Source organism: Shewanella sp. 2_MG-2023 (assembly GCF_030548905.1).
Taxonomy (GTDB): Bacteria; Pseudomonadota; Gammaproteobacteria; order Enterobacterales; family Shewanellaceae; genus Shewanella; species Shewanella electrodiphila.
The window spans coordinates 1-42,210 of the sequence record NZ_JAUOSO010000029.1; the positions used below are offsets into that span (position 1 = coordinate 1).

Sequence of the window (42,210 nt, forward strand, 5' to 3'; positions counted from 1 at the left end):
TGGCTGGGATACCAGGATTCGAACCTGGGGATGCCGAGATCAAAACCCGGTGCCTTACCACTTGGCGATATCCCAATCTAAAGCTTTTTAAAAAACCCGCTATTTACATAGCCAATTTTTTTAATAATGGTACGGGAAGAGAGACTTGAACTCTCACACCTTACGGCACCAGAACCTAAATCTGGCGTGTCTACCAATTCCACCACTCCCGCACTGACTCTGTTTTTCATCCAGAACACGATGCTCATTTAACCTTGAGAAGGTTGCCGGTCATATTTCTAAAGTTATCACTTTAACTAACCAGCAATCTCTTATTTTACATCTAGAGAAGATGGTAGCAATGGCGGGACTTGAACCTGCGACCCCAGCATTATGAGTGCTGTGCTCTAACCAGCTGAGCTACATTGCCACTTTATTCTTACTTGCCCTCGTCGTGAGGACGGGGCGTATTATGCTTATTCAGGGTATCGAGGTCAACTGCTTTTTTTAGCTATTTTCATCAATTGTTGTTGTTCGGCTATAAGTTCACCAAACTGAGCGCCAAATCGACAAAATATCCTAATAAAGTTAACCTCAATACTCTTTAACGGTGATCTTCAGACTATTATAGTTTGAAAATACCGATTACACGTTAAATAGGAAATGCATAACATCGCCATCTTTAACGATATAACCTTTACCTTCGACACGTAATTTACCCGCATCTTTAGCGCCAGCTTCACCTTTATGTTCGATAAAGTCATCATAGCTCATTACTTGAGCACGAATGAAACCACGTTCGAAGTCAGTATGGATCACGCCCGCAGCTTGTGGCGCACTCGCACCGACTGGTACTGTCCATGCTCTTACTTCTTTTACACCTGCAGTAAAGTAAGTTTGTAAGTCTAATAATTGGTAACCCGCACGGATCACGCGATCAAGACCTGACTCTTCAAGGCCAAGATCTGCCATAAACTCAACACGGTCTTCAGCATCCATTTCTGCAAGCTCTGATTCAATTGCAGCACAAACGGCAACAACCACTGCATTCTCAGTCTCTGCAATCGCTTTAACAGCGTCTAAATGTGGATTATCTTCAAAACCATCTTCAGCTACGTTAGCAATGTACATCGTAGGCTTTAATGTAAGGAAGTTAAGGTAAGCAACAGCGGCAATCTCTTCTTTGCTTAACTCTAGTGAACGCAACATTTGGCCTTCATCTAATGTTGGGCGCATTTTTTCAAGCACTTCAACTTCAAACTTAGCTTCTTGATCGCCACCTTTAGCACGCTTCTGTTGACGGAAAATAGCACGCTCTAAGCTATCTAAGTCAGCAAGTGCAAGTTCAGTGTTAATCACTTCGATGTCACCGGCTGGATCAACTTTATTAGCAACGTGAACGATGTTTGGATCTTCAAAACAACGAACAACATGACCAATTGCATCAGTTTCACGGATGTTAGCAAGGAACTTATTTCCTAAACCTTCACCTTTTGATGCGCCTGCTACCAAACCAGCAATATCAACAAATTCCATTGTGGTTGGTAAAATACGCTCAGGGCTAACAATCGCAGCTAACTGATCTAGACGTGAATCCGGTACAGGTACAACACCTGTGTTAGGCTCAATGGTACAAAACGGGAAGTTAGCTGCTTCAATTCCTGCTTCTGTTAATGCATTAAATAGTGTCGACTTACCTACGTTTGGCAAACCCACAATGCCGCATTTAAAACCCATATTTGTTACCTTTATATATGTTGAACTGCATCGAAACTGAGGCAGTGAATATCAATAGTTGCTTTGAAACAGAAAAACCTTACTACCTTTATATAGGCTATAAAATTTAAACTGCTTTAAAAGTATGTAATCTGTTCATGGCTTTCGCCATATCTTGCTTAAATAAAATCTCAGTTGAACGCACTGCTTCATCAATCACTGCATCCATCTTTTCTTGTTCGCTTGCTGGCGCTTTACCCAGTACATAACCGCTAACACGATTTTTGTCTCCAGGATGACCAATACCTATCCGTAGGCGGTGAAACCCTTTGTCATTGGCCATTTTAGCAATAATGTCTTTTAAACCATTATGGCCACCATGACCGCCACCTAATTTAAACTTTGCAACGCCCGGTTCCATATCAAGCTCATCATGAGCGACTAATATTTCTTCTGGTGTAATTCGGAAAAAATTGGCTAATGCACCTACTGATTTTCCGCTAAGGTTCATAAAAGTGGTCGGGATCAATAATCGTACGTCTTTACCATCAATCGTCACTCTGGCAGTTAAACCAAAGTATTTACTGTCAGGTACAAGCGTTGCGCCGCATAGGCGCGCTAGCTCTTGCACATACCATGCACCGGCATTATGACGAGTTTGTGCGTATTCAGCACCAGGATTGGCAAGACCAACAATTAGTTTTATTTGACTCATTAGCACTCATTTTTAGCGAATAATATGACCGCGCTGACTTCAAATCATCCTAATAAAATTGCCGAAATGTGATTTGAAGGCGCTAAAGCGCGGCATTTTAACACTCAAAACTGAACTCAACAATTACCGCGTGTTATTTAACCTAGATTTAGGCTAAACCTAATGCATATTTGAGGACTTTCTTTTTGATAGGGTTATCATGATTTGCGAGTTTTAGCATACCATTACGTAATAGCTTAAGCGGCATTAAGTCATTACTGAAGCCGGCATAAAATGCATCCATTGCCGACATCATTAATAAGTTGTCGCTATAACGCTTACATTGATATTGCTTTAAAGTGGTTTCAGTCCACCATGGACGGTTATTACCAACCGCATCGGCGATAGTCGCAATCAATACGTCGACATCTTTAAAACCTATATTCACCCCTTGACCTGCAAGTGGGTTAATCGTGTGAGCTGCATCGCCTAAAATCACCACATTATCTTGGCAATATGATTGCGCATGACGACGAGTTAACGGAAAGCTACCACGGTCAATAACAGTAAAATCACTGTCTAATCGCTGCGGAAAGTGTTGTTTAATTTGCTCAGCAAGTTGCAGATGATTAAGCTGCATTAACTGTTTAATGCGGCTACGACTGTCATACCAAACTAATGAAGCATTGTTGCCAGGAAGCGGTAATAACGAGCGCGGCCCTGCTGGAGTAAATTGCTGCCAAGTGACATCTTGCTGCTCAGTGGATGTGGCGACATTAATAAGCATCGCTGATTGGGCATAATCCCAACCAGTAATACCAATACCAGCCCATTGACGCACTTGCGAGTTAGCACCATCAGCGCCAACTAATAATGCTGCACGGATTTCTGTCCCAGAATCTAAAGTGACTTTTATCTGTTGTTGATCATCAAGGGTTACACGCTCAAAACGACTGACACTTTCAGGGCAATAGAGTGTGATATTGTCCATAGCCTCTATTTTTTGCCATAAACAAAGTTGAATTAATCGATTTTCAAAAAAGTAGCCTAAATGTGGCTCATCAATTTGATCTGCATGAAATTGAGTGATGCAATCTTCCACCTCCCAAGTTTCTAGGCCTTTATAAGCCACGTGACGCAAAGATAACAATTCATCCATTACCCCAAGTCGCTCAAGCAATTGCTCTGAAGCAACACTAATAGCAGACACTCGAAGATCTAGGGGCTGTTCAGGCTCATAGGCTTTTGGTTGATAGGCTTCTATCATTGCGACATTCAGGCCAAGCTGCCCTAACCCTACCGCGACAGCTGCGCCAACCATGCCGCCGCCCACAATCACCACATCATGTTGTACTTGTAGATCTTGTTTTGCCTTATCTTGAACTGCATCTTGCATTGCTAAACCCTTCTCATCGCACTTTCGTACTTATTAGCATTAACCGTAACGATTAAAATATGTACAAACGTGTCTAAAATCGCTTAATCGTGTCGATATGTTGCTATCTAATCTTAGAGCAACACCTGCTTACAATGGTGACACATTAACCAGTAAACCTCTTCATATACTGAAACTGTCTAATGAATACACCTTGCACCACATCCGTCATGCCAAGGTAAGAGAGGATACTATGTCTAGTCAAAGCACGTACGTACATTCTAACAATATTAGCAGCAACCATTCGGGCCTACTTTCTATTCCTGAGGCTATATCAAAGCGTATGCCAAAGGGCAGAAAATCAGCAAGCATCACTCGAATGTTTACCCATAGTTTACTGGCTATCACAGCATTATTTTCTGTTGCTTCCCAAGCGCAAATGCAACCAATGGAAACCGTCACCGTGATTTACCGTTCTTCGTTTGATTATGCCTTATATCAACAAACCACGGAAATACTCACACGCTTTAATCGGGAGCTACCACAACAAATTATTGCCAGAGCTCGTCAAGATAACGTGGCAATGGCAAAAGAATTCGGTTTTTCAGTCCAAGAAGCCAATGAATTAGTCTCGTTTGACTATCATGCAGATCAACTACAGCAAAACTTAATCGCTCAAGCGCGCCTTGATAATCAGCGCATAGCCAAGCAATTAGGCTTTTTTACCAATCAATCAAACGAGTTAGCCGACCAAGATAAATACTCGCAAAAAATAGGGGTATTAAGCTTTTCAGAATAATGCTCACTAGATGTGCACAAAGGCTAGCCAGCGAGCCTTTGTGCAGTTAAAATACTCGGCTATTTTTCTGTGGTATATAGAACGGCGTATCTGATGAGTAAAAAACTACACATAAAAACCTGGGGCTGTCAGATGAATGAATACGATTCATCTAAAATGGCTGACTTGCTGGACGATTATCAAGGTTACACCTTGACTGAGAATGCTGAAGAAGCAGACGTACTCCTGCTTAACACATGCTCAATTCGTGAAAAAGCACAGGAAAAAGTGTTTCATCAGCTTGGTCGCTGGAAAACCTTAAAAGATAAAAATCCTAATTTAGTTATCGGTGTCGGTGGTTGTGTTGCTTCACAAGAAGGTAAAGCAATTAAAGAACGTGCTCAATGCGTTGATATCATTTTCGGCCCACAAACCTTGCATCGTTTACCTGAAATGATCACCCAAATTAATAATGGCGACAAAGCCGTTATTGATGTGAGCTTCCCAGAAATCGAAAAGTTTGACCGTTTACCAGAGCCAAAAGCTGATGGTCCATCGGCATTCGTTTCAATTATGGAAGGTTGTAGCAAATACTGTTCATTCTGTGTTGTACCTTATACACGCGGCGAAGAAGTTAGCCGCCCAGTCGATGACGTGATTCTAGAAGTCGCTCAACTAGCTGAACAAGGTGTACGTGAAGTTAACCTGTTAGGCCAAAACGTGAATGCCTTCCGTGGTCCGACTCACGACGATCAAATTTGTACCTTTGCAGAGTTATTGCGCTTAGTGGCATCAATAGATGGCATCGACCGTATCCGCTTTACAACCAGTCATCCGATTGAGTTCTCTCAAGACATCATTGATGTATATGAAGACACTCCTGAACTTGTTAGCTTCTTACACCTTCCTGTTCAATCAGGGTCAGATCGTATTTTGACTAACATGAAACGTGGCCACATGGCGATTGAATACAAATCAATTATTCGTCGTTTACGTAAAGCCCGTCCTGATATTCATATCAGTTCTGACTTTATTATTGGCTTCCCTGGTGAAAGCCAAGCTGACTTTGAAGACACAATGAAGTTAATTGAAGATGTAAGCTTCGATCACAGCTTCAGCTTTATTTACAGTGCTCGTCCAGGTACCCCAGCTGCAGACTTACCAGATGATGTCACTATGACTGAAAAGAAACAGCGTCTGGCTATTTTACAAGACCGAATCACCCAGCAAGCGATGCGTTACAGCCGTCAAATGTTAGGTACTGTGCAACGTATTTTAGTTGAAGGTCCTTCAGTAAAGAATCCAATGGAGCTTCGCGGTCGTACTGAAAATAACCGCGTAGTGAATTTCGAAGGTAACCCTAAGAGCATTGGCGGGTTTGTTGACGTAGAAATCGTTGACGTATACACCAACTCTTTACGTGGCGTATTTGTTCGCGCAGAAGATGAAATGGATTTACGTCGTAGTTTGCGTCCGTCTGACATTTTAGCTAAACACAAAACTGATGATGATTTAGGCGTAACCCAATTTACCCCTAATTAAGTCATAATCTAGTGATGATATTTAGTTAATAAAGGCGGCTATAAGCCGCCTTTATTGTGCTTTTACCTAAATACCGTGGTATTTTAAATACAACACTCGTAGACTCTTTGTTAATAAACATATCGTTTTTGGAGCATTATTTTTGTCCACTAAAGTTACAACCATGAATTTGTATCTCGAGCCTGCTGAGACTCGAAGAATAGCCTCATTATGTGGTCCTTATGATGACAACATTAAGCAACTTGAGCGCCGTCTAGGTGTTGAGATTGTCCACAAAAACAATCATTTCACAATTGTTGGTCTGCCTCGTAATGCCTTTAATGCCAATAATTTATTGAAACAGCTTTATATTGAAACCCAAACGGTTAAAGGCAGCACGCCTGATCTTGAGCCTGAAAGAGTCCATTTAGCCATTCAAGAAGTGATTAATCTTGAGGCTGAATCTTCTGCTGAAGACGATACCCTGCACATTAAAACCAAGCGTGGCATTATCAAGCCGCGTAATCCAAACCAAGCTAATTATGTGGCAAACATTGCTAAACATGACATCACCTTTGGTATTGGGCCTGCTGGTACAGGTAAAACCTTTTTAGCTGTTGCTGCCGCAGTCGATGCATTAGAACGTCAAGAAGTTCGTCGTATTCTATTAACACGTCCTGCGGTTGAAGCCGGTGAAAAACTCGGATTCTTGCCGGGTGATTTAAGCCAGAAAGTCGACCCGTATTTACGCCCACTTTATGATGCTTTGTTTGAAATGTTAGGTTTTGAGAAAGTTGAAAAACTGCTTGAGCGCAACATCATTGAAATCGCCCCGCTGGCTTATATGCGCGGCCGTACTTTAAATGATGCCTTTGTGATTTTAGATGAAAGCCAGAACACCACTGTTGAACAAATGAAAATGTTCTTAACCCGTATCGGCTTTAATTCACGCGCGGTCATCACTGGTGATATTACTCAAATCGATTTACCGCGCAGTCAAAAGTCAGGACTACGCCAGGCAATTGAAGTGCTCAGCGAAGTCAATGACATTAGCTTTAACTTCTTTATGTCTCAAGATGTGGTTCGTCACCCGATTGTTGCCCGCATCGTTGAAGCTTATGAAGCATTTGATTCAAAAGAACTGGCACTAAAAGCTGAAAAAGAGCGCCAATATAAACAACGTCAGAATGCATTTAATGAACAAATGAGCAATGAAGATGCTAATACTGTTGGAGTGGTAAAAAATGACGCTTAACTCTGACGTAGCTTCAAAGCTTGATTTAGAGCTAGATTTACAAATTGCCGTTGATGACCCGCAACAATTACCAACTCAAGATGAGTTTGAGTTATGGGTTAAAACAGCACTCGGTAATACCATGGAAACGGCTGAATTAACGATTCGCATTGTCGAAAACAGTGAAAGTCAGCAGCTTAACCATACTTACCGCGGGAAAGATAAACCTACCAATGTTTTATCTTTTCCTTTCGAGGCGCCTCCAGGGATTGAATTACCACTTTTAGGTGATTTAATCATTGCCGCTGAAGTCGTAGAACTCGAAGCAAAACAACAGAATAAGCCCCTTATAGCACATTGGGCCCACATGGTTATTCACGGCTGCTTGCATTTGCTAGGTTATGACCATATTATCGACAACGAAGCTGAAGAAATGGAGTCATTAGAGACTCAACTCATTGAAGGCTTAGGTTTTTCAAATCCGTATAAGGAAGCATAAATAAGTCAAAGGATTGCATGTAAATGCCTCCGATGATTTAGTAAAATATTATGAGTGACGACATCCCACCGAGTACCAACGCCCGTAAAAAAAACTGGATTGACAAAATAGGTCAGTTGTTTCAGGGCGAACCTCAAAATCGCGAAGATCTCGTAGAGGTCATTGCGGGCGCTGAAGAGCGTGATTTAATTACTGAAGATACCCGTGAAATGATGAATGGCGTATTAGAAGTTTCAGGATTACGCGTACGCGATATCATGATCCCTCGCAGCCAAATAGTCACACTACAAATCGATAGCACAGTTGATGAATTACTGAAAACAGTAATAGAATCAGCTCACTCTCGTTTTCCTGTAGTCAACGAAGATAAAGACCATATCGAAGGCATTTTGCTTGCAAAAGATCTGCTTAAGTATGGCTTCAAGCAATCAGACCAACCTTTCTCACTGCATCAAGTCATCAGGCCAGCTGTAGTGGTTCCAGAAAGCAAACGTGTCGATGTGCTACTCAAAGAATTCCGCTCCCAGCGATATCATATGGCCATTGTGGTCGATGAATATGGTGGGGTATCCGGTCTTGTCACAATTGAAGATATCTTGGAAGAAATCGTCGGTGAAATTGAAGATGAATTCGACCATAGTTCAGTAGAAGATACGGAAATCAAAAAAATCAGTAACACCGTGTTTATGATTAAAGCACGTACCCCTATTGATGAATTTAACGAAGCTTGCGGTACTCAATTCAGCGATGAAGAATTTGATACTGTCGGCGGTTTAGTGTCACACGCCTTTGGTCATTTACCAGAGCGCAATGAAAGTGTACTTATCGATAATATCGAGTTTAAAGTCACTAACGCTGATACAAGACGGTTAATTCAACTTAGCGTTAAGTTACCAGATCCTAAACTTCAAGAAGATAACGACGACTAACACTGTGTTTAAAAAAATAAATATCTCGAAGTCATCACTATTAAAGATGGTGACGGCTTTTGCTGCGGGCGCGAGTACCACTCTCGCCTTTGCTCCTTACGCAATATGGGCTTTCTACCCCGCGGCAATGATATTTGTTCTCTATCAAAGCCGACACTTAACCCCTAAAGAAAACTTCTTTCATTGGCTAAGTTTCGGCTTTGGTTGTTTTGCTTTTGGGATCAGCTGGGTCCATGTCAGTATTGATACGTTTGGCGGATTACCGTTATTCGTTTCAATGGGGCTTATGGCATTACTGGCATTTTATTTAGCGCTATACCCTGCATTAGCGGGGTATCTCACCGCAAGACTTAGTCAGTATCCGCACTTTAAACATTGGCATCATGCCTTTCAGTATCTCGGTTTATTCCCTGCACTTTGGGTATTAACTGAATGGATGCGTGGATGGGTGCTTACAGGGTTCCCATGGTTATGGGCTGGCTACAGTCAAACCCAGGGACCGATTTCTGAACTTGGCAGCGTTATTGGCGCACTAGGATTAAGTTATCTCATCGCTCTGTTTTGCGGCAGCATTGTTTTAGTGTTAAAGAAACGTTTTATCAGTGCAGCGGTCATCACCGCCAGCATTATCATTGCGACAATCGTTACGCCATTAATCTCTGACATTACCCCTCGCGGCGAAACCGTTAAAGTGGCGTTAGTGCAAGGCAATATCGAACAAAGCATGAAGTGGGAGCCTGATGCGTTATGGCCGACACTGCTTAAATATATGGATTTAAGCCGTCCAAACTTTGATGCCGATATTATCGTCTGGCCAGAAGCTGCAGTACCCGCTCCAGAGTCAATGGTGGGAGACTTTTTACATAATACCGATAAAGTGGCGAATATGAATGATAGCGCCATCATTACCGGTATTATCAGCACACAGCAGCAAGAATTTTATAACTCACTTATTGTATTGGGTAACGCCAATCAGTCAGTGCAGCCCCAAGGTGACTATCAAGGCAATGGCACCAATGATTACAAAAAACATCACTTACTCCCTATCGGTGAATTTGTCCCGTTTGAAAGCCTGTTAAGACCATTAGCGCCGTTTTTTAATCTCCCTATGTCATCGTTTGGGCGCGGAACTTATCAACAGCAAAACTTAAATGCCATGGGCTATCAAATAGCCCCTGCTCTTTGCTTCGAAATTGTGTTTCCTGAGCAACTGCGCGCCAATATCGATGAAGATACCGATTTACTGTTAACGGTTTCAAATGATGCTTGGTTTGGCGATACAATTGGTCCATTGCAACACATGGAAATAGCCCAAATGCGCTCAATTGAATTAGGCCGTCCACTAGTTCGAGCAACCAACAATGGTGTAACAGCTGTGGTAGATATTCACGGTCGTATTACCCATCAAATCCCGCAATTTAAACAAGGCGTATTAGTTGCAGATGTTCCGTTATATAACGGTGAAACGTGGTTTAAACGTATTGGCCAAACACCATTATTATTACTCTGTGGTTTGTTGTTTTTGATAGGGTTAACTCAACAAATCATCCTTTGGAAAAAAGGCAGACCTGATTGAGCTTGAAACGATTTAATCAAGGTTTTACCTTAATAGAACTTGTTGTGGTGATTATTATTTTGGCCATACTGGCAATTATTGCTGCGCCAAAATTTATCAATATGTCCACTGAAGCCCGTATTAGCGGTTTATCTCAGCTAAATGCCAGTGCAAAATCCGCAAATAACTTAGTCTATGCTCGCTCGCAAATGAGCAGCTTCTCTACCCAAACTGTCAACAATAGAGCTGACTTACTTGATATCGACCTTGAAGGTGATGGCAGTTTTAATACACGTCTTAAATGGGGTTATTTGGATAATACCGATATTGAAGAATGGTTGATCTTGGATAACGGCTTTGTCATTGAGTATCAAGGTATTGCCGATACTTTTATCGGCTATGATCTCAATGATGACGGTAAGGTGTTAGATGACAATTGTTATTTTCACTACGTACAAGCCAGTAACGCAACCACTGGGCCGCAATATAATAATGTCACAACTGGTTGCTAGCCGTTTAAACACAGCTAGTAACCATTAAATGTGCAACCTCAAAATTTAAGGCGCTAACGATTCTCGGGTAAACATTTCATTGTCGCATTGCGGGCAATCAGGAATTAAGCTCGGAAACTCAATATTCATTTCATGATTACATTCAGTACAAATCACTTTGCCCTGATTAATCACTTCACCTGACATATAAAAGCCTTTGTGTTTGAAATCTTGAGCAATCTCATGCCACTCAACTTGGCTGCGGTCAGTAATTTCACCTAACCAGTGCCAAAGGGTGTTTTCTAAGGTGATCACCGTTGGGCTATAACTAAGATTATCGGCATTTTCGTCTTTTAGGTAACTTGCAATGTCACGCTTTAAAAATTCTTCTACTAAAGCTAACTCATCTTCACCTGCATCAGATTTGAGTTGCAAATAATCTTTACACTGGGTTATTGATGCAAAAAGGCTCTTTGCTGTCAATGAGTTATCTTCATCATAACGCTGCTTAACTTGCTCAAAAAGCGTGTGATAAAGCGCTAATAACGCTGAACTTCGTCCACTCATAAAAAATACTCCTTCATCTGAACCTTTTTAATGCATCACTTCTAGTTTATTCTATGCAGATCTCACTCGCGCTTTTTAGCGTTAGATCAAACAATGGGCGGCATAGGCCGGAATAGATTGATGCAAGAGCAATATAATCCCTCAGAAATTGAAGCCTTAGTGCAAAAGCACTGGGAAGACAAAAAAACCTTCGAAGTAACAGAAGATGAAAACAAAGAGAAGTTCTACTGTCTCTCTATGTTCCCTTATCCGTCTGGCCGACTTCACATGGGACACGTCCGTAACTACACCATAGGTGATGTTGTTGCTCGTTACCAACGTTTGCAAGGTAAAAATGTTCTACAACCTATTGGTTGGGACTCATTCGGCCTACCTGCTGAAAATGCGGCAATCAATAATAAGACTGCCCCAGCACCGTGGACATACGAAAATATCGACTACATGAAGAACCAACTTAAGCTATTAGGTTTTGGTTACGATTGGAGCCGTGAAATCGCCACATGTACGCCTGAGTACTACCAGTGGGAACAATGGTTCTTCACCCAGCTTTATGAAAAAGGCTTAGTCTACAAAAAGACAGCTTCTGTAAACTGGTGTCCAAATGATGAAACGGTACTGGCTAACGAGCAAGTACAAGACGGCTGTTGCTGGCGCTGTGACACTGAGGTGGTTCAAAAAGAAATTCCTCAGTGGTTCATCAAGATCACCGATTACGCTGAAGAACTATTAAATGACATCGATCAGCTAGACGAATGGCCTGAACAGGTTAAGTCTATGCAACGTAACTGGATTGGCCGCAGTGAAGGTATCGAAATGACCTTTAATGTTGCTAACAGTGATGAGACATTCGATATCTATACCACACGTCCTGACACCGTAATGGGTGTGACGTATGTTGCAATTGCAAGTGGTCACCCACTGGCAGAGCAAGCGGCAAAGAGCAACCCTGATTTAGCGGCATTCATCGAAGAATGTAAAAACGTTGATACCACTGAAGCTGCTATGGCTGTGATGGAAAAGAAAGGTGTTGCTACTGGTCTTAATGCTGTTCACCCATTAACAGGCAAAGAAGTGCCAATCTGGGTAGGTAACTTTGTATTAATGAACTACGGTACTGGCGCGGTTATGTCTGTACCCGCTCATGATCAACGTGACTTTGAGTTTGCTAAAAAATACGGTCTTTCGATTGAAGCTGTGATTAAGCCAGCAGATAGCGAAGTCGACATCAGTGAAGCTGCATTTACTGACAAAGGTGTACTGTTTAATTCTGCAGAATTTGATGGACTTGAATTCCAAGCTGCATTTGATGCTATTGATGCCAAACTAACTGCTGAAGGCAAAGGTAAACGTCAAGTTAACTTCCGTCTTCGTGACTGGGGTGTATCTCGTCAGCGTTACTGGGGCGCGCCAATTCCAATGGTGACCTTAGAAGACGGCACGGTAATGCCAACGCCAGCTGAACAACTTCCGGTTATCTTACCTGAAGATGTCGTAATGGACGGTATTCAAAGCCCGATTAAAGCCGACAAAGAGTGGGCTAAAACCGAAGTTAACGGTCAACCAGCACTGCGTGAAACAGATACCTTTGATACCTTCATGGAATCTTCTTGGTACTACGCACGTTACTGTAGCCCGCATGCAGATCAAATGCTTGATCCTGCTAAAGCTAACTACTGGTTACCAGTGGATCAATACATCGGTGGTATCGAGCATGCTTGTATGCATCTTCTGTACTTCCGTTTCTTCCACAAATTATTACGTGATATCGGTTTAGTTGACTCTGATGAGCCAGCAAAACGCTTATTGACTCAAGGTATGGTATTGGCAGATGCTTATTACTATAACAACGAGAAAGGCGCACGTGTGTGGGTTTCACCAGCTGATGTAACAGTTCAAGAAACTGATGACAAAGGCCGTGTAGTCAAAGCAATCGACAGCGAAGGTCATGAACTGGTTTACACCGGCATGAGCAAGATGTCGAAGTCTAAGAATAACGGTATCGACCCACAAGAAATGGTTGATAAATACGGTGCAGACACAGTCCGTTTATTCATGATGTTTGCAGCGCCGCCTGAATTAACCCTTGAGTGGCAAGAATCAAGTGTTGAAGGTGCGCACCGTTTCATTAAGCGTTTCTGGAAAACGGCACACGATCATGTTGCCCAAGGCGAAGTGGTTGCATTAGACCCTAAAGCCCTAGACAACAATCAAAAAGCACTACGCCGTGAACTGCATAAGACCATTGCCAAAGTCAGCGATGATATTGAGCGTCGTCAAATGTTCAACACTGCGATTGCTGCGATCATGGAATTAATGAACAAATTGCAAAAAGCACCGTCTGCCAATGAGCAAGACCGTGCCCTAATGCAAGAAGCATTAACCGCAGTGACTCGTTTACTTTACCCAATCATTCCACATACAAGTTTCAGCTTGTGGACTGCTTTAGGTAATACAACAGATATCGAAGACAGCTTGTGGCCAACAGTTGATGAATCAGCATTAGTTGAAGACAGCAAACTTATCATCGTACAAGTTAACGGTAAGCTTCGCGCTAAAATCACTGTTGCTGCTGACGCTTCTAAAGAAGAAGTTGAAGCCCTTGGTTTAGCTGATGAGAATGTGCTGAAGTTTGTTGAAGGCGTCACCGTTCGTAAAGTTATTTACGTCCCGGGTAAGCTGTTAAATATCGTTGCTAAGTAAACGATAATGGTGCGTTTGCTGTTATTTCAAAAGTAACAGCCAAATGCATCACACATTGCTTATACCAACAGAAAGGTTGCTATTGATTAGCAACCTTTCTTATTTCCCTGTAATCTACTATCAGGGTTGCGAAAGCAATAAATTCTATTTAAAAGTTAAGTAAAAGGATGCCGATACTAGTGATGCTAATAAAACGCATTAGCTTGGCAATGATGGCACTGGTTATATTAACCACTGCAGGTTGCGGCTTTAAATTACAACGCAGTTATTCTATTCCAGTCGAGCTTGAAGAATTGCATTTAAGCACCAACGATCAATACAGTGAACTGTCACGTTTAGTCAGCGATCGCCTACGTATTCATGCTATTTCAACGGTTCCAGCATCAGATACCACGCCTACCCTAAGACTGGTAAATGATTCTCTTGAGCGTGCAACACTGTCTCTGTACCCGACAGGTAACGTCGCTGAATACGAGCTCATTTATTTAGTGAATTACTCACTCACACTACCTGAGTCTGAACCACAAATATTCCAAACAGAAATTCGTCGTGACTATCAAGACGATCCACGTACAGCATTAGCAAAAAGTCGTGAAATGGAAATGTTGGTCAAAGAAATGCGTATTCAGGCCGCCGACAATATTATTCAAACTCTGGCCTCCATTGAGGTGAATTAATGCGGGTTTACCCAGATCAAATAAGCCAACATCTTAAAAGCCCTCAAGGCTGTTACTTACTCTTCGGTGATGACCCATGGCTGATTGAAAACTGTAAAGCACAGATTCTAACGGCGGCTAAAAAACACGGATTTGATGAACGTGTTCACCTAACCCAAGAAACCGGTTTTAGTTGGAATGATTTGATTCAAGAGTGGCAATCCATGAGTTTGTTTGCCAGTCGCCGCATTATCGAACTCACTCTACCTCAGGCAAAACCTGGCACTGAAGGTTCTGCTGCATTCATTTCGATGATGCAAAATCCCAATCCAGACATCATCTTATTAATTCATGGGCCTAAGCTTTCTGCTGAAACAAAAAGTAAGTGGTTCAAAACCCTTGATGCAGCAGGTATATACTTACCTTGTACTACGCCAGAAGGTAAGCAATTTCAGCGTTGGTTAGATAACCGTATTAGTCATTACAAGTTACACGTACAGATGGATGCAAAAGCCATGCTGTTTAACTTGTTTGAAGGTAATTTGCTCGCAGCAGAACAAGCATTACAATTACTGCAGTTACTTAGCCCTAATGAGCCAATTCATAGTGATCATTTAACCGATTATTTTGAAGATCAATCTCGCTTTACCGTGTTTCAACTGACAGATGCCTTACTGGGTAATCATCAAAAACATGCTCAGCATATGGTGGTGCAGCTCAATGGCGAAGGCACTGCAATGCCAATTTTGATGTGGGCGCTATTTAAAGAGCTTAATGTATTACTCAACCTTAAGACTGCTGTAGAACAAGGCGCTCAACTAAATAGTTTATGGCAACAACATCGGATTTGGGATAAACGTAAGCCATTATACCAAGCGGCTTTAACCCGCTTAACCCTCAGCCAAATTGAACACATGCTGGCCTTTGCGTCAAAAATGGAAATGAACCTTAAACAACAAGGTATTGAAGATTGGACTGCTATGAGCCACTTATGCTTACTGTTTGATCCTAATGCTCATCGGCGTTTAGCGCATATAGAACTGCAAACATGAGCCCCATTTTGAGCAATAGTCATCATCAAGCAGGAATGAAAATTGGGTTATTAGGTGGCACCTTTGACCCAATTCACTTCGGTCATATCAAACCCGCTATAGAAGTTCAGCAGCAACTTGGGCTCGATAAAATTTGGTTAATGCCCAATCATATTCCACCGCACAAACAGACTACCCAAGTCAGCAGCCAACACCGCTTAGCGATGGCGCGACTTGTTTGCCAGCAATATGACCATTTTGAAGTGTGCGATATTGAAATTAATCGCGATACGCCGTCATATAGCGCAACGACACTGGAACTGCTAACACAACAATATCCTCAGCATCAGTTTTATTTCATCATGGGCACAGACTCGTTCATCAACCTACCGTCTTGGTACCAGTGGCAATCCATTTTTAATTTATGTCACTTAGTTGTCTGTCAGCGTCCAGGTTGGCAATTAGACAAAAACAGCCCGATGGCGGATTTGTTAATTCAAAATACAAAAGTGCCCGCATTAGCTAAAACGGGAAAAATATTCCCTGTCGATGTTAGCTTGCAGGATATTTCCTCAACAGAAATTCGTCGTTTCCTCAAAAATGTCCCCTTTGAACAACAAAAAACAACGCACAACACGAAAGTATTTGTTAACACAGAGATCGCTAATATGCTGCCCTTTGTGATCCAACAATACATTTGTGAGCATCATCTGTACCAAAATAAGTAAAAGCGATTTTAGATGCTTAATTGAACACGGCTTCAATTGCGCTAGCTAGGGTATTTTGCGTATAATGCTCCGTTATTTTTACATATTGAGGTAAGTGACGTGCAGAGCACGGAATTAAAAGATTTTGTTGTCGATAAGATCGACGACCTGAAAGCCAAAGACGTTGTGGTACTAGACGTGGCAAACCAATCACACATTACTGATTACATGGTAATTTGTTCTGGTACATCAAAAACTCATGTTCGCGCTATTGCAGAAAACATGATTGTTGAAGCTAAAACTGCTGGTAACCAACCATTAGGTGTTGAAGGCCGTGATAGCAGTGAATGGGTACTCGTTGATTTAGGTGGCGTAATTTTACACGTGATGCAGCAGCAAACACGCGAATTTTATGACCTAGAAAAGCTATGGACTGAAAACGACGCCTAATGAAGTTACAACTGATTGCTGTTGGCACTAAGATGCCAGATTGGGTCACCCGCGGGTTTGAAGAGTATCAACGTCGTTTCCCTCGAGATATGGCGTTAGAACTCATCGAGATCCCTGCTGGGAAGCGCGGTAAAAATGCTGATATAGCACGCATTCTTCAAAAAGAAGGCGAACTTATGCTAGCAGCTGTGCCCAAAGGCAATCACATTGTAAGCCTAGATTTGCCAGGCAAGAACTGGGAGACTCCCCAACTTGCTCAGCAACTCAGTAAATGGCAACTTGATGGCCGCGATGTCAGTTTGTTGATTGGCGGTCCTGAAGGCCTTGCACCTGATTGCAAAGCTGCCGCTAGTCAAAGTTGGTGTTTATCAGCCCTCACGCTACCCCATCCATTAGTTCGCGTTTTGGTTGCAGAAAGCCTTTACCGAGCATGGAGCATAAATAACAACCATCCCTACCACAGAGAATAAGCCTAATCGGTAAACCTCTGGTAAAAGTGAAGTTAATTCAGCTAATATAGCTAAGCTGAATTTGTCAGCCTGAACCTATCGGAGAAAGCTTAAGTGTCGCCAAAAAAGCGCATTGCCATGCACGACCACGCTGCCGAGGCGTCGCTATTCAAACGTCGTGCTTTGTTTACTTTCCTGTGCGTGTTTATCCTAATCAGCATATTGCTTTCCAACTTGTATCAGTTGCAAGTTGTCTCATTTCAAGATTATGAAACTCGCTCAAACGATAACCGTATCCGTGTTGTACCTGTAGCACCAAGTCGTGGACTTATCTATGACCGACACGGTCAGTTACTCGCTGAAAACCAACCATTTTATACTCTTGAAGTTATTCCTGAAAAAACCAAAGACATAAGCGCATCACTAGATAAACTTAACGAGTATATTGAATTAAGTGCAGATGAGCGTGAAACTATCACTGAAAGACTTCGCTATCATCGCCGCTTCAAACCATTGACGATTAAATCTCGCCTGACTGAAGAGCAAGTTGCTACCTTCAGTGTTAATCAACATCAGTTCCCAGGTTTTAGAGTCGAAGCAGGTCTTAAACGCCATTACCCCTATGAAGGTCTCATGACCCATGTACTGGGTTATGTGGGTAAAATTAATGCCCGAGATAGAACCTCACTTGAAAAATCAGGCCAATGGAAAAATTATGCTGCAACCAATGACATTGGTAAGCAAGGCATTGAAAAATACTATGAAAGTCTCTTGCTTGGAAAACCAGGGCATTTAGAAGAAGAAGTGAACAACCGTGGCCGTGTTATTCGCACTTTAAAAGCCACGCCGCCAACACCTGGGCAAGATATCTACTTAACTTTAGATTTAAAACTGCAACAAAAAGCCATGGAATTACTCGATGGACGTCGTGGTTCAGTGGTGGCAATCGATCCCCAAGATGGTGGCGTACTTGCCATGGTATCAAGCCCTACCTATGACCCTAACTTATTTGTCCATGGCATTAGCACTAAAGCCTACAGTGCTCTACTAAATGACACATCTAGACCGCTAATTAACCGAGCAACACAAGGACAATATTCGCCGGCATCGACTATTAAGCCTCATGTTGCCTTATTAGGCCTCGAAGAAAAAACCATTACTGAGAAAACCCGCATTTGGGATCCAGGCTTTTGGCAAATTCCTAACGTTGAACGAAAGTATCGTGACTGGAAACGTTGGGGCCATGGCTGGGTTGATGTTTATAGCTCTATTATGGACTCTTGCGATACGTTTTTTTATGACCTTGCCTACAAAGTCGGTGTCGATAAAATGGCAGCCTTTATGTCCAAATTTGGCTTTGGTGAACCAAGTGGTATCGACATTTATGAAGAAGCCAATGGCATCATGCCGTCCAAAGATTGGAAACGCATGCGCTATAACCAGCCTTGGTATATTGGTGACACCATTTCAGTGGGTATTGGTCAAGGTTATTGGACCACAACGCCACTACAACTAACCAATGCAGCCACTATTTTGGCTAATCGTGGTACACGCTTCACACCGCATTTGCTTAAATCATTCAAAGATGAAACCTCTAAGATAGACACCCCAATTGATGAACGAGAACCCATCAGCCTAAATGATGATAATAATTGGGAGATTATTAACGAGGCGATGCGCCGCACAGCGCACAAATCGCGCTTTACTGACGCCACATACACTGCCGCAATGAAAACCGGTACTGCACAGGTATTCAGTGTTGCGCAAGATGAAAAATATGATTCTGACACGATTGCAGAGCATCTTAGAGACAACGCATTGATCATTGCTTATGCCCCTTATGAAAACCCTAAAATAGTCCTCGCAGTAGTGCTAGAAAATGCCGGTTGGGGCGGCGTTAACGCAGGCCCTGTTGCCCGCGCCTTATTGGACGAATATATGTTACGTGACGAATGGAAGGTGGCAGAATGAATGCCTCACACCACCCCCATAAAAAGAATATTTGGCAAAAGTTACACATAGACTTACCTTTGCTTCTCGGCTTATTAGCCTTAATGGTATTCGGGCTATTCGTAATCTATTCCGCCAGTGGTGAAGACGCAGCCATGATGGAAAGACAGCTAGTACGACTCAGTTTGTCTTTGTTTGTCATGTTTGTTTTTGCGCAAATAAATCCTGAAATATTGCGGCGTTGGGCACTGCCTATTTACATAGCAGGCATCATATTACTGCTTGGAGTACACTTTTTTGGCACCATTAACAAAGGGGCACAGCGCTGGCTAAACTTAGGTTTTATGGAGTTCCAGCCATCAGAGCTGATTAAGCTTGCCTTCCCTATTACCATGGCGTGGTATATCAGTAAATTTCCACTGCCGCCTAAAAAACGTCATTTAGCGGGGGGATTAGTTATCTTATTAATCCCAACCTTATTGATCGCCAAACAACCTGATTTAGGCACCTCAATCTTGGTTGCGGCATCAGGTGTTTTTGTATTGTTTTTATCAGGCATGAGTTGGGTTATTGTCGGTTCCTGTGTCGCTGCAGTATTGGCATTACTGCCGATATTGTGGTTTTTCTTAATGCATGATTATCAGCGCACACGAGTCATGACATTATTTGATCCTGAGCGAGATCCCCTAGGCGCGGGTTACCATATTATCCAATCAAAAATTGCAATTGGCTCTGGTGGTTTATGGGGCAAAGGTTGGCTACAAGGTTCGCAATCTCAGTTAGAGTTTTTACCTGAAAGGCACACCGACTTTATTTTTGCAGTGGTTGGTGAAGAGTTTGGCCTAATTGGTAGTTTAATCTTACTTGCACTTTACATGTATATTATTGGCCGTGGGTTAGTGATTGCATCTCGTGCACAAACCAGTTTTGCAAGGTTACTTGCAGGCAGTATTACCTTAACCTTCTTCGTTTATATTTTTGTGAATATAGGCATGGTATCGGGCATTTTACCTGTTGTTGGTGTACCGTTACCTTTAGTCAGTTATGGTGGTACATCAATGATGACCTTGATGATTGGTTTTGGCATATTAATGAGTATTCATACTCATCGACGTTTCATAGACCGTTAAGCTTTACGCTGTATATTCGGCTTTAGGCAGGTAACAAATAATGCCAACATGATAAAACAAACATGACAAAAGGATTGTTAATGCATTTAAAAACGACATTCGCTGCTGGTTTAGCCTTACTACTGAGTTGCTCAAGTCTCCAAGCAACTGAGATAAACACCGCGGACAGTTCAGAAGTGACGGCGCTCAAGCAGGCCTTTATCAGTGACCAAGTAAATAAAGGGTTCTCAGAGCAAGAAGTCAAAGATTTCCTCGCAACAGCAAATCATAATCAAGCTGTGTTAGATGCAATATCTAAACCTTGGGAAGCTAAGCCTTGGCATCAATACTATCCCATTTTTCTGACTGACAAACGCTTAGAAAAAGGTTTGGAATTTTGGCATGACAATGCTGAAACCATCAACAATGCTGCAGACAAATTCCAAGTGGACCCGCAAATCATTGTGGCTATTATTGGTATCGAAACTTTTTATGGCGGCTATATGGGCAACTATAAAGTCCAAGATGCGTTATACACCTTAGGGTTTTATTACCCACCTAGAGCGACTTTTTTCCGCAGTGAATTTGGCAACTTAATGTCATTGGTTAAAGAAGAACAATTAGATAATGACAACCTAAAAGGTTCTTACGCTGGTGCTATGGGCTTTGGCCAATTTATCCCATCAAGCTATCGTCATTACGCAGTTGATTTCAGTGGTGATGGTCGTCGTGACTTACTGAATAATAAACAAGATGCCATTGGCAGTGTCGCTAACTACTTCCACCAACATGGTTGGCAGCGCGGCGCACCTGTGACGCTAGAGCTTAACCACACTGTAGATACAGCACCAAAAGCCAAAGTGTGGGTGAAAGGAAAACCAACTCAAACCGTTGCCGACATTTTAACGCCAACCTTGAGCCTTGCAAAAGCGAAAGACATCGATGCATCTCAACGTGCTTTACTCGTGAAATTGGATCAACCAGAAGCGACAGAATACTGGTTAGGCTTAAATAATTTTTACGTGATCACCCGTTATAACCGCAGTCCGTTATATGCAATGGCGGTTTATCAGTTTAGCCAACAGTTAGAAGCCGCTTACCATGCTAATTAATCTGATTAACTCATCAATGCAAAAAAGAACGATTTTGAGCATCAGCACATTAAGCTTACTGGGGCTACTGAGTGCTTGTTCAAGTTCATCTTCTACTAGTCAAGATGACCGTTATCAAATGAAAAACGATCGCGCGCCGCAAAGTGCTCCTGATGTAAGTAAAGTTGAAGATGCGCATCCTAAATACGAACCTTATAGCCGCCAAGGTAATAAACGCACCTATACTGTCCGTGGTAAATCCTACACTGTGATGCCGAGTGCCAAAGACTTTAGCCAAAGTGGTTATGCTTCTTGGTATGGTTCTAAGTTTCACGGTCATTTAACTTCCAATGGCGAAACCTACGACATGTATTCTATGTCTGCGGCGCACAAAACTTTACCCTTGCCTAGTTACGTTAAAGTCACTAACGAAGCGAACAATAAGCAAGTGATTGTACGTGTGAATGATCGCGGCCCGTTTCATGAAGGTCGCATCATAGATTTATCCTATGCCGCCGCTTATAAACTCGACATGCTTGGAAATGGCACCGCTAAGGTGAATATTGAAACCATCCACATTGAATCACCCGAGTCGATGGCATTGGATGAACTCAAAGATGACAGTGTGCATATCATCCAAGTGGTAGCCTCTAAAGATCAAGTAAGGATCAATGTGCTCGCCAAAGAGCTTGAAGCAAAATATAAAGTGCCAGCTACTGTTGAGTCTGCTAATGGTTTTTATCGCTTGTTACTTGGCCCCATTGGTCAAAGTTATCTTGCGAATAAATTATTGCTGCAAATCAAACAAGATGGCTACCCACAAAGTTATTTAAGAGCGCCAACAAAAAAGTAGTCGCGCTTAATTCAACTTTGTAATCAAATTTAAAGATTGTAAATATGACATCCGACTTCAGTTAATAACCTGTGTTAAGGAACCTTAATGCCAAATTGAGGTCGACTAATGGTATAATCTTTTTAATTATGTCGTATCACTATGTAAATCAGCTAAAGTAGTTAGCTACTTTTTATTTAACCAGCTGTAATATAGATAATAATTGATAAACGACCTTACTTCTTTCACGACTGACCAGAGATGTGCAAACTCAATGAAGAATATTGTTAACACTCCGCTTAAATCTTTGCTGCTGCTTTCCGCTGTATCTTTATCTTCTCACGCAGCCAATGCACCCATGGTTATGCCAAATGCACCAACAGTTGCCGCTAAAGCTTACGTTTTAATGGACTACAACTCAGGCCGTGTTATCGCTGAAAGCAATGCCTACGAATCGCTAAACCCTGCCAGCTTAACTAAAATGATGACCAGCTATGTGATTGGTCACGAAGTTAAGGTAGGTAATATTTCACTAGAAGATGAAGTGACCATCAGTAAAAAAGCTTGGTCTAAAAACTTCCCAGACTCTTCTAAAATGTTTATCGAAGTTGGCAAGAAAGTCACTGTAGAAGACCTTAACCGTGGCATCATCATTCAATCAGGTAACGATGCTTGTGTTGCAATGGCTGAGCATATTGCTGGTACAGAAGATGGCTTTGTTGATTTAATGAATTCATGGTCAAAGCAACTTGGCATGACCCAAAGTTACTTTGAAAACTCTCATGGTTTAGATTCAGACAATCACAAAACCACGGCTTATGACATGGCTTTGTTAGGCGCAGCCTTAATCCGCGACGTTCCTGATGAATACCGTGTATATTCAGAAAAATCGTTTACGTTTAACGGTATCAAACAATATAACCGTAACGGTTTATTGTGGGATAACAGCCTTAACGTTGACGGCATTAAAACCGGTCATACTTCAGGCGCTGGTTATAACTTAGTTTCTTCAGCAACCAATGATGGTATGCGCTTAATCACAGTAGTGATGGGCACAAACAGTGAATCAGCGCGTAAAGCTGAAAGTAAAAAACTGCTTAACTATGGTTTCCGTTTCTTTGAATCAATCACGCCGTATAAAGCGGGTGATACTTTTGTCACCCAGAAAATCTGGTACGGCGATCGTGAAAACGTTGATTTAGGTGTCGTAACTGATACGCCTATTACCATTAACCGTGGTCAAGCGAAAAACCTAGAAGCAAACTTCGAGCTAACTAAACCACTAACAGCGCCATTAGCTAAAGGCGAAACTGTAGGCCGTATCTTCTTCCAACTTAATGGTAAAGATATTGCTGAGTTCCCACTTGTTACACTTAATGAAGTTAACGAAGGTAGCTGGTTTAGCAAACTGATGGATTACTTCAAGCAAATGTTTGAAGGCTGGTTTAGTTAATCAGTACCAGTAGAGAATCTAATAATTAAAGCTACCTTCGGGTGGCTTTAATTTTTTATGCTTAGGATAAATGCATAGACTCTGTGTTATAAGCCTTGTATTACAGTATAATTACCCCATATAGAACAGATAGCACATATTACAACTGCAGAGAGCAAACACATGTTAGAAACAAACTTTGGCGAACTAATGGAATTTCCGAATTCTTGCCCATTCAAAGTGATTGGTACTGCCGATGATACCCTAGCGGATCGCATTGTTGCAGTAGCGCAACAGCTTGCTCCAGGTGACTATGCACCGACTGTGAAAGCATCAAGCAAAGGCACTTACTATGCGATTTCAATCCGCATTACTGTGACCAGCAAAGAGCATATCGAGCAGGTTTATACCGACCTTGCGGCAATCGAAGGCGTGAATCGCGTACTTTAACCATGAGCAAAATGTGATCAAGCTAACACTTTGATGTCATTTTGCTGCTAGGTGCGTATAATAAGCCAACTTTTTTGAGGGGAGAGGTTGCCCTTGCAAACTCAAGCGTTACACATCAGACATCTTGGTCGCCAAGATTACGAATCCGTATGGCATGCAATGCAGGCTTATACCGATAATCGTGACAGCGAAAGCAACGATGAATTATGGATTGTTGAACACTCGCCCGTATTCACCCAAGGCCAAGCAGGCAAAAGCGAGCACATCCTTAATCCAGGTGATATCCCAGTGATCCAAGTTGACCGTGGTGGCCAAGTGACCTATCACGGGCCGGGCCAGTTAGTTGTCTATCCACTTATCGACATAAAACGCGGTAAACTCGGCGTCAGACAGTTAGTTAATAACATTGAACAAAGTATTGTTGATATGCTGGCAATGTATGACGTTAACGCCTATGCCAAAGCTGACGCTCCCGGTGTCTATGTCGATGAACGTAAAGTTGCCTCACTAGGGCTTCGCATTCGTAAAGGCTGCTCATTTCATGGTCTAGCACTTAACGTCGATATGGACTTAGCACCGTTCCAACGCATTAACCCTTGCGGTTACGCGGGTCTTGAAATGGTGCAATGCAAAGCATTAGGCGGCCCTCAAACCGTTAACGATGCTGGCGACAAACTGATTCAAACATTAAGCAAAGTATTGGGCTACCAAGAACTTGTACATCATCAAGGATTAGCAGAATAATATGAATAGGCCTGAAAGATTACAACCTGGTGTAAAACTGCGTGATGCCGAAAAAGTCGCACGTATTCCAGTAAAAGTGGTTCCTTCTGAAAAGGAAACCATGTTACGCAAACCAAACTGGTTACGCGTAAAGCTACCTGCATCAAACCAGCGTATTACTGAGATTAAATCAGCATTACGTAAAAATGGTTTGCACTCAGTTTGTGAAGAAGCATCGTGCCCTAACCTCGCTGAATGCTTTAACCACGGTACAGCCACCTTTATGATCTTAGGTGCTATCTGTACTCGTCGTTGCCCTTTCTGTGATGTTGCCCATGGTCGTCCGCTTAAGCCAGACGCAGCTGAACCTAAAAAGTTAGCTCAAACCATCAAAGACATGAAGCTTAAGTATGTGGTTATTACCTCAGTGGATCGTGATGATTTACGTGATGGCGGCGCACAACATTTTGCAGATTGTATTCGTGAAATCCGCGTACTTAACCCTGAAATTAAAATCGAGATTTTAGTCCCTGATTTCCGTGGCCGTATTGATGCAGCTTTAGATATTATTGCCACAGAGCCACCTGATGTGTTCAACCATAACCTTGAAACAGCGCCTAAGCATTACCGTAAAGCGCGTCCGGGTGCGAACTATCAATGGTCATTAGATTTACTGAAACGCTTTAAAGAGCGTCACCCTGATGTGCCAACAAAATCTGGCTTAATGATGGGTTTAGGTGAAACTAACGAAGAAATCGCAGATGTGTTACGTGACTTACGTAAACACGATGTTGAAATGCTCACTCTAGGTCAGTACTTACAACCATCTAAGTTCCATTTGCCGGTTGAACGTTACGTGCCGCCAGCAGAATTTGATGAATTAAAAGATTTAGCAGACGAGCTGGGCTTTACCCATGCAGCTTGCGGACCGTTAGTTCGCTCAAGTTATCATGCGGACTTACAAGCTCAAGGTAAAGAAGTGAAATAAGCTTTCTTACTCATAAAAAAACGGCGCTTTATGCGCCGTTTTTATTTACCTAAATAAAACGACTCAAGTTACAAACCGCTTTCAACCATGGCTTTAATCTCTTTTGCCTTAACAAAATGATCAAGTCGATGAGTTTCAATCCACCATGTTGCGGCTTCCATCAATAGCTCAGGATTGTCATTTTTATTGGTAAAAAAAGCATAAAAAGATAAACCTACATTATCGCCTTTTGCGGCTATTTTTTTATCGCAAACCTGAATAATCTTCGCTCTTAATGAGTCTCTCATTTTTATCCTTTTATTAAATCGGCTCTTACATCGGTAAATACAATTAATCACTGTCCAAGAAATGATAAACAAGCTAAGGCATAGCTAACAAGCTAAAACACTGTCAAAGAGAGTCATAGAAAGTCAAAGACAGTCATAGAGAGTCAAAGACAGTCATAGAAAACCAAAGAACATCTAAAGCCTGTAATCCATTAGAATCGCATCTTCACGACCCGACTCAGCAGGGTAATAGCCTGTTCTACGACCTGACTCTACAAAGCCCAGTTTTTGATATAAGCCTATTGCCGCTTGGTTAGACTGACGCACCTCAAGCATGACAATCACAGCCTCCTGCTGTTTTGCATCACTAATAATATGGTTCAGCAAGTGTAAACCTAAGCCTTTACCTTGAAACTGCGGATTGATGCAAATATCTAACAAAGTCAGCTCATCAACTATTTGCTGCACTATCGCAAAACCAATAAGTTGTTCAGCTTCGTAAGCACCAAAAACGCGATACAGGCGGCCAAAACAGTCTTCTAGATTGGATAAGCTCATAGGGTGACTGTGAGCCTGGTTTTCAACACTAGACATCTCAGCAGCGTTTTCAGGGCTAAGAGGCATAATCACTATAGAATTCGAGGGAGAGCTTGTTTCTGACATAGTTTTTAAAATAGGTTTCTTAAAATAGATTTCTTAAAATAGTTTTTTTTTAAAAAATAGTTAACTGTTACCACTGTTGAAATCACGATTAAGATGGCTGTAAGCTGGCTATAAAGATTAGAAATCTCTTTATCCGAACTGCTATTTACCAAAACGCTTCTTTATCAAAACGCTTTATTATCAAAATAAGGATTTAATTAGGCTGCGGTTTTAGCAAGGTGTTGGTATATCTGTTGCCATAATTCGCGCTTAGCTTGATGACCTGTTTCAAGAGCAGCTAATGGTGCAGATACCAGCCAAGCGACTCTAGGGCGCACCTTTAATTTGCGCATATCCCAGACCACTTGCATTCCTTTGACCATCTCAGTATCAAATTCACAATCGTTCAGGTCTACACTCAGTAACCCCAATATCTCTAGGACAATGGCATGCTGAGAAATATCAGTGTCAGAATCTTGAATAATAAGATAAGGCTTACCTTTGGCATCAGCACTGCGCCAACGAGATACACCCATTGCATCTAAATAAGCTGTTCTATCCAAACTGGTCTCCAAAATGAGTAAGTGAACGCATAATTTCTGATAAATAGAATAACAGTTCACTACTCGGTTTGTTACCCAAAAATAAAGCGATTAACGCTTTGGGCGCAATCGCTTTATCTGTAAACGGCTTATCTCTTGTGGCATTAGCCTTATGGCGTTAAGTCAGTGTAAAACTAAATAATCACCGAGCAAGATTCTTTAGAAGCAAGTACATCGGCATAGTTACATACTTTATTACGGCCAGTGCTTTTAGCTAGATACATGGCATTGTCTGCATGACCTGTTAGTGCTTCAACACTGTAACCAGATTGCACACTGTCAGTGACTCCAAAACTTGCAGTAATAGGGAATGTGTAACCGCTTGGGCTGCTATCAATATTGGCAATCGCCTTGCGATAATCTTCAGCAATCTTTAATGCCGTAACGGCATCGCAACGAGACAAGATAATACAAAATTCCTCCCCGCCTAAGCGAGCAAAAATATCATTTGTACGGCCTATATTCATACAAGTACGAGCAACATTTTTAAGCACCCAATCACCACATGCATGGCCATAGTTGTCGTTGATAGTTTTAAACTTATCTAAATCGAATAAAATACAACTAATATCGTCTTGATTAACTTGGCAAGCAGACATCGCATCTTGCGCTGCCGTATTAAAATGGCCACGGTTATAAATTTGAGTTAACGAGTCTATTTGAGCAAGGTGTTTCAAACGCTTTTGGTTTCTGTTCGAGCGAATAGCCGCAATGGCCAACAAACTGATCACCATGATCAGCAAAGCCATAAACAAACGATTATTTTCAGTTTCACTTTCGGCTAAGCGCTGACTAGCCTTTAATAATTTATTTTGTTTGTTGAGTAGTTCAATTTGGACTTTTTGCTCGACGGCTCTGTGCTGAGCTAATTGGAAGGCGAGGTATTTGGTTTTGAGATCGTCAAAGTATGACTTTTCGGCTTCAGCAAATTTTATATAGTAATTTAATGCGGCTTCAAAAGCCTGCTCCCTTACTGCAACTTTATACAATACTTCATAAGCAATCATTTCGGTATCTGAGTTGCTAATACTAGGGATTAGAGCGATTGACTTTTCGCCATAAAAAAATGCTTTTTCGTATTCACCTAAATTTAGATATGCTTTGGCCAATAATGAATTAAAAATCGCCATCACAGGTATATAATTAACAGTCTCGACGTCATTGATATTGTTTAGTAACAACTTAATTGCTTCATCATCGCTTCCATTTTTAATGTGTAATTTTGCAATAAATGAATTAGTTAAATTATACCAAACACTTTCTTCACTAATTAAGCATGATTTTAAAGCTTGACTGATTTCAATTGACTCAAGGTTAATCTTACTAAGATAAAATTTTGACTCTACTATTTGATGCTTTACGATACACTGGTTTCTATCTTCTATTGCTAACATATCTATTTGGTTCGCATAATTCAAAGCTAACTCATACTGACCAATTTGATTATAAAACATAGCAGTTGCGAAAATCCCAAGCTGACTGACCTCGCTATTTTCAATTAAATGTAAATTTTTTAAATTCTCTTCAAGGTAAACTAAGCCTTCACTCCATTCTTTTGTATATGAAAATATATTAACTAATGATAAATTTGCCCTAAATTTCAATTCCGTAGAAACCTGAGACTTACTGATACTTTCCCAAATTCTTTGTGCTTGATTAAAATCTCCTTTAAATCCTAACTGATATGCATACAAGTACCTATAGTAGTTACTTTGCTCTGACGTAAAATCACTTTCAAACGTTTTTAGATAAGCAAGTAAATGATTAAACTGCTTAGGTTGTTGACTTCTAACCTTATCGGCCTGCTTCAATAAAATATCGATATCAGGCATATCTGTATCAATAATTTTTTCTTGGGCAATTGAATAACTGGATAGAAGTAATATTAAAGCTATACCGTTCAGCAATTTAATCATCTATAAAGACTCTTTTAAACAAATTCTAATTGACTTGCTTTTTCTTCTGTTGGTTTATCTTCCTCATCGTCACCGTCTTTATCTTCATCTTCCTCAGCTGGTAATAATCCGCAAACTAGCTCAGCTTGAACATTAAGCTGTTCAGTCAGTGAATATACATCTTTAGATAACAAGGATTTTTTTAGTTCTAAACTTAATTCAGACTGTTCAATGGCTTCATTGTAATCTACAGCAGCAGCAAGGTTGGCATCTTGCCCTATACGTTCAAGTAAACTTATAATTTTTGACATTACATTCCCTTCATTTTTAAGTTGTTGTTAAATAATGTTTTATCAGACGACTTCTGTATTGGATAATTCAGAATTCATGTGCGAAAATTTGAGTTCAATTTCAGCTAATCGGTCGAGAACCTTTTTGTTTGGCTTCATTTTTTGACTAGGTGGGATCACTAACGTGGTATGCATATATATTTCAGCTTCAGCTAAATCTGCAATGGACAATGACTCATTTCTTACCGTATCAATTGGTAGCACAGCAGCTTCGTACAAAATAACCTGATGATCTAGTGGATATACTTCTGAAAGTAGCTCAATTAGTACTTGTCTATGCGCTGCACCAGTTGAAAATTTTGCCAGAGATTTATCACCGGCCAAACCGATTTGCCATAAAACTAAATAACATGAGGGGTCATATTGACGCTTGTAAAACATGAACTGACTGGCTTCAAATTGTTGACAACCAAAACGACCTGGATCAATGGCCAAATCAGCAATTAAACAATCTTCTGCTGAAATGCCTGGTACCATACGCGCTTGATAACCTTCAGCTTTCGCCATCGCAATAGACTTATGCGGTGCTTGAGCAAATACCCCAGGGTGGCCATAAAAAGCACCAACCACTTTTTTACCCGCTCTAACTTCAGTCATCATCGCATCAACCATTTCATTATAAGTAATCTGCCGAGACTTACCTTCTTGGTAATACTTTTGTAAACTGCGAACGTCCGGATGCATTTCTTGTAGCCAAAGCTCAGTGATACCGTGCGACACAGCAGAAAAAACCACATCAGCTTGTTCTATATAACTTTTACTGAGCGGACATATATGAGCACCGAGTGTCATTCCTGTGCCGACACAAGCTAAACTTCCTGTCATTAATTTACTCTCATCATGTTATTACAATGTAAACTCACCTAAAGCAGTAAATTAACAGCTATTGTTACAATTTGGAATGCAATTGTTAATTTCAGATTTTCTTTTTTACTGCCTAGCTGAGTCAATGGAAAAATGTGACTGCTCAGCCTCACTAATTTTAACAAAACCTACAGCTAAAATACCCTTTACAGCAGGGAGATTTTTACTATCACAAAAGGTATCTATTTGGGGCAAATGTAGCTCGTTTAAGCCAAATTCGATCATACGTTTGAACAGTTCAACTGCATAACCTTTGCCATGGACTTCTTTAATTAAAATCAAGCCAGCTTCAGCATTTTTTTGTTTTTTACTAAAAATTATGATTGACTGAATACCTAATTTCTCTTGAGTTTGTTTATCAATAATCACCCAAATGATCTGTCTAATATCATTAGTCATATCCACATTTAACGCGGCATTAAAAAACTCTTCTGCTTGAGTCATACTAAAAGGCGCAGCGATGTGTTTCATAACATTGGGATCACGATATAAACTAATAAAAAACTGTTCATCCTCAACTTGAAGCGGTCGCATTGAAAACCTTTCGCTTTCAAAACTCATCATATTAATCTACCGTTTTTAAATTCAATAATTAACCTAAACCCAACCAAGCAGTCACTCCATAGAAGCTCTGGCTGTTATCTCATATCCAGAACTCAGAACTCAGAACTCAGAACCAATTTAATTGCAGATTTATTTTCAACAGAACAGCTAGCATGAATAACTTTGAACAACAGGTTATTTAAACCATGAAAGACCATCCATATTAATGACTCTTTTGCGAAGCCTTTACAGTGATAACCTTGCTCTAAGATTAGCCCTGCTATAGCACTATTTTTATCAGTGGGGTGCTTTGATAAACTTTGTATACCAATAATTTTATCAGTCATTAAATCAACAATTGCCCACACTTTTTGTTTAAAAACATCTCGAGTTGAGAATTCCATAGCTCGCTCAAATGTTAACTCAGCATTAGCGAAGTCAAATGGCTCCGCTATATGTCGCATTATCTTAGGATCTGTATATAAGCTTACAAAAAAGTCCTTATCTTCTTTCTGCAACAAGCGCATCTTCAATCGTTCAGTTTCAAACTCATGCATATAACTTTCCTTGAGAATAGAGTATCAATCTCTTTGCTCTGCAAATCGAATCACGCCTGTTTCGTGGGCTGAACGATCAAAAATTACGTAATAATCATTAAGCAGCGGTGTGCCTAATAAGCATTGATTTGGCCAACGAGGTAGCTGACTCAATATTTTAAAACACGCTTTACCAGGACTTGGCGAGTTCAGCTGCCAATAATGTTCTGGCTTACAACTGATAGTTATCGCTTTATCAATCACTTCATTTTCTTTATCAGGACATTCGTTGGTGATTTCACCATCAAAGGTGAAGTGCAGTGTTGGCCAATGACTCAAATCATTGGAGTGATGACCCGTCATATCACCGCCTTTAAATAGTTCAGTCATATCAATCCCCTCTTCTTGCAAGCGGATATCTTTAAACGGGGTGACTAACTCCACAAACGCTTCTGATACATTGCTAAAGCCTTGCAACATAGCTTCATACAATAAGTTGGTTAGCAAAATTCCTGACACCCCAGTATCAATAATGGCGTTACTTTTATGGGAAGGAATGTATTTTTCTTGCAAAGCTGGGGCTGCGACAGGCGCTTGGTCGCCGACACTCATGGAGTACAATTTGACGTTGTAATAGCGATTATGAATAACATCAATGGTTTTAAACTTTCCCTGATACAACTCGGTATGCTCTTTGCCACCACCTAAAATCAACCAACCTTTGTTAAGTGGATCGGCTGCGATTTGCTCTTGGGTATAGTCATCTTTAGCAATATGAATACTTGAGCGCTTTGAATGAAAAGCAAAACGATTGTTGGTTAAACCGCTATTGTTAAGGCGGGTAAAATACGGCACAACGGTCTGTTGCGGCTGCTTTTTAAGAAACTTTCGAAAGCGTTTTAAATCTTCGCCGCTAAAGCGTTCTTGCTCGTCAGCTCCATCACAACTCTTCGCGTCATGATCACTATGTGCTGGGCACACTGAGTTAGGTTCTAAAAATGGCCATGGGAAAGTCGATGCAGGCTTAATTTCATGTTGTTCAATATAGGCAGTTAAATCGTAGCTCTTGTTCAAGCCATAATAAGCAAGACCCAGTATTCCATCTGCATCAGCAAAGGTTTTTTGATGCTCTAACGAGGGTACAATTGCTACAGGGCAGCCTTCTAAATCAAGCGGTTCATGAGCGAGGTTAAGATGCGGCACATGGGTTGTCGTATTTTTATCTAGTGAATCTTGCGCTAACAAATCATCTTTAAGCCCATCTTGGCTGACACTCACCTTGGTATGCACTAATGGCCCATCCCAACCGCCTGCACCATAAATCACTTGCTGAGCAAATGGGCCAGATTGCAGTAGCTGATCATCGTGCGGTCTGTAGACCTGCTTTTTAACGACTAAGGTACTACTACCAGTATCAACGATTAGATTTGCAGGACTACCTTCACTTCCAAGGTGCATTTGCACACAGTAGCCACCTTTAGCATACACATTAACTAGAGGCAGTTTCACTGTTCTAGGCTTAATGGCTTCTGGCGTTAGTGATGCTAGAGAAGCTAATTGTTCTTGTGCTTGCGTTTCTGTCTGTTCTAGTTCTGATGCTTGTCCGTCACTACTGCATGAATTTAGCGTTTCATCCAAGTGCTGCTGCATTTGGTTATGATGATGACAATGACCTAATAGGTGTTGATGGTGATCGTCATTAGAAGCTTTTAGCGCGGCTTGTTGATTAAGGACCTGCTCTTGAGCAATTGATGCCTCATCAAGTTGTTCAGCTTGTGGATTTTCTTGCTTACTCATGCAATTGTTGCTTCCTTGCTATTGATAACCAGCTATAAAGCCGCAGCTATCAGTAGAGTTTTTGCCGTTTATATACATTAACGGCTTAACCTTATTCACCTAAGGCCGTTACTTTAAATTAACACCAATACCTTTGTCACTCATTCATATGCTTAAAAGAACATTTTTTAATCATTCAGATTTATTGAAGCGATTAAAATTGGGACTTTAGTTAACCGGCATAATAAAAGGAGTACATTTAACAGCTAATTTAGCTAAAGGCAATCAACTCAGAAAAGGAACTAATGAAAGGAAGCTAAAGTAAGGAAACTATTTCAGATTAATATCTAAACTTAAAAAATATCACAAGATGATTTTGGTTTGAGAGAATACATACAAAATTGCATTGCAAAAGCCTGATTAGACTTTTGCTTTGGCTTTGGCTTTGGCTTTAGCCTTATGCCACATTGACTGAGGTTATCAAAACGATGAAAAGGTTTAAGGATGGTTGTGCTTTCGTTCTAGCTCGAGAAACTCGAAGCCGCGCTTTAAGAATTTGAATTCTTCTTTTTCAGGTAATAGTGTTATCAATGATGTTAACTCAGCAAAAATATGCTCAAGTGCTAATCGGTCTTTGTCTTTTAAATGATTAAAAATCAGCGGTCTTAATACCATACTGAAAATCATTGCAAAGTCTTCAAAACGTTGCTCATGAATGGCTGTGATATTCATTTGAACTTCTTCGATACACAGCGCGGCTAAAATTTCATTTTTATCACGGAAATTTTGGTAACAACAGGCTCTAGATAACCCACAAGCCCTAGGGACATCTGACATTGAAAAGTTAATCACACCATGCTGTTTGATTAATTCTTTTGCTGCATTCAGGAGTCGTTGCTCTGTTGTCATAGTGGTCTCTGTAACACTTATATTTGTACAGTATATAACAACTGACTTTGCACTTGTATAGCCGCTAGTCTAGTCACTTAAACAGTCCTCTAGAGAACTTGAATTTTATCATATTCAGGTCCTACTAAAAACTAGACTTATCAATATCTAAAGCATACTTGGGAAATTGTGATGAGGTTAAATGTGGCTGAAAATACTGATGTGAAACTTCATTACGCTTAGCAGAATACATCGCAATATCGGCATTTTTCATCAGCGACTTTCTATCCTGTCCATCCTTGGGAAATTGGGCAATCCCAATGCTAGCACCAATAACAATCATGTGCCCAGAGCATGGAATATCAACGAGTAGAGCTTGTTCGATTTGTTTGGCTATTATTGAGATATTGCGATCCTGAGCATCAGGAATAATAATGGCAATCTCATCACCGCCAATTCTTGCAGCAAGTGCGTCTGCTGGTAACACGCTGTCTATACGTTCAGCCACAATCTGTAAAACTCTGTCACCTTCTGAATGACCAAAAGTATCATTAATCATTTTGAAATTATTAATGTCTAACATCATGCAATAAAACGTCTCAGGTTCTTTTGCAATGAATTGATCAATACTACGATAATACTGTTGACGGTTAGGTAGCCCTGTAAGCAAATCATGATTAGCTTGATGGTTTTTTTCTTGCAGTAAATTATCCATATTCTCGATTGTTTGCTTGCTCAAACGTGTCACCAAATAAACAAACCAACCTCCGGCAAAAAAGATCCCTGCGACAACCAATTGAATAAAATTAACGGTTTCCTGAGCCTTCAATAATAATGATAAATAGCTAAAATAACTCACAATAAACAATGCGATTAGCATCAACAGGGTTAGCCAACCTTTGCTGCTAAATTGAGAATAAGCACAAATTTGATATGCAGGCTTTAAGGATAAACTCAGTCCAATTAACCCTAAAAGTACTAATATTGACGCGCTTAACCCCATAACCTCTCCACTTGCCTTTGCTTAATACTGTTTCTCAACTTTTTGTCTAAATCTTTTTTGTTTACACTTTTTGCCTAAACAGCATGATTTAAATCAGAATACCGTTATTGTACTTAAATAGTCACTCGCTTGAATATTACACCAGTAACACTAGTAGCAAGTCGTTTAAGACATTTCTAGTGTAGCAGTTATCACGTTAGTTGCTTGCCATTCACCTGCTTAATGAATCTGTCGATTACTCATTAACATGTTTATTTCACTCTCGTTTTTCTACAAAAAACCAGTTAACATAAAATCAACAACAAAAATTAAATATTGTTCAATAGCTAAAAGACAAAACAATAAGAACATGGAACGAATTAACACATGATAAATACCTACAAAAAGCTGCTTATCACTTGTATCTGTTTAGTCAGTTTCCCCGCGCTTAGCCAGAGTCAATTGATCAGTAACATTCATGGATATACTGTTCAAGATGGCAATCTCATCGAGTTTAGAGCTTTGCAATTTGATGGTGACACCATCGAAAAAATATATACCGAACAAGACAACTTACCCTATAAAACCGAAGCCAATATCAATCATATTGATGGTAAAGGTCGAACCTTACTTCCGGGCTTAATTGATGCTCACGGGCATGTATTGAGTTACGGTTTGAGCTTGATGCGTGCTCAATTACGCGACAGTGAATCAGAATACGATGCTGTTAATATTGTCGATGAATTTAGGCAGCAACAGTCTTCATTACACTGGGTACAAGGCAGAGGTTGGAACCAAGTATTATGGCCAAGTAAGCAATTTCCTACAGCCGCCTCTCTCGATAAGATATTTCCTGACACGCCTGTATGGTTAGTACGAATTGATGGGCACGCTGGCTGGGCAAATTCAGCAGCAATGGCAGTTGCTGGAGTCGATATCAATTCAATCAGTCCAGCAGGCGGCGAGATCCTTCGCCATAAAAATGGTCAACCCACTGGCGTATTTGTTGATAATGCCATGAGCTTAATTACCAACAATATCCCTAAACTGTCGATTGAAGAGCAACAAGCAGTGCTCGAAACAGCTTTAACCTCATTAGCAGAATTAGGGTTAACCAGTGTGCATGACGCTGGGATTCAGTCTGATACCATTGCGGCTTATCAAGCTTTGGACTTACGCAGTAAAATGCCTATTCGCGTTTACGGCATGATTGACGCTGAAGATCCTGAGTTTGATCAATTAATGGCTGCAGGACCATACCGTATCGATACCGATAAATTCCGTGTTAGCAGTGTTAAAATTTCTGCTGACGGCGCATTAGGCAGTCGCGGCGCTGCGTTAATTGAAGATTATAGTGACTTAAAAGGCCACAAGGGGTTATTGCTATATTCGCCACAAGCCTTAGGCGATAAGATTGAAAAAGCCATGAAAGCAGGGTTTCAGGTTAATACCCACGCAATTGGTGATAATGCCAATCAGATTGTTTTAGATCATTACCAATCATTAATTGCCAACAGTAACAGTCGCCATTTACGACACCGTATTGAACATGCACAAGTATTGCAGCTCAGTGATATTTCTCGATTTGCAGAGCTCAATGTGATTGCTTCTATGCAGGCAACACATGCCACCAGCGATAAGAATATGGCAGAAGATAGAGTAGGCAACTCGCGAATAAAGGGCGCTTACGCTTGGCGAAAATTAATCAATGCGGGCGCTGTTATTGCAGCAGGTTCTGACTTTCCCATTGAGTCCCCTAACCCTTTTTATGGCCTTCATGCCTCTGTGACCAGACAAGACCATGACAATCAGCCGGTTGATGGTTGGTACCGTAGAGAAAGCATGACACTCACTGAAGCGCTCGCCAGCTTTACCACTAATGCCGCTTTTGCTGGTCATCAAGAAAAAGAGATTGGTCAGCTAAAACCAGGATTGAAAGCAGACTTTATCTTAATCGAAACCGATATTTTCTCAGCCCCTGTTGAAGATATTTGGAAAACCAAAGTCAGCGAAACCTGGGTTAATGGACAACGAGTACATTGATACTCCTAAGCTCGACTTGTTCAAGTCGTTACATCTAATTGAAATGCTAAGGGCAGATAAACCTTTATCTGTCCTTGCGTTCAACCTCTGTTGTTTCAGTCAATTCAGTGAACCTTTCATAAAGCTAGCAATCTGCTAGCCACCACAATCCATTCAACGTTCTAACAATATTTTTTAAAAAAATAACCCTTTTCTATATTGTCTGCGTTTATAGCAATAACAACGAATTTACTTTCTATTATTGCTGGAGCAATTATGACTCAATTAATCAATGTGAACACACTAAGAAAAACCTTGTTAAGTACATTAATCGCATCTGGGCTCATTTTCGGTTTAACAACCAATACCGCAATAGCCGCTAACTATGATTTCCCTCACTTAGAAACCGTTGGCACCAGCCAAGTCAAAGTAGCCCCTGATATGGCAGAGATTTCAGTACAAGTAAGCTTAACCAAAGATAACGCCAAAGAAGCTAAAACAGCGGTTGATGAAGCGGTCGTTAAGTTTATCAAACGCCTTAAGCAGGCTGGTGTCAGTAAACAGGACATTCAAAGTGCAAACTTGCACATTCAACCGCAATATCATTACCCATCAAACCAACCTAAAGAATTAACCGGTTATAGTGCTAGCAGACAGTTGACGGTTAGCGTTAAAGAGTTAGTTAAGTTAAACGACATTCTGGATTCCGCTCTAGAAGAAGGCATTAATCGAGTGCAAAATATTGCTTTAAAATCATCCGATGAAACCCAAGCTATTGAGCAAGCAAGACAAGCAGCCATTAAAGATGCAAAGCACAAAGCGCACTCTCTAGCGCAAGGTTTTGACCGTGAACTCGATGGCGTATGGGAAATACGTTACTTAACACAGCACCCAGTGCAACCCGTAATGATGAGAATGAGCGCAATGCAAAGCGATATGGCAGAAAGTTATCAATATGGTGAGGTGAGCGTTGAAGAACGTGTAGAAGTTATTTATCGCTTAAAATAAACCCTTATGAACTGGTGACCTAGCCGCTGCAGGTCACTTTGAGTTTCTTGTTTGTTTGCTCTAGTTAACACTATTACAAATTTATTGTCTCTTTTGCTTTTTTCTTGTTTCTAATCAATGTCTATATTGTCTTGCTGAATAAACTATGGCGCAATTTGGCGGTGAATAATTTAAAACCTTTCAAAAACCTTAATCACCTCAAAGCGGTCGTATTGTTTTATCCATACTAATTCAGTCAAGAGGACGCTTCATGAACATCGATTTATCCACTCAAATTGCTGGAACACAGCTAGACAGTTATTTGATGAATGCCTCTGGCCCTAAATGTACCACTTGGGATGAGTTGCACACCATTGCACTATCCAACTCGGCAGCCGTGGTAACCAAGTCTTGTACGATTGAATCGCGCGAAGGAAACCCTGAACCTAGATATCAAAACCTGCCATTAGGATCTATCCAGTCTATGGGGCTCCCCAACCTTGGATACAAAGCGTATTTAGAAATGGTGCCGCAATTAAAAGCCTTGGGGAAACCTGTCATTGTCAGTGTTTCGGGCTTTAGCGTTGAAGATAATATTGAAATGGTCACCGCGTTTCAAAACAGTGACGTCGATTTAATTGAAGTAAACTTTTCTTGCCCTAATATCCCTGGTAAAGCTCAAGTCGCTTATGACTTTGAACAGACAGACCAAGCACTTGCCGCGATTACCGCCTTAGGCAATAAACCTATTGGGATTAAATTAGCGCCGTATTTTGATATGTCACACTTTATTGCAGTGGCCAATATCATCAAGAAATACCCAGTAAAGTTCATTACCTGCATTAACTCTATCGGCAACACCTTAGTGATTGATCCACACACAGAGCAACCTATCATTAAACCTAAAGGCGGCTTTGGTGGTTTATGTGGAGATTACATTAAGCCTATTGGCCTTGCCAATGTGCGCGCATTTCGTGAACTGTTAGATGATGATGTTCAAATCATCGGTGTTGGCGGCATTAAAACCGGTATCGATGCGTTTGAATATTTATTAGCAGGCGCGGACGCGGTACAAATTGCTACTTGTTTTGAAAAAGAAGGCGAAGCTTGTTTCGAGCGTATTGAGTCTGAGCTTGCTGAGTTTATGCAATCTAAAAACTATCAATGTATTGCTGATGCAAAAGGCAAACTAAAGCCACTATAAACCCCCTTAGCAAATCCATTTACATCTAATAGCCAGTTCATTTGTTCTGGCTATTTTTATGGCCATAACTAAAGTTAGAGCCAATAGCTATCACCAACATCCCCCAATTCCTCGCCAATTTATTAGCATTTACTAACCTATTTTATCGCTAAAATTTATTCGTTAAAGTCTGACTATTGATTAATAAGACTGTTAATATTGATTTAAATTAACAGCTTCACCACTTAAAACCTGACAATTGATAAACTTTCAGTAACCTACTATGCAATAAATAAAGCGCTTAATGAGCCTTAAGACTCAAACGCCGCAGGCATAACATAATAAATGGATACGACACGTGGTTAAAAAATTACTTTCAATGACCAGTTCAACACAAATGCTAATTGCCATGTTTGTCGGTTTTGCTGTTGGTATTTTCTTTGGCGAATCCGTTGGCTGGCTAAGTACCATAGGTAATGGTGTCATCTTATTAATGCAGATGACGGTTTTACCCTACATTGTTGTATCGCTGATTGGCGGTATTGGGAAACTGCAAAAAAGTACTGCTATCTTAATTTTTAGTCGCGCGGGACTTATCATGTTGCTGTTGTGGTTGGTCGGATTGGTGCTTACTGCATTAATGCCATTGTCATTCCCATTTGTAGAATCCGCCTCCTTTTTCAGTACCAGCATTATTGAACCTGTAGAACCGATTAATTACTTCAAGCTTTACATACCATCAAACCCATTTGAATCCATGGCTGCAGGTTATGTACCTGCTATGGTGGTATTTAGTATTGCGATGGGGTTGGCACTCATCGGCATGGAAGGTGATAATAAAAACCAAGTGCTTTCTTTCATGCACACCATTACCGAAACGTTTTCACGCATTACTCAAGGCTTAGTTAAAGTATTACCGGTTGGTATTTTCGCTATGTCCGCAGCGGCGGCAGGAACGATGGGGGTCGATGAATTTGCCAGTATGCAGGTGTATTTAATCAGCTACTTTGTTTTGTGCTTATTGCTCACCTTTGTGATTTTACCTTGGATTGTTTGCTCGCTAACACCAATTACATATATGCAAACCGTCAGCATTACTAAGGCAAGCCTAGTAACTGCGTTTGCTACTGGTAATATCTTTATTGTCATTCCCGTGATTATTGAAGAATGTAAGCAGATCATGCGTGAGCATAATAACCTTAGTGAAGACGGCTTAACCCTAATTGAAATTCTTGTACCTATTGCCTTTACCTTCCCAAATATCGGTAAACTCACGGTTATTTTGTTTGTTTATTTTGCTGGCTGGTTTAATGGTACCCCTGTTGATATCAGTGCTATTCCTTCCTTATCGATTAGTGGCCTGTTATCACTATTTGGCAGCGTTTATGTTGCAATCCCCTTTATGCTCGACTTAGTGCATTTACCTTCTGATTTATTCCAATTATTTGTTATGTCAGGCTTTATAACGGGTAAATTTAACTCTATTGCTGCGGTAATGAATTTATTCGCATTAACCTTACTGACAGTTTGTTTATTCCAAGGTTGTCTTAAAATTCGTGCGCCGCAATTAATTAAAATGTCTGGTGGCTTAGTGGCCAGTACCATAGTCACCATATTAGTGTGTCGAATTGGGATGGGGGTATTTATTACTAGCCCTGAAATCACTAGTGGCGTGATTGCCAACATGAAAGTAGCTGACAAAGTGCCTACTAAAGTAACCCGACAGTTTCCTGAAGTAGGTAAAACACCCTCTCAGCCAATAGTCGATGTACAAACTATCAGAAAGCGTGGCGTGTTAAGAGTCGGTTATATTCCAAGTAATGTGCCCTTTAGTTATTACAATAACTCAGGCCAATTGGTGGGCTTTGATTCTGCGATGGCCACTAAACTAGCCGAAGATTTACATGTTGATATCGAATTCATTCCTTTTCATAAAGATAAGCTTGCTGTGTCATTGCAAGCAGGCTTTTTTGATGTGGCTATGTCAGGGCTTGCCATGGATATCAAACAAATGGATCGCTTAAGTTACAGCGATCCAGTATTAGAACTCAATATCGCCATTGCCACTAAAGACCACCGCGTCAATAGCTTTAAAACCAATGAGTCGATTCTGGCCATGGAAGATGTCACCGTGGCTTATGTTGAACATGATGACAAAATCAAAGAAGCCAAGAAGCAGTTGCCCCATCTTAAATTTGTCAAAATTGAAGGTTACAAAGATTTCTTCAGGCAGAAAAAAGACAAGTACGATGCTGTGGTTATCAGCGCAGAGGCAGGGTCAGCCTGGACGCTATTTTTCCCAGGTTACGGCATTGCCATTTTAGAAGGTAAAAATCGTTATCCTGTGGCTTATGCGGTGGCTCAATCGAACCAGTCATTACTGAACTATATTAATAATTGGCAAAAACTGCGTAAGGTCGATGGTCATCAACAAGAGTTTTATGACTATTGGATGTTAGGCAAAGGAGCCACCACGCCTCAACCTCGCTGGTCAATTATCCGAGACGTTTTACATTGGGTTGATTAACTTCTCAATCAACATTTGAACCCAAATAGTTTGCCTTAAAGCCTAATGTATCAATATACATTAGGCTTTTTAGTCTCTTAAAAGTGTTTATTTTCCCTTACCTTAAATTGTCATATTGTCGAATTACAGTATAAAGCGAAGGTTTTTTATTTATGCCATAGTGAATAGTGAATAGTGAATAGTGAATAGTGAATAGTGAATAGTGAATAGTGAATAGTGAATAGTGAATAGTGAATAGTGA

Annotated in this window: 40 protein-coding genes and 3 tRNA genes; 25 read left to right on the forward strand and 18 right to left on the reverse strand. The window is 40.8% G+C overall.

Annotated elements, in window-relative coordinates; genetic code table 11:
* From Q4600_RS20170 to Q4600_RS20195, 6 genes are all read right to left on the reverse strand, one after another.
* Positions 1 to 75 (reverse strand) — tRNA-Gln (locus Q4600_RS20170).
* A gap of 52 nt (positions 76 to 127) precedes the next feature.
* Positions 128 to 212 (reverse strand) — tRNA-Leu (locus tag Q4600_RS20175).
* Positions 213 to 332: 120 nt separating this feature from the next.
* A tRNA-Met gene (locus tag Q4600_RS20180) sits at positions 333 to 409 on the reverse strand.
* A gap of 215 nt (positions 410 to 624) precedes the next feature.
* Entirely contained in the window at positions 625 to 1,716 is a 1,092-nt protein-coding gene (gene ychF / locus Q4600_RS20185) for a redox-regulated ATPase YchF (protein ID WP_303518294.1), read from the reverse strand.
* Between the two features lie 106 nt (positions 1,717 to 1,822).
* A complete protein-coding gene (pth, locus tag Q4600_RS20190) occupies positions 1,823 to 2,410 on the reverse strand; it encodes an aminoacyl-tRNA hydrolase (RefSeq protein WP_102528076.1) in 588 nt (195 codons plus the stop codon).
* 148 nt (positions 2,411 to 2,558) lie between these two features.
* Entirely contained in the window at positions 2,559 to 3,785 is a 1,227-nt protein-coding gene (locus Q4600_RS20195) for an FAD-dependent monooxygenase (RefSeq protein ID WP_303518298.1), read from the reverse strand.
* Between the two features lie 97 nt (positions 3,786 to 3,882).
* Here Q4600_RS20195 and Q4600_RS20200 point away from each other — a divergent pair, with 97 nt between their 5' ends.
* The 7 genes from Q4600_RS20200 (at position 3,883) to Q4600_RS20230 (ending at position 10,792) form a co-directional block, all read left to right on the forward strand.
* On the forward strand, positions 3,883 to 4,563 hold the full coding sequence (locus tag Q4600_RS20200; protein ID WP_303518301.1) for a hypothetical protein: 681 nt from the start codon (positions 3,883 to 3,885) through the stop codon (positions 4,561 to 4,563).
* A gap of 93 nt (positions 4,564 to 4,656) precedes the next feature.
* Entirely contained in the window at positions 4,657 to 6,084 is a 1,428-nt protein-coding gene (gene miaB, locus Q4600_RS20205) for a tRNA (N6-isopentenyl adenosine(37)-C2)-methylthiotransferase MiaB (protein ID WP_303518304.1), read from the forward strand.
* Positions 6,085 to 6,226: 142 nt separating this feature from the next.
* A complete protein-coding gene (locus Q4600_RS20210) occupies positions 6,227 to 7,318 on the forward strand; it encodes a PhoH family protein (protein WP_248954400.1) in 1,092 nt (363 codons plus the stop codon).
* Positions 7,308 to 7,796, forward strand: coding sequence for an rRNA maturation RNase YbeY (gene ybeY / locus Q4600_RS20215; RefSeq protein WP_102528081.1), 489 nt, complete (start codon positions 7,308 to 7,310; stop codon positions 7,794 to 7,796). Before Q4600_RS20210 ends, ybeY begins: the two co-directional genes overlap by 11 nt.
* A 50-nt stretch (positions 7,797 to 7,846) precedes the next feature.
* On the forward strand, positions 7,847 to 8,725 hold the full coding sequence (gene corC, locus Q4600_RS20220; protein ID WP_102528082.1) for a CNNM family magnesium/cobalt transport protein CorC: 879 nt from the start codon (positions 7,847 to 7,849) through the stop codon (positions 8,723 to 8,725).
* A 46-nt stretch (positions 8,726 to 8,771) separates the two neighbouring features.
* Positions 8,772 to 10,301 carry an apolipoprotein N-acyltransferase gene (gene lnt, locus Q4600_RS20225; protein ID WP_303518362.1) on the forward strand — a complete coding sequence of 510 codons (1,530 nt, stop codon included), beginning with the start codon at positions 8,772 to 8,774 and terminating at the stop codon, positions 10,299 to 10,301.
* The gene (locus Q4600_RS20230; protein ID WP_303518310.1) at positions 10,298 to 10,792 is read left to right on the forward strand and encodes a prepilin-type N-terminal cleavage/methylation domain-containing protein; all 495 of its coding nucleotides are present in this window, start codon (positions 10,298 to 10,300) and stop codon (positions 10,790 to 10,792) included. Before lnt ends, Q4600_RS20230 begins: the two co-directional genes overlap by 4 nt.
* Before the next feature lie 45 nt (positions 10,793 to 10,837).
* Here Q4600_RS20230 and Q4600_RS20235 read toward each other — a convergent pair whose 3' ends face one another.
* Complete coding sequence (locus Q4600_RS20235; protein ID WP_102528085.1) at positions 10,838 to 11,338, reverse strand: zinc ribbon-containing protein; 501 nt, start codon at positions 11,336 to 11,338, stop codon at positions 10,838 to 10,840.
* Between the two features lie 120 nt (positions 11,339 to 11,458).
* Between Q4600_RS20235 and leuS the strand changes: the two genes are divergently transcribed.
* The 14 genes from leuS (at position 11,459) to lipA (ending at position 25,906) form a co-directional block, all read left to right on the forward strand.
* On the forward strand, positions 11,459 to 14,038 hold the full coding sequence (leuS, locus tag Q4600_RS20240) for a leucine--tRNA ligase (RefSeq protein WP_303518314.1): 2,580 nt from the start codon (positions 11,459 to 11,461) through the stop codon (positions 14,036 to 14,038).
* 182 nt (positions 14,039 to 14,220) lie between these two features.
* On the forward strand, positions 14,221 to 14,715 hold the full coding sequence (gene lptE, locus Q4600_RS20245; RefSeq protein WP_303518363.1) for an LPS assembly lipoprotein LptE: 495 nt from the start codon (positions 14,221 to 14,223) through the stop codon (positions 14,713 to 14,715).
* Positions 14,715 to 15,746 carry a DNA polymerase III subunit delta gene (gene holA / locus Q4600_RS20250; protein ID WP_303518316.1) on the forward strand — a complete coding sequence of 344 codons (1,032 nt, stop codon included), beginning with the start codon at positions 14,715 to 14,717 and terminating at the stop codon, positions 15,744 to 15,746. The genes lptE and holA overlap by 1 nt, the downstream gene beginning before the upstream one ends.
* A 35-nt stretch (positions 15,747 to 15,781) precedes the next feature.
* On the forward strand, positions 15,782 to 16,453 hold the full coding sequence (nadD, locus tag Q4600_RS20255) for a nicotinate-nucleotide adenylyltransferase (RefSeq protein WP_303518366.1): 672 nt from the start codon (positions 15,782 to 15,784) through the stop codon (positions 16,451 to 16,453).
* 99 nt (positions 16,454 to 16,552) lie between these two features.
* Positions 16,553 to 16,882, forward strand: coding sequence for a ribosome silencing factor (gene rsfS / locus Q4600_RS20260; protein ID WP_102528089.1), 330 nt, complete (start codon positions 16,553 to 16,555; stop codon positions 16,880 to 16,882).
* Positions 16,882 to 17,352: a 23S rRNA (pseudouridine(1915)-N(3))-methyltransferase RlmH gene (gene rlmH, locus Q4600_RS20265; protein ID WP_055025767.1), complete on the forward strand. Its 471-nt coding sequence runs from the start codon at positions 16,882 to 16,884 to the stop codon at positions 17,350 to 17,352. Before rsfS ends, rlmH begins: the two co-directional genes overlap by 1 nt.
* Before the next feature lie 93 nt (positions 17,353 to 17,445).
* Complete coding sequence (gene mrdA / locus Q4600_RS20270) at positions 17,446 to 19,302, forward strand: penicillin-binding protein 2 (protein WP_102528090.1); 1,857 nt, start codon at positions 17,446 to 17,448, stop codon at positions 19,300 to 19,302.
* The gene (rodA, locus tag Q4600_RS20275; protein ID WP_102528091.1) at positions 19,299 to 20,411 is read left to right on the forward strand and encodes a rod shape-determining protein RodA; all 1,113 of its coding nucleotides are present in this window, start codon (positions 19,299 to 19,301) and stop codon (positions 20,409 to 20,411) included. The genes mrdA and rodA overlap by 4 nt, the downstream gene beginning before the upstream one ends.
* Before the next feature lie 80 nt (positions 20,412 to 20,491).
* Positions 20,492 to 21,502, forward strand: a complete 1,011-nt coding sequence (gene mltB / locus Q4600_RS20280) for a lytic murein transglycosylase B (RefSeq protein WP_303518324.1) — start codon at positions 20,492 to 20,494, stop codon at positions 21,500 to 21,502.
* 16 nt (positions 21,503 to 21,518) lie between these two features.
* Positions 21,519 to 22,334: a septal ring lytic transglycosylase RlpA family protein gene (locus tag Q4600_RS20285; RefSeq protein WP_303518369.1), complete on the forward strand. Its 816-nt coding sequence runs from the start codon at positions 21,519 to 21,521 to the stop codon at positions 22,332 to 22,334.
* A gap of 253 nt (positions 22,335 to 22,587) precedes the next feature.
* Positions 22,588 to 23,766 carry a serine hydrolase gene (locus Q4600_RS20290; protein WP_102528093.1) on the forward strand — a complete coding sequence of 393 codons (1,179 nt, stop codon included), beginning with the start codon at positions 22,588 to 22,590 and terminating at the stop codon, positions 23,764 to 23,766.
* A 162-nt stretch (positions 23,767 to 23,928) separates the two neighbouring features.
* The gene (gene ybeD, locus Q4600_RS20295; protein WP_102528094.1) at positions 23,929 to 24,195 is read left to right on the forward strand and encodes a DUF493 family protein YbeD; all 267 of its coding nucleotides are present in this window, start codon (positions 23,929 to 23,931) and stop codon (positions 24,193 to 24,195) included.
* Positions 24,196 to 24,288: 93 nt separating this feature from the next.
* Positions 24,289 to 24,939: a lipoyl(octanoyl) transferase LipB gene (gene lipB, locus Q4600_RS20300; protein ID WP_102528141.1), complete on the forward strand. Its 651-nt coding sequence runs from the start codon at positions 24,289 to 24,291 to the stop codon at positions 24,937 to 24,939.
* 1 nt (position 24,940) lies between these two features.
* On the forward strand, positions 24,941 to 25,906 hold the full coding sequence (gene lipA / locus Q4600_RS20305) for a lipoyl synthase (RefSeq protein ID WP_303518328.1): 966 nt from the start codon (positions 24,941 to 24,943) through the stop codon (positions 25,904 to 25,906).
* 68 nt (positions 25,907 to 25,974) lie between these two features.
* On the opposite strand, the gene Q4600_RS20310 is transcribed toward lipA, so the two are convergent.
* The 11 genes from Q4600_RS20310 to Q4600_RS20360 all read right to left on the reverse strand — a co-directional run bounded on the left by Q4600_RS20310 (position 25,975) and on the right by Q4600_RS20360 (position 35,271).
* The gene (locus Q4600_RS20310) at positions 25,975 to 26,193 is read right to left on the reverse strand and encodes a DUF6500 family protein (protein WP_303518331.1); all 219 of its coding nucleotides are present in this window, start codon (positions 26,191 to 26,193) and stop codon (positions 25,975 to 25,977) included.
* Between the two features lie 174 nt (positions 26,194 to 26,367).
* Positions 26,368 to 26,796, reverse strand: coding sequence for a ribosomal protein S18-alanine N-acetyltransferase (gene rimI, locus Q4600_RS20315; RefSeq protein ID WP_303518333.1), 429 nt, complete (start codon positions 26,794 to 26,796; stop codon positions 26,368 to 26,370).
* Between the two features lie 236 nt (positions 26,797 to 27,032).
* A complete protein-coding gene (locus tag Q4600_RS20320; RefSeq protein ID WP_303518335.1) occupies positions 27,033 to 27,377 on the reverse strand; it encodes a hypothetical protein in 345 nt (114 codons plus the stop codon).
* A 173-nt stretch (positions 27,378 to 27,550) separates the two neighbouring features.
* Complete coding sequence (locus Q4600_RS20325; protein ID WP_303518338.1) at positions 27,551 to 29,332, reverse strand: GGDEF domain-containing protein; 1,782 nt, start codon at positions 29,330 to 29,332, stop codon at positions 27,551 to 27,553.
* Between the two features lie 14 nt (positions 29,333 to 29,346).
* Complete coding sequence (locus Q4600_RS20330) at positions 29,347 to 29,622, reverse strand: hypothetical protein (RefSeq protein WP_303518341.1); 276 nt, start codon at positions 29,620 to 29,622, stop codon at positions 29,347 to 29,349.
* Positions 29,623 to 29,664: 42 nt separating this feature from the next.
* Positions 29,665 to 30,486 carry an SAM-dependent methyltransferase gene (locus Q4600_RS20335; RefSeq protein WP_303518344.1) on the reverse strand — a complete coding sequence of 274 codons (822 nt, stop codon included), beginning with the start codon at positions 30,484 to 30,486 and terminating at the stop codon, positions 29,665 to 29,667.
* Positions 30,487 to 30,591: 105 nt separating this feature from the next.
* Complete coding sequence (locus tag Q4600_RS20340; RefSeq protein ID WP_303518347.1) at positions 30,592 to 31,089, reverse strand: GNAT family N-acetyltransferase; 498 nt, start codon at positions 31,087 to 31,089, stop codon at positions 30,592 to 30,594.
* A gap of 92 nt (positions 31,090 to 31,181) precedes the next feature.
* Complete coding sequence (locus Q4600_RS20345; protein ID WP_303518350.1) at positions 31,182 to 31,625, reverse strand: GNAT family N-acetyltransferase; 444 nt, start codon at positions 31,623 to 31,625, stop codon at positions 31,182 to 31,184.
* Between the two features lie 24 nt (positions 31,626 to 31,649).
* Positions 31,650 to 33,401, reverse strand: a complete 1,752-nt coding sequence (locus Q4600_RS20350; RefSeq protein ID WP_303518352.1) for a pepsin-like aspartyl protease — start codon at positions 33,399 to 33,401, stop codon at positions 31,650 to 31,652.
* 477 nt (positions 33,402 to 33,878) lie between these two features.
* Entirely contained in the window at positions 33,879 to 34,289 is a 411-nt protein-coding gene (locus Q4600_RS20355) for a TetR/AcrR family transcriptional regulator (protein ID WP_303518354.1), read from the reverse strand.
* A 124-nt stretch (positions 34,290 to 34,413) separates the two neighbouring features.
* A complete protein-coding gene (locus tag Q4600_RS20360) occupies positions 34,414 to 35,271 on the reverse strand; it encodes a GGDEF domain-containing protein (RefSeq protein WP_102528105.1) in 858 nt (285 codons plus the stop codon).
* A 366-nt stretch (positions 35,272 to 35,637) separates the two neighbouring features.
* Here Q4600_RS20360 and Q4600_RS20365 point away from each other — a divergent pair, with 366 nt between their 5' ends.
* The 4 genes from Q4600_RS20365 (at position 35,638) to Q4600_RS20380 (ending at position 41,969) form a co-directional block, all read left to right on the forward strand.
* On the forward strand, positions 35,638 to 37,293 hold the full coding sequence (locus Q4600_RS20365) for an amidohydrolase (RefSeq protein WP_303518357.1): 1,656 nt from the start codon (positions 35,638 to 35,640) through the stop codon (positions 37,291 to 37,293).
* Positions 37,294 to 37,548: 255 nt separating this feature from the next.
* On the forward strand, positions 37,549 to 38,280 hold the full coding sequence (locus Q4600_RS20370) for an oxidative stress defense protein (RefSeq protein WP_303518359.1): 732 nt from the start codon (positions 37,549 to 37,551) through the stop codon (positions 38,278 to 38,280).
* 250 nt (positions 38,281 to 38,530) lie between these two features.
* Positions 38,531 to 39,463 carry a dihydroorotate oxidase gene (locus Q4600_RS20375; RefSeq protein WP_102528108.1) on the forward strand — a complete coding sequence of 311 codons (933 nt, stop codon included), beginning with the start codon at positions 38,531 to 38,533 and terminating at the stop codon, positions 39,461 to 39,463.
* Between the two features lie 337 nt (positions 39,464 to 39,800).
* Complete coding sequence (locus tag Q4600_RS20380; protein WP_102528109.1) at positions 39,801 to 41,969, forward strand: cation:dicarboxylase symporter family transporter; 2,169 nt, start codon at positions 39,801 to 39,803, stop codon at positions 41,967 to 41,969.
* Positions 41,970 to 42,210 lie beyond the last annotated feature (241 nt).

What these genes read in the sequence shown, in the direction of transcription:
- pth (WP_102528076.1), bottom strand. Translation starts at nt 2,410, where the DNA reads ATGAGTCAAATAAAACTAATTGTTGGTCTTGCCAATCCTGGTGCTGAA.
- ychF (WP_303518294.1), bottom strand. Translation starts at nt 1,716, where the DNA reads ATGGGTTTTAAATGCGGCATTGTGGGTTTGCCAAACGTAGGTAAGTCG.
- Q4600_RS20200 (WP_303518301.1), top strand. Translation starts at nt 3,883, where the DNA reads ATGTTGCTATCTAATCTTAGAGCAACACCTGCTTACAATGGTGACACA.
- Q4600_RS20235 (WP_102528085.1), bottom strand. Translation starts at nt 11,338, where the DNA reads ATGAGTGGACGAAGTTCAGCGTTATTAGCGCTTTATCACACGCTTTTT.
- Q4600_RS20335 (WP_303518344.1), bottom strand. Translation starts at nt 30,486, where the DNA reads ATGACAGGAAGTTTAGCTTGTGTCGGCACAGGAATGACACTCGGTGCT.
- Q4600_RS20310 (WP_303518331.1), bottom strand. Translation starts at nt 26,193, where the DNA reads ATGAGAGACTCATTAAGAGCGAAGATTATTCAGGTTTGCGATAAAAAA.
- Q4600_RS20355 (WP_303518354.1), bottom strand. Translation starts at nt 34,289, where the DNA reads ATGACAACAGAGCAACGACTCCTGAATGCAGCAAAAGAATTAATCAAA.
- Q4600_RS20365 (WP_303518357.1), top strand. Translation starts at nt 35,638, where the DNA reads ATGATAAATACCTACAAAAAGCTGCTTATCACTTGTATCTGTTTAGTC.
- corC (WP_102528082.1), top strand. Translation starts at nt 7,847, where the DNA reads ATGAGTGACGACATCCCACCGAGTACCAACGCCCGTAAAAAAAACTGG.
- ybeY (WP_102528081.1), top strand. Translation starts at nt 7,308, where the DNA reads ATGACGCTTAACTCTGACGTAGCTTCAAAGCTTGATTTAGAGCTAGAT.
- Q4600_RS20375 (WP_102528108.1), top strand. Translation starts at nt 38,531, where the DNA reads ATGAACATCGATTTATCCACTCAAATTGCTGGAACACAGCTAGACAGT.
- lipA (WP_303518328.1), top strand. Translation starts at nt 24,941, where the DNA reads ATGAATAGGCCTGAAAGATTACAACCTGGTGTAAAACTGCGTGATGCC.
- rodA (WP_102528091.1), top strand. Translation starts at nt 19,299, where the DNA reads ATGAATGCCTCACACCACCCCCATAAAAAGAATATTTGGCAAAAGTTA.
- lnt (WP_303518362.1), top strand. Translation starts at nt 8,772, where the DNA reads ATGGTGACGGCTTTTGCTGCGGGCGCGAGTACCACTCTCGCCTTTGCT.
- Q4600_RS20370 (WP_303518359.1), top strand. Translation starts at nt 37,549, where the DNA reads ATGACTCAATTAATCAATGTGAACACACTAAGAAAAACCTTGTTAAGT.
- leuS (WP_303518314.1), top strand. Translation starts at nt 11,459, where the DNA reads ATGCAAGAGCAATATAATCCCTCAGAAATTGAAGCCTTAGTGCAAAAG.
- Q4600_RS20290 (WP_102528093.1), top strand. Translation starts at nt 22,588, where the DNA reads ATGAAGAATATTGTTAACACTCCGCTTAAATCTTTGCTGCTGCTTTCC.
- Q4600_RS20360 (WP_102528105.1), bottom strand. Translation starts at nt 35,271, where the DNA reads ATGGGGTTAAGCGCGTCAATATTAGTACTTTTAGGGTTAATTGGACTG.
- nadD (WP_303518366.1), top strand. Translation starts at nt 15,782, where the DNA reads ATGAAAATTGGGTTATTAGGTGGCACCTTTGACCCAATTCACTTCGGT.
- Q4600_RS20285 (WP_303518369.1), top strand. Translation starts at nt 21,519, where the DNA reads ATGCAAAAAAGAACGATTTTGAGCATCAGCACATTAAGCTTACTGGGG.
- Q4600_RS20330 (WP_303518341.1), bottom strand. Translation starts at nt 29,622, where the DNA reads ATGTCAAAAATTATAAGTTTACTTGAACGTATAGGGCAAGATGCCAAC.
- miaB (WP_303518304.1), top strand. Translation starts at nt 4,657, where the DNA reads ATGAGTAAAAAACTACACATAAAAACCTGGGGCTGTCAGATGAATGAA.
- Q4600_RS20345 (WP_303518350.1), bottom strand. Translation starts at nt 31,625, where the DNA reads ATGCATGAGTTTGAAACTGAACGATTGAAGATGCGCTTGTTGCAGAAA.
- Q4600_RS20340 (WP_303518347.1), bottom strand. Translation starts at nt 31,089, where the DNA reads ATGATGAGTTTTGAAAGCGAAAGGTTTTCAATGCGACCGCTTCAAGTT.
- Q4600_RS20325 (WP_303518338.1), bottom strand. Translation starts at nt 29,332, where the DNA reads ATGATTAAATTGCTGAACGGTATAGCTTTAATATTACTTCTATCCAGT.
- holA (WP_303518316.1), top strand. Translation starts at nt 14,715, where the DNA reads ATGCGGGTTTACCCAGATCAAATAAGCCAACATCTTAAAAGCCCTCAA.
- Q4600_RS20350 (WP_303518352.1), bottom strand. Translation starts at nt 33,401, where the DNA reads ATGAGTAAGCAAGAAAATCCACAAGCTGAACAACTTGATGAGGCATCA.
- ybeD (WP_102528094.1), top strand. Translation starts at nt 23,929, where the DNA reads ATGTTAGAAACAAACTTTGGCGAACTAATGGAATTTCCGAATTCTTGC.
- Q4600_RS20195 (WP_303518298.1), bottom strand. Translation starts at nt 3,785, where the DNA reads ATGCAAGATGCAGTTCAAGATAAGGCAAAACAAGATCTACAAGTACAA.
- lptE (WP_303518363.1), top strand. Translation starts at nt 14,221, where the DNA reads ATGCTAATAAAACGCATTAGCTTGGCAATGATGGCACTGGTTATATTA.
- rimI (WP_303518333.1), bottom strand. Translation starts at nt 26,796, where the DNA reads ATGCCTCTTAGCCCTGAAAACGCTGCTGAGATGTCTAGTGTTGAAAAC.
- rlmH (WP_055025767.1), top strand. Translation starts at nt 16,882, where the DNA reads ATGAAGTTACAACTGATTGCTGTTGGCACTAAGATGCCAGATTGGGTC.
- mltB (WP_303518324.1), top strand. Translation starts at nt 20,492, where the DNA reads ATGCATTTAAAAACGACATTCGCTGCTGGTTTAGCCTTACTACTGAGT.